Annotated in this window: 49 protein-coding genes, 2 tRNA genes, 2 rRNA genes and 5 pseudogenes (2 of these 58 only partly in view); 17 read left to right on the top strand and 41 right to left on the bottom strand. The window is 42.1% G+C overall.

All coding sequences use genetic code 11. The features are described 5' to 3' along the window. The 7 genes from ACFVP7_RS03550 to mneS all read right to left on the bottom strand — a co-directional run. On the bottom strand, positions 1-1,202 hold the 5' portion of the coding sequence (locus ACFVP7_RS03550) for a DUF4179 domain-containing protein (RefSeq protein ID WP_338732582.1). Its footprint begins 265 nt before the window's first position; the window shows 1,202 of its 1,467 coding nt (coding positions 1-1,202); the start codon lies at positions 1,200-1,202; the stop codon falls past the left edge of the window. Beyond that, entirely contained in the window at positions 1,184-1,717 is a 534-nt protein-coding gene (locus tag ACFVP7_RS03545; RefSeq protein ID WP_338732580.1) for a sigma-70 family RNA polymerase sigma factor, read from the bottom strand. The genes ACFVP7_RS03550 and ACFVP7_RS03545 overlap by 19 nt, the downstream gene beginning before the upstream one ends. A gap of 109 nt (positions 1,718-1,826) precedes the next feature. After that, positions 1,827-3,368, bottom strand: coding sequence for a glutamine-hydrolyzing GMP synthase (gene guaA / locus ACFVP7_RS03540; protein WP_003244399.1), 1,542 nt, complete (start codon positions 3,366-3,368; stop codon positions 1,827-1,829). 162 nt (positions 3,369-3,530) lie between these two features. Next, positions 3,531-5,744 carry a DUF4129 domain-containing transglutaminase family protein gene (locus ACFVP7_RS03535; RefSeq protein ID WP_338732578.1) on the bottom strand — a complete coding sequence of 738 codons (2,214 nt, stop codon included), beginning with the start codon at positions 5,742-5,744 and terminating at the stop codon, positions 3,531-3,533. A gap of 21 nt (positions 5,745-5,765) precedes the next feature. Continuing rightward, entirely contained in the window at positions 5,766-6,962 is a 1,197-nt protein-coding gene (locus ACFVP7_RS03530; protein ID WP_338732577.1) for a DUF58 domain-containing protein, read from the bottom strand. Further along, a complete protein-coding gene (locus ACFVP7_RS03525) occupies positions 6,962-7,924 on the bottom strand; it encodes a MoxR family ATPase (protein WP_338732575.1) in 963 nt (320 codons plus the stop codon). Before ACFVP7_RS03525 ends, ACFVP7_RS03530 begins: the two co-directional genes overlap by 1 nt. Before the next feature lie 150 nt (positions 7,925-8,074). Beyond that, positions 8,075-8,947, bottom strand: a complete 873-nt coding sequence (gene mneS, locus ACFVP7_RS03520) for a manganese transporter MneS (RefSeq protein WP_120027855.1) — start codon at positions 8,945-8,947, stop codon at positions 8,075-8,077. Positions 8,948-9,019: 72 nt separating this feature from the next. Here mneS and ACFVP7_RS03515 point away from each other — a divergent pair, with 72 nt between their 5' ends. The 7 genes and pseudogenes from ACFVP7_RS03515 to ACFVP7_RS03485 all read left to right on the top strand — a co-directional run bounded on the left by ACFVP7_RS03515 (position 9,020) and on the right by ACFVP7_RS03485 (position 15,002). Then, positions 9,020-9,307: a hypothetical protein gene (locus ACFVP7_RS03515; RefSeq protein WP_338732573.1), complete on the top strand. Its 288-nt coding sequence runs from the start codon at positions 9,020-9,022 to the stop codon at positions 9,305-9,307. 37 nt (positions 9,308-9,344) lie between these two features. Further along, positions 9,345-10,753, top strand: a pseudogene (gabP, locus tag ACFVP7_RS03510) (GABA permease). A 151-nt stretch (positions 10,754-10,904) separates the two neighbouring features. Beyond that, entirely contained in the window at positions 10,905-12,446 is a 1,542-nt protein-coding gene (cotA, locus tag ACFVP7_RS03505; protein ID WP_014479048.1) for an outer spore coat copper-dependent laccase CotA, read from the top strand. A gap of 98 nt (positions 12,447-12,544) precedes the next feature. Continuing rightward, entirely contained in the window at positions 12,545-13,534 is a 990-nt protein-coding gene (locus ACFVP7_RS03500; RefSeq protein ID WP_338732568.1) for a DUF4003 domain-containing protein, read from the top strand. A 12-nt stretch (positions 13,535-13,546) separates the two neighbouring features. Next, positions 13,547-14,362, top strand: coding sequence for an alpha/beta fold hydrolase (locus tag ACFVP7_RS03495; RefSeq protein WP_305091045.1), 816 nt, complete (start codon positions 13,547-13,549; stop codon positions 14,360-14,362). An 82-nt stretch (positions 14,363-14,444) separates the two neighbouring features. Then, positions 14,445-14,654 carry a cold-shock protein gene (locus ACFVP7_RS03490; protein ID WP_003234008.1) on the top strand — a complete coding sequence of 70 codons (210 nt, stop codon included), beginning with the start codon at positions 14,445-14,447 and terminating at the stop codon, positions 14,652-14,654. A 189-nt stretch (positions 14,655-14,843) separates the two neighbouring features. Then, positions 14,844-15,002 (top strand): hypothetical protein, encoded by a 159-nt coding sequence (locus tag ACFVP7_RS03485; RefSeq protein ID WP_003243985.1) that lies wholly within the window; start codon positions 14,844-14,846, stop codon positions 15,000-15,002. A 33-nt stretch (positions 15,003-15,035) separates the two neighbouring features. Here the strand turns inward: ACFVP7_RS03485 and ACFVP7_RS03480 are convergent, their stop codons facing one another. Further along, the gene (locus tag ACFVP7_RS03480; protein WP_338732561.1) at positions 15,036-16,082 is read right to left on the bottom strand and encodes a hypothetical protein; all 1,047 of its coding nucleotides are present in this window, start codon (positions 16,080-16,082) and stop codon (positions 15,036-15,038) included. A 65-nt stretch (positions 16,083-16,147) separates the two neighbouring features. Then, the gene (gene walM / locus ACFVP7_RS03475) at positions 16,148-16,519 is read right to left on the bottom strand and encodes a cell wall metabolism protein WalM (protein WP_003234013.1); all 372 of its coding nucleotides are present in this window, start codon (positions 16,517-16,519) and stop codon (positions 16,148-16,150) included. A gap of 437 nt (positions 16,520-16,956) precedes the next feature. Here walM and bdhA point away from each other — a divergent pair, with 437 nt between their 5' ends. Beyond that, a complete protein-coding gene (bdhA, locus tag ACFVP7_RS03470) occupies positions 16,957-17,997 on the top strand; it encodes a (R,R)-butanediol dehydrogenase (protein ID WP_029946299.1) in 1,041 nt (346 codons plus the stop codon). A 47-nt stretch (positions 17,998-18,044) separates the two neighbouring features. On the opposite strand, the gene iolT is transcribed toward bdhA, so the two are convergent. Further along, positions 18,045-19,466, bottom strand: coding sequence for a myo-inositol transporter IolT (iolT, locus tag ACFVP7_RS03465; protein WP_338732558.1), 1,422 nt, complete (start codon positions 19,464-19,466; stop codon positions 18,045-18,047). Positions 19,467-20,049: 583 nt separating this feature from the next. On the opposite strand from iolT, the gene ACFVP7_RS03460 reads away from it, so the two are divergent. Next, on the top strand, positions 20,050-21,075 hold the full coding sequence (locus ACFVP7_RS03460) for a potassium channel family protein (RefSeq protein WP_338732556.1): 1,026 nt from the start codon (positions 20,050-20,052) through the stop codon (positions 21,073-21,075). A gap of 46 nt (positions 21,076-21,121) precedes the next feature. Here ACFVP7_RS03460 and ACFVP7_RS03455 read toward each other — a convergent pair whose 3' ends face one another. The 7 genes from ACFVP7_RS03455 to gutB form a co-directional block, all read right to left on the bottom strand. Further along, positions 21,122-22,093, bottom strand: a complete 972-nt coding sequence (locus tag ACFVP7_RS03455; RefSeq protein WP_003234032.1) for an SPFH domain-containing protein — start codon at positions 22,091-22,093, stop codon at positions 21,122-21,124. A 30-nt stretch (positions 22,094-22,123) separates the two neighbouring features. After that, entirely contained in the window at positions 22,124-22,888 is a 765-nt protein-coding gene (locus ACFVP7_RS03450) for a YgcG family protein (RefSeq protein ID WP_086343525.1), read from the bottom strand. Next, positions 22,888-23,913 (bottom strand): TFIIB-type zinc ribbon-containing protein, encoded by a 1,026-nt coding sequence (locus tag ACFVP7_RS03445; protein ID WP_041336778.1) that lies wholly within the window; start codon positions 23,911-23,913, stop codon positions 22,888-22,890. Before ACFVP7_RS03445 ends, ACFVP7_RS03450 begins: the two co-directional genes overlap by 1 nt. A gap of 65 nt (positions 23,914-23,978) precedes the next feature. Further along, complete coding sequence (locus ACFVP7_RS03440) at positions 23,979-24,662, bottom strand: PspA/IM30 family protein (RefSeq protein WP_072173431.1); 684 nt, start codon at positions 24,660-24,662, stop codon at positions 23,979-23,981. 195 nt (positions 24,663-24,857) lie between these two features. Further along, entirely contained in the window at positions 24,858-25,820 is a 963-nt protein-coding gene (locus ACFVP7_RS03435) for a carbohydrate kinase (protein ID WP_396582979.1), read from the bottom strand. 94 nt (positions 25,821-25,914) lie between these two features. Beyond that, complete coding sequence (locus ACFVP7_RS03430) at positions 25,915-27,306, bottom strand: MFS transporter (protein WP_396583251.1); 1,392 nt, start codon at positions 27,304-27,306, stop codon at positions 25,915-25,917. A gap of 73 nt (positions 27,307-27,379) precedes the next feature. Further along, complete coding sequence (gene gutB, locus ACFVP7_RS03425; RefSeq protein WP_396582978.1) at positions 27,380-28,441, bottom strand: sorbitol dehydrogenase; 1,062 nt, start codon at positions 28,439-28,441, stop codon at positions 27,380-27,382. 201 nt (positions 28,442-28,642) lie between these two features. On the opposite strand from gutB, the gene gutR reads away from it, so the two are divergent. Next, the gene (gene gutR, locus ACFVP7_RS03420; protein WP_396582977.1) at positions 28,643-31,132 is read left to right on the top strand and encodes a glucitol operon transcriptional regulator GutR; all 2,490 of its coding nucleotides are present in this window, start codon (positions 28,643-28,645) and stop codon (positions 31,130-31,132) included. Between the two features lie 99 nt (positions 31,133-31,231). Here the strand turns inward: gutR and ACFVP7_RS03415 are convergent, their stop codons facing one another. From ACFVP7_RS03415 to ACFVP7_RS03385, 7 genes and pseudogenes are all read right to left on the bottom strand, one after another. Then, a complete protein-coding gene (locus ACFVP7_RS03415; protein WP_375060363.1) occupies positions 31,232-31,843 on the bottom strand; it encodes an alpha/beta hydrolase family protein in 612 nt (203 codons plus the stop codon). 210 nt (positions 31,844-32,053) lie between these two features. Then, a pseudogene (locus ACFVP7_RS03410) lies at positions 32,054-32,358 on the bottom strand (abhydrolase domain-containing 18); the annotation flags it as partial. A gap of 540 nt (positions 32,359-32,898) precedes the next feature. Beyond that, positions 32,899-33,051, bottom strand: a pseudogene (locus tag ACFVP7_RS03405) (aspartate kinase); the annotation flags it as partial. A 116-nt stretch (positions 33,052-33,167) separates the two neighbouring features. Beyond that, on the bottom strand, positions 33,168-34,133 hold the full coding sequence (locus ACFVP7_RS03400; protein ID WP_396582976.1) for a fatty acid desaturase: 966 nt from the start codon (positions 34,131-34,133) through the stop codon (positions 33,168-33,170). Positions 34,134-34,191: 58 nt separating this feature from the next. Further along, entirely contained in the window at positions 34,192-35,388 is a 1,197-nt protein-coding gene (locus ACFVP7_RS03395; protein WP_396582975.1) for a trans-sulfuration enzyme family protein, read from the bottom strand. A gap of 31 nt (positions 35,389-35,419) precedes the next feature. Continuing rightward, positions 35,420-36,130, bottom strand: coding sequence for a B3/4 domain-containing protein (locus ACFVP7_RS03390; protein WP_396582974.1), 711 nt, complete (start codon positions 36,128-36,130; stop codon positions 35,420-35,422). A gap of 532 nt (positions 36,131-36,662) precedes the next feature. After that, positions 36,663-38,138, bottom strand: coding sequence for a PLP-dependent aminotransferase family protein (locus tag ACFVP7_RS03385; RefSeq protein WP_396582973.1), 1,476 nt, complete (start codon positions 38,136-38,138; stop codon positions 36,663-36,665). A gap of 130 nt (positions 38,139-38,268) precedes the next feature. On the opposite strand from ACFVP7_RS03385, the gene ACFVP7_RS03380 reads away from it, so the two are divergent. Both ACFVP7_RS03380 and ACFVP7_RS03375 read left to right on the top strand, forming a co-directional pair. Further along, on the top strand, positions 38,269-38,997 hold the full coding sequence (locus tag ACFVP7_RS03380) for an AzlC family ABC transporter permease (RefSeq protein ID WP_396582972.1): 729 nt from the start codon (positions 38,269-38,271) through the stop codon (positions 38,995-38,997). After that, positions 38,988-39,314 carry an AzlD domain-containing protein gene (locus ACFVP7_RS03375; protein WP_396582971.1) on the top strand — a complete coding sequence of 109 codons (327 nt, stop codon included), beginning with the start codon at positions 38,988-38,990 and terminating at the stop codon, positions 39,312-39,314. The genes ACFVP7_RS03380 and ACFVP7_RS03375 overlap by 10 nt, the downstream gene beginning before the upstream one ends. A 378-nt stretch (positions 39,315-39,692) precedes the next feature. Here the strand turns inward: ACFVP7_RS03375 and ACFVP7_RS03370 are convergent. Continuing rightward, positions 39,693-41,322 (bottom strand): annotated as a pseudogene (locus ACFVP7_RS03370) (CD3337/EF1877 family mobilome membrane protein); the annotation flags it as partial. A 14-nt stretch (positions 41,323-41,336) separates the two neighbouring features. Further along, positions 41,337-41,639: pseudogene (locus ACFVP7_RS03365) on the bottom strand (STIV orfB116 family protein). A 95-nt stretch (positions 41,640-41,734) separates the two neighbouring features. Between ACFVP7_RS03365 and ACFVP7_RS03360 the strand changes: the two are divergent. Together ACFVP7_RS03360 and ACFVP7_RS03355 are read left to right on the top strand one after the other, a co-directional pair. Further along, complete coding sequence (locus tag ACFVP7_RS03360; RefSeq protein ID WP_396582970.1) at positions 41,735-42,148, top strand: phage integrase SAM-like domain-containing protein; 414 nt, start codon at positions 41,735-41,737, stop codon at positions 42,146-42,148. A gap of 1 nt (position 42,149) precedes the next feature. Beyond that, positions 42,150-42,713, top strand: a complete 564-nt coding sequence (locus tag ACFVP7_RS03355) for a site-specific integrase (protein WP_396582969.1) — start codon at positions 42,150-42,152, stop codon at positions 42,711-42,713. A 94-nt stretch (positions 42,714-42,807) separates the two neighbouring features. Here ACFVP7_RS03355 and groL read toward each other — a convergent pair whose 3' ends face one another. Continuing rightward, positions 42,808-44,439 carry a chaperonin GroEL gene (groL, locus tag ACFVP7_RS03350; protein ID WP_003234067.1) on the bottom strand — a complete coding sequence of 544 codons (1,632 nt, stop codon included), beginning with the start codon at positions 44,437-44,439 and terminating at the stop codon, positions 42,808-42,810. Between the two features lie 46 nt (positions 44,440-44,485). Next, positions 44,486-44,770 carry a co-chaperone GroES gene (groES, locus tag ACFVP7_RS03345; protein WP_003155970.1) on the bottom strand — a complete coding sequence of 95 codons (285 nt, stop codon included), beginning with the start codon at positions 44,768-44,770 and terminating at the stop codon, positions 44,486-44,488. 239 nt (positions 44,771-45,009) lie between these two features. Between groES and ACFVP7_RS03340 the strand changes: the two genes are divergently transcribed. Beyond that, a complete protein-coding gene (locus ACFVP7_RS03340) occupies positions 45,010-45,744 on the top strand; it encodes a CPBP family intramembrane glutamic endopeptidase (protein WP_003234069.1) in 735 nt (244 codons plus the stop codon). Further along, entirely contained in the window at positions 45,741-45,932 is a 192-nt protein-coding gene (locus ACFVP7_RS03335; RefSeq protein ID WP_003225680.1) for a YdiK family protein, read from the top strand. The genes ACFVP7_RS03340 and ACFVP7_RS03335 overlap by 4 nt, the downstream gene beginning before the upstream one ends. 230 nt (positions 45,933-46,162) lie before the next feature. On the opposite strand, the gene tatC is transcribed toward ACFVP7_RS03335, so the two are convergent. From tatC to moaC, 4 genes are read right to left on the bottom strand one after another with little or no spacing between them, the layout of a single operon-like run. Beyond that, entirely contained in the window at positions 46,163-46,927 is a 765-nt protein-coding gene (tatC, locus tag ACFVP7_RS03330; protein WP_215798151.1) for a twin-arginine translocase subunit TatC, read from the bottom strand. Between the two features lie 6 nt (positions 46,928-46,933). Next, complete coding sequence (gene tatAY, locus ACFVP7_RS03325; protein WP_003234072.1) at positions 46,934-47,107, bottom strand: sec-independent protein translocase protein TatAY; 174 nt, start codon at positions 47,105-47,107, stop codon at positions 46,934-46,936. A 20-nt stretch (positions 47,108-47,127) separates the two neighbouring features. Then, positions 47,128-47,775 (bottom strand): redox-sensing transcriptional repressor Rex, encoded by a 648-nt coding sequence (locus ACFVP7_RS03320; RefSeq protein WP_003234073.1) that lies wholly within the window; start codon positions 47,773-47,775, stop codon positions 47,128-47,130. Continuing rightward, positions 47,772-48,284 (bottom strand): cyclic pyranopterin monophosphate synthase MoaC, encoded by a 513-nt coding sequence (moaC, locus tag ACFVP7_RS03315; protein ID WP_003243499.1) that lies wholly within the window; start codon positions 48,282-48,284, stop codon positions 47,772-47,774. The genes ACFVP7_RS03320 and moaC overlap by 4 nt, the downstream gene beginning before the upstream one ends. A gap of 125 nt (positions 48,285-48,409) precedes the next feature. On the opposite strand from moaC, the gene ACFVP7_RS03310 reads away from it, so the two are divergent. Then, positions 48,410-50,338, top strand: a complete 1,929-nt coding sequence (locus ACFVP7_RS03310; protein WP_396582968.1) for an ABC-F family ATP-binding cassette domain-containing protein — start codon at positions 48,410-48,412, stop codon at positions 50,336-50,338. A gap of 229 nt (positions 50,339-50,567) precedes the next feature. Here the strand turns inward: ACFVP7_RS03310 and tsaD are convergent, their stop codons facing one another. The 9 genes from tsaD to ACFVP7_RS03265 all read right to left on the bottom strand — a co-directional run. After that, a complete protein-coding gene (gene tsaD / locus ACFVP7_RS03305; protein WP_029317384.1) occupies positions 50,568-51,608 on the bottom strand; it encodes a tRNA (adenosine(37)-N6)-threonylcarbamoyltransferase complex transferase subunit TsaD in 1,041 nt (346 codons plus the stop codon). Next, positions 51,601-52,056 (bottom strand): ribosomal protein S18-alanine N-acetyltransferase, encoded by a 456-nt coding sequence (gene rimI / locus ACFVP7_RS03300; protein WP_003243019.1) that lies wholly within the window; start codon positions 52,054-52,056, stop codon positions 51,601-51,603. The genes tsaD and rimI overlap by 8 nt, the downstream gene beginning before the upstream one ends. Positions 52,057-52,065: 9 nt before the next feature. Further along, positions 52,066-52,755, bottom strand: coding sequence for a tRNA (adenosine(37)-N6)-threonylcarbamoyltransferase complex dimerization subunit type 1 TsaB (gene tsaB / locus ACFVP7_RS03295; RefSeq protein ID WP_375060357.1), 690 nt, complete (start codon positions 52,753-52,755; stop codon positions 52,066-52,068). Beyond that, positions 52,736-53,212: a tRNA (adenosine(37)-N6)-threonylcarbamoyltransferase complex ATPase subunit type 1 TsaE gene (tsaE, locus tag ACFVP7_RS03290; protein ID WP_080528991.1), complete on the bottom strand. Its 477-nt coding sequence runs from the start codon at positions 53,210-53,212 to the stop codon at positions 52,736-52,738. The genes tsaB and tsaE overlap by 20 nt, the downstream gene beginning before the upstream one ends. 14 nt (positions 53,213-53,226) lie before the next feature. Further along, positions 53,227-54,204 (bottom strand): thiamine-phosphate kinase, encoded by a 978-nt coding sequence (gene thiL, locus ACFVP7_RS03285; RefSeq protein WP_375060356.1) that lies wholly within the window; start codon positions 54,202-54,204, stop codon positions 53,227-53,229. Positions 54,205-54,384: 180 nt separating this feature from the next. Continuing rightward, a tRNA-Asp gene (locus tag ACFVP7_RS03280) sits at positions 54,385-54,461 on the bottom strand. Between the two features lie 60 nt (positions 54,462-54,521). After that, positions 54,522-54,598, bottom strand: a tRNA-Met gene (locus ACFVP7_RS03275). Positions 54,599-54,612: 14 nt separating this feature from the next. Beyond that, a 5S ribosomal RNA gene (rrf, locus tag ACFVP7_RS03270) occupies positions 54,613-54,728 on the bottom strand. 55 nt (positions 54,729-54,783) lie between these two features. Beyond that, a 23S ribosomal RNA gene (locus ACFVP7_RS03265) occupies positions 54,784-57,671 on the bottom strand (it continues 40 nt past the right edge of the window).

Genomic DNA, 57,671 nt, shown 5'->3' with positions numbered 1-57,671 from the left:
GATTGCATTTTTTTCGTATCACCAAGGCCAATCGTTTCACCGATATTCACTAAGTCATTTTCATTCATGCTTGAGGTATCAATTCCAGTGAAGCGATAATGAACCAATACTTTCCTCCCTTTTTGGTTAATGTTGTTGATTTCAATCCCTATGTTTTGATGGTTTGTTTCTGAAACATGAAACGGCATCTCTGCATTTAGCGGGACAATTTCACTGCCCTCTGCCTCAGATTTAATATTTGCTATTAATGTTAGCTTTTTTGCCTTTGGATTAATTGGTGATTCTAACTGTGTTTGTCCTTTTGCTCTTACCGTTCTCTCGTTTACTTTTTTACGGTCTCCAAGTTGGATGTTTGACGCTGTCATCTCATATGTGTTTCCTAAATCATCTTTGACTTCGTTAATTTCAACCGTATCATGCTTTGCTACGCCTTGATAATCGATTGTAAATTGAAGGACAGATCCGAGCTTTCCGTTCTCCACTTGAATATTGGAAAATTGATAACGATTGTTAAGCACTGATACCACTTTTGAGCTTTCTAAATAACTCGCATTCTTTTTGGTAATAGGCAGTTTGAATCTCCAATTTCCCTGTATTTCATTGATATGAGTCATCACAAAGGGCACGGTATCCCCATTTTTTATTTCTGTCCCTTTTGTATAAAGCCTTAATTGACCAGCATATTGTTTGTTATTTAATTTTTTGAGCATTAAGGAATCGTAGTTGATTGAAAAATTATTGTTAAAACTCGCTTTACTCACATTATAACTGAGCTCTTTTTCATCAGACTGGAGGTTATCAACAGTAAAGTTATACACAAGCTGCCCGGCATCGTAATACGAGCTGTTTACCGAAACAGTGATTCCCCTTGACTCAGCTTTTTCATTCAAAGCTGTGACCAGATTGCTTTTAAACAATGATAGACCAACTTTATCTTGAAACTCCTTATAAATTTGGCCGACAATGGGTATGCTCCCCATCGCTTTGTTTACAGAAGGCAGAAAAAGACCGGACGTTAAATACAGTATACCTACCACAGCAGCAATAGCCATTCCATTTGTAATAGTTCGTGCCCATTTAAAACGGCGCCTTGTGTTACTTTCATTTTCAGCACGAACGACAGCTTGATGTATTGCTTTTTTTAGCGCTGTCTTAGGCACTTCTATGTCATCATACAACTGCTTTACTTGGTGTTTTTCCATATTTTTTTATCCTCCTTTTCCAGCTCCTGTTTTAGTGATTTTCTTGCTCTATGTAAATGTGTTTTAATTGTGCCTTCTGCCATTCCTGTTTGTTCAGCTATCATTGAAATCGAATAATCTTGAAAATAATAGAGCTGAATTGTTAACTGAACATGTTCATCAAGTGTATCCAGCGCATTGCGCAAGTCTATATATTCTTCAATATTCCTTTGGTCCGTGCCAGTGTCATGATGGCTTTCAAACGGAACTAATTCCCCCTGCTTTTTCTTCATTGCAAAAATTGAATTAATAAGAATTCGGGTGAGCCACGTTAAAAAATACTTTGGCTCTTTTAGTTTTTCTATACTGATAAAAGCTTTATAAGCTGTTTCCTGTACAGCATCAAGTGCATCTTCTTTATTTCTTAAATAGAGATAGGCTGTTTTATATAGAGTCTCCTGATGTGCCAGCATAAGCTTTTCAAAGGCTCGAGTATTTCCTTTTCTCGCCTTTGTAATCAATCTTTCTTCCTTCACCTTATCCACCTCCTATGTTGTTAGATACGAAAACTGCCGAAACGGTTTCAAAAAGTTAACAAAAAAACGCCCCTTTTGAAAAAGGGGCGTTTTTCTCATTGTTATTTACTTATTCCCACTCAATCGTCGCAGGCGGCTTACTTGTAATATCGTACACCACGCGGTTAATGTGCTTCACTTCGTTTACGATACGTGTCGAAATGACTTCAAGCACATCCCACGGGATACGCGCCCAGTCAGATGTCATGCCGTCGATTGATGTAACGGCACGAATTCCGATTGTGTAATCATATGTTCTTGCGTCACCCATAACACCAACGCTGCGGATGTCAGGAAGAACAGTGAAGTATTGCCAGATATCACGCTCTAACCCGTGATTTGCAATTTCTTCACGCAAGATTGCATCTGATTCACGAACGATTTCAAGTTTTTCTTCTGTTACTTCGCCAAGAACACGGATTCCGAGGCCCGGTCCCGGGAACGGCTGACGCCATACGATTTCATCCGGAATGCCGAGCTCTGTGCCAAGCGCGCGCACTTCGTCTTTGAAGAGCGTGTTTAACGGCTCGATCAGCTCAAACTGCATGTCTTCAGGAAGTCCGCCGACATTGTGGTGAGATTTGATCGTTTGCGCCGTTGCTGTACCGCTCTCGATGATATCTGTGTAAAGCGTACCTTGTGCAAGGTAGTCGATGCCTTTGAGCTTGTCCGCTTCATCATCAAACACGTAAATGAATTCATTACCGATGATTTTGCGTTTTTGTTCAGGATCAGAAACGCCTTTTAGTTTGTTTAAGAATCGATCCTTTGCGTCTACTTTAATCACATTCATGTTAAAGCCTTCGCTGAATGTTTTCATAACACCCTCAGCTTCGCCTTTACGGAGAAGACCATGGTCTACAAAGATACAAGTCAGCTGGTCGCCGATCGCTTTATGAATCAAAACAGCAACAACAGAGGAATCAACGCCGCCGCTTAGCGCGCAAAGAACCTGTTTGTCTCCGACCGTTTCACGGATTTTTTGCATTTCGATTTCGATAAAGTTCTCCATTGACCATTCGCCTTCGCATTCGCAAACACCGAATACAAAGTTTTTCAGAAGATCATTGCCGTATTCAGAGTGGCGCACTTCCGGGTGGAACTGAACGCCATACCATTTTTTGTCCGCTTTGCTCATTGCTGAGTTCGGGCAGTGATGGCTTGTCGCGTCAACAGTGAAGCCTTCAGGAACTTCTACAACCAAATCGCCGTGGCTCATCCAAACCACTTGTTCATTCGGAAGATCTCTGAACAAATCAGGTGTGCCTTCGATGCGGATGTTTGCTTTTCCGTATTCACGCTGGCTTGCCGCTTCAACTTTACCGCCAAGGTAATGAGTCATCAGCTGCATGCCGTAGCAAATTCCCAAAACAGGAATATCAAGCTCGAAGATTTTCTCGTCACAGCGGAAAGAGTTTTCATCATACACACTGTTTGGACCGCCGGATAAAATAATTCCTTTTGGATTCATTTTTTTAATTTCTTCAGCCGTCAATGTATGTGGATGCAGCTCGCTGTAAACACCGAATTCACGGATACGGCGTGTAATCAGCTGGTTATACTGACTGCCGAAATCAAGGACAAGAATCATTTCATTCACTAACTTTGTCATGGTTGTCACCTAATCTCCTCTAAGTTTTTTGACACAGAAAAAAACGAGGACAGATATGAAGCTCGCTCCGCCCTCTTTGGCAAGGCCGTTTGCCGGAGTCAGGCCAACTCGCTCCCAGACTCCGATAATATTCACTAATTCTAACAACACGTTGATAAGCGGTCAAGACCATCTTCTTTTAATTAAATTTTCCCATAACTCTCTGGAATCATTCCAAAGCGCTGAAGAATCTTCATTTCTGTAAAGCGCCCTTTCATAGCTTAATGTCAGCTTTGACATGTCTTCCATGTCGTATTTTTCATCGATTCGTTTTGCATAATCACGCAGCGTTTCACTGCCTCGTTTCGGCAGCCCTTTTCTCTTCAGTTGTTTCAGCAGCGCGTCATATGCCTCAAAAAACGCGTGCTGATCGCTGCGCCGCTTCAATTTCCTCACGGCGAAAACAGGAAGCCATAACGAGCGGAAAACATACAGCAATACAGCAGCCACCAAGAGGACTGCAAGAACCGCAAGCACTGCATACAAGCCCGCACCGGCATTGGTATGCGAAGCGGACGGCTTTTTAGAAACAGCTGGCTCCCGCTTTTCCTTTTGTTTTTCCTCTTTTTGCGGCTGTTTTTTCTCTTCTTTCTGTTTCTCTTTTGCTTTCTTCGGCGAGCTGCTGTTATCGCTGCCGGAGTCCTTTGTTTCAGAAGAAGTAAATTGAGCCGGATTTGTAAACCCTTTAGTCGGCTCAAATGTAACCCAGCCCTGTTCCGGGAAATACACCTCTACCCAGGAATGGGCGTTGTTATTTGTCACTTCGTAGATGCTGCCGTTTTTGTTTCCTGCTTCTTTGTATTCGCCAGACGTATAACCCTTTACCCAGCGGGCCGGAATGCCGGCCGAGCGCAAGAGCACCACCGTGGCGGAAGAAAAGTTATCACAATAACCCATTTTCGTTTCAAAGAGAAATTGATCGACATAATCCTCATCATTCTTAGGAATGGTCACGTTTTCTGTTTCATAGGTGAATGCATTTGACCCTAAATAGTCCTCAACCGCTTTCACCTTATCAAACATATTGTCGTGATCCTGAGTCAGTTTGATCGCAAGGGTTCTCACCCGATCTGGCAGTGAATCTGGAAGCTGCATGTAGCGATCGCTGAATGTGTACTCCTCACTGTTTTTTCTCACTTTTACCTTTCTCAGTTCATCCAGCTTATAAACCGGGGAATTGTACGTTACAGTATAATTCCCCATATTTCTGATTTCACCGGCTTGTTCACTGATCGGAGAAATTTGCTCCGTGTTGCCGTTCATTTCAAGTGAGACAGCCTGCTTTGGCTGAATGGTTTCCGCACCAATCGGATACATCAGATGGTTATACCCGTAGTGCTTATCGACTTTTACACGGACGGTGCGGCGCTCTGTCGCAACCTTATGGTCAAACCACAGATTTTCAACTTTTCCATTGCTAAGCTGATACGACATGCCTGTGTCTGTTTCAATCCAGCCTTTTCCGGTATACGTGTCCTTCGTTTCCACACGGAAATACGTACGCTCTTTTCCCTGCCATGTAAAAACAGGTGTAGCATCCTGCTGGAACGGGCCGCCGAGTGATTCATCATGATTCCCGTATCCGATTTTGCTTTCCCCTGCAGACACGCGGTCTTGATGAGTGATTTTTTTAAGAAAAGGCACCGGATCAGGCCAGGCCGGCTCTGATTTTGGAGCGGCGAGTCCGAATCCCGTTGCAGCCAAAACCAATACAGATAAAGGAAGAAACCATTTCAGGACAGATGTTTTTGGCAGTGTGATTCTTTCCATCAGCTTAATGCGTTCCAAGTATAAAAGGCCCAGCATAAAGAAGCCAATCAGCACGATACGGATGACGGCAAAAGTGGCATCATATGGCGTAAAGGTATCAAGAATCGTAATATACGCTACTGTCATCAAAAAGAAAAACAAAATTCTTCTCTGGTAAATCACCCAATAATGCAGGAGATAGACCAGCAGCCACAACAGCACAAAAAACAGCAGGGTCCGAAATGAAGGAATCATGTCATTCCATTGCCCTGATTGAATCAGCGTGATATTCAGATAGACATCCTGCAAAAAAGAGCTGACCCAGCTCAAGTCGAATATAGATCCTTGATAAAACAGGATGTGTATCGAGATCAATGTAAATATGACACAAAAAGGAACGGTGACAAACCACCTCATCCTGAAAAAAGTCAGCAGAAACGTCAAACCGATAAAGACACTAAAAAAGCCTGTATGTTTCGTTTCAGTAAAACTGTCAAGCGGCCTGAGCCACTCCCACAGCAATAAAAAAGCCAGAAAATAAAATAACAGCAAGCTCAAACGGCTTCCCTTGTGATCATCGTGCGGCATGTGAACCAGTCACCTCTCTTTCTAAACAACACGCGAAACTCGCCCGCCCCTCATGACCCGAACTCTGATTTGGCGTTTCATCATGCGTTCAATCATGGCATTTTCAGCTTGAGAGAGCTCAGCATCTTTCTCTTTTGCCAGTATCACCGTAACCCGGCCGCCTCCTATTTCTGCGAGGTGCAGCATATCTTCCGTTAACTGTCCCGTGACAACAACTTGATCAGCTTGGCGAACAGATGGCTTTCCCAGCTCTTCCCGTGCATATCGGCTTATCGGGTCTGCCGCATCACAATGAGCGATGGCTAAATGCCGAAGCATGTGCTTAAAATGCTGATCCCCTTCCTGAATAGGGAAAATGTTTTTTTCCTTCCCGATGGAAGCCAGGCCAGCGCCCGCGCTGTTTTTTAAAACAGAATGAAGAATCGAAGCTGTCACTGAAACGACCTCTTCGAATGCGTCTGAGGAAAAACGGTCCATCAGCAGAAACAGATTTTTGCTGCGTGAAGGCTCAAATTCCTTCGTCATCAGCTGGCTTCGCCGTGCAGATGTCTTCCAATCTAACGCAGCAAACCGGTCTCCCGGCTGATAATTCCGCACACTTGCTGCGACTGAGGAATGGTGCTGATGAATAGGAGAAGAACCGCTTACACCGTCTTCCTGATGCCTCTCATTCACCTGATAGGAAAAACGCTGAAAGAATGGATAAACAAACAGGGTATCATCCAGCTCAAAAAATGCAGTTTTTTCAATCAAGCCAAGAACATCCCCGGTTCGCACCCTGACAGAATGAAAGTGATGCTCTCCGCGCGGTACCCGAGCTAATTCATACGACATCGTCATGCTCCGTTTAAACCAAGGAAAAACGAGCCGTTTGGCCGCGGTTTCGTCTCGGTTGAAGGACTCAATTCCTTCTGGCAGGCAATCTTCAATCACCATATACATCAGCGGAAACGGCAGCTTTCTTCTCAGCGTAACCGTTACGCCCAGCCTGTCCCCCGCATGCAATTGTGTTTTATCCATTTGCCTCGAAGCCTGAAAAGAGCGGAGCGGATACAAGGCCAGCAGCCCGGCATACAAGACAAAAGGGAGAAACGCGTAAAACAAAAACCAGCTGACAAAGCCGCCCTGAAACATCGCATAAGAAAAAACAGCAGCCGTCAATAAAGTTAATATAATCAGCTTCCAACCATATACGAGCCATTGCCATTTCTTATTCATCAGCGGACCGACGACCTTTGAACCGGCACCTTCACAGCTGACATGATCTCCCTTACGATCGCTTCTGCCTGAATCCCTTCAAATTTTGCCTCAGGATGAAGCATCATCCGGTGCGGCAGCGTGAAAGGAGCTAAATATTGAATATCATCCGGTATGACATAGTCGCGATGATGCAGCAGCGCGTATGCCTGTGCCGCTTTCATGAGGGCGATTGAGCCGCGCGGACTGACGCCTAATTGAACAGAAGGATGCTGTCTCGTTTTCTGCACAATTTCAACGATATATTCCTTAATGCTGTCATCAGCACGGACATTTTGCACTTCCCGCTGTAAACGGATGAAGTCTTCTTTTGCAATAACCGGCTCAAGCGTCTCAATCGGATGGCTTTTTTCCTGAAGAGATAAGACGTCAAGCTCTTCATTAAAGGACGGATAACCCATCCGAAGTTTGAATAAAAAACGGTCAAGCTGAGCTTCCGGCAAAGGATAGGTTCCTTCATATTCGACCGGGTTTTGCGTTGCCATCACAAAAAACGGATCGGCAAGCTGCATCGTATGGCCATCTACCGTGACGCTCCCCTCTTCCATCGCTTCGAGCAAAGCCGACTGTGTCTTCGGAGAGGTACGGTTGATTTCATCGGCCAGCACGATATTTCCCATAATTGGGCCGGGACGATATTCAAATTCCATCGTTTTCGCATTATAGATAGATACCCCTGTTACATCAGATGGCAGCAAATCCGGAGTGAATTGGATTCTTTTGAAATCGGCGCCGATTGACTTTGCCAGCGCGCGGACCATCATCGTTTTTCCGACTCCGGGTACATCCTCAAGCAGCACATGCCCTTTGGAAAGAAGGGCTGTTAAGCTGAGTATGGCGATGTCTCGTTTTCCAACCATTACTCTATTAATATGTTCAACTGCTTTCCCCAGCAAAGGATGCAGGTCTTCTTGATATGCCATTCTTTTCCTCCTAGTCATCTACAAAATTCATCATAATGTAACCTAACTTTACCACAAAAAGCAATCTGTATAAAAAAACGATTCTAGCAAATTGTTTCCAATAAAGCTGGCCAAAACACACAAAAAAGCTTCCTGTGGCAGGAAGCTCAATTATTTGTGTTCTAAAGGCTCCATATGAACATGCGAATAATCAATCGCATGCTCCTCCTTCATTCTCCGCTCAATTTCATTGGCTATATCGTGGCTTTCCGTAATATTTAAATCTGCCGATACCTCAACCACCACATCAACATGAACCGTACTGCCCAAGTATCTTGCTTTTATGTCTTTTAAACGGCTCACACCGGAGATTTTTTCGATTGTCTGTTTATAAGCGGAAATGTCCTTTATGTCGAATCCATCTGTCAAAGAGTGAGATGACTCTTTAAAAATATCCCATGCGGTCTTGCAAATAAGCAGGCCGATCACAAACGCAGTGACCGTATCAATCCAAGCAAGATGGAATTGAGCAGCCACAATGCCGATAAACGTGCCGATACTGACCAATGCGTCTGATTTATTATCAGCAGCCGCAGCAAGGAGCGCCTGGCTCTTCACCTTTTTGGCCAGCCTTTTATTGTACCGATAAACGATCAGCATCAGGACTGCCCCGCCCGCTGCCGTCCAAGCCGCAATCATATCCGGCGTCTCTTGTTTAGCAGAAAAAATAGATTCTCCGGCGCTGAACAGCACTTGCAGTCCGACAACCATCATAATAAACGATGCGATAAGCGATGCAATCGTTTCCGCTCGAAAGTGGCCGTATGGATGATCTTCGTCAGGAGGCTTTTGAGAGATGCGCAGGCCAATCAGCACAGCAACAGAAGCAATAATGTCAGTTGTGTTATTTAACCCGTCTGCCGTAAGTGCTTCCGAGTGAAAAAGATAACCGATGATCAGTTTAATTGCGGAAAGAACAAGATACGCGGCAATGCTGACCAGCGCCCCGGATTCACCCTTTTTCAATTCATCATATCTCTCCATACAAAACCTCCTCCCGCTCACGTTTTCCTATTATTATCTTACAAAGCTGAACCGCAGTGGGTCTACAGAAACATGATTCACCCGCCACAGAAAAATAGTGACGATGGAACACTTTTTCTCTCATCCAATTTATTTGCTCCGCCAAAAAGCCCATCAAACCCAATGACACCAGCGCTTCTCGCATTCTATCGAATTGTAAATATTACACAAAATCATATAGCGAATAAAAAACGAAACATTTTTTCCACACATTCGCTGAAAACGCAAACAAAATACTGCAAATTTGAAATAAAACGTTATATTTTCTCACACGAATTTTCGACAAACTGTATATTTATGATAAAGTTTCAATTATCATAATATTCAGTAATGATTGCATTTTAAAAGGAGGTAACTTATGAACCAGTCTCAATCAGGATTAAAAAAGGAATTAAAGACCCGCCATATGACAATGATTTCGATTGCCGGTGTAATCGGAGCCGGCCTATTTGTAGCAGCGGTTCAGTGATTCACTCGACCGGTCCGGGTGCCATTGTTTCTTACGCGTTAGCCGGTTTATTGGTGATTTTTATTATGAGAATGCTCGGTGAGATGTCTGCCGTAAACCCGACGAGCGGATCGTTTTCTCAATACGCTCACGACGCCATTGGACCGTGGGCAGGATTTACAATCGGCTGGCTGTACTGGTTTTTCTGGGTGATCGTCATCGCGATCGAAGCCATTGCCGGTGCTGGCATTATTCAATACTGGTTCCATGATATTCCGCTGTGGCTGACAAGTTTGATCTTGACCATTGTGCTCACCCTGACAAACGTCTACTCCGTTAAGTCTTTCGGTGAGTTTGAATATTGGTTCTCCCTCATTAAAGTTGTGACTATCATTGCTTTTCTAATCGTTGGTTTTGCCTTTATTTTTGGCTTTGCACCGGGCAGTGAGCCAGTCGGTTTATCGAATCTTACAGGAAAAGGCGGATTTTTCCCGGAAGGCATCAGCTCCGTATTACTCGGCATTGTCGTTGTCATCTTCTCTTTTATGGGAACTGAAATCGTTGCCATTGCAGCAGGGGAAACATCCAACCCGATCGAATCTGTGACAAAAGCCACCAGATCCGTTGTATGGCGCATCATCGTCTTTTACGTGGGCTCAATCGCCATTGTCGTGGCGCTGTTGCCATGGAATTCAGCAAATATTTTAGAAAGCCCTTTCGTCGCTGTACTTGAGCATATAGGAGTGCCGGCAGCCGCACAGATCATGAACTTTATCGTCCTCACAGCCGTACTCTCTTGCCTGAATTCAGGTTTATACACCACATCCAGAATGCTGTATTCACTTGCAGAAAGAAACGAAGCGCCGCGCCGTTTTATGAAATTGAGCAAAAAAGGCGTTCCCGTACAAGCCATTGTGGCCGGGACATTTTTCTCTTATATCGCGGTCGTAATGAACTATTTTTCACCGGATACCGTCTTTTTATTCTTAGTCAACTCATCAGGCGCAATCGCTTTACTCGTCTATCTTGTCATCGCTGTTTCCCAGCTGAAAATGCGGAAAAAACTCGAAAAAACAAACCCAGAAGCATTGAAGATCAAAATGTGGCTCTTCCCTTTCCTAACCTACTTGACCATCATCGCCATTTGCGGAATTTTAGTGTCCATGGCGTTTATTGATTCCATGAGAGACGAGCTGCTTCTGACAGGCGTCATCACGGGAATCGTTCTGATTTCTTACCTTGTGTTCAGAAAACGCAAGGTGAGCGAGAAAGCGGCTGCCAATCCAGTCACACAGCAGCAGCCCGATATCCTGCCTTAATGCTGATCAAATCCTAAACGGCCTGCCGTTTAGGATTTTGTTATTTTCTTCTTCGGGCGGTTTGTAGCACGAAGATTTTTTGTAACCATCACGTCCTTATTGTCATTAACTATAGTACCAATTTGGAAAATTTAGATAAGGACAGATGAAAATGACACTTGAAAAATTTGTGGATGCTCTCCCAATCCCAGATACACTAAAGCCAGTACAGCAATCAAAAGAAAAAACATACTACGAAGTCACCATGGAGGAATGCACTCATCAGCTCCATCGCGATCTCCCCCCGACCCGCCTGTGGGGCTACAACGGCTTATTTCCGGGGCCGACCATTGAGGTTAAAAGAAATGAAAACGTATATGTAAAATGGATGAATAACCTTCCTTCCACGCATTTCCTTCCGATTGATCACACCATTCATCACAGTGACAGCCAGCATGAAGAGCCCGAGGTAAAGACTGTTGTTCATTTACACGGCGGCGTCACGCCAGATGATAGTGACGGGTATCCGGAGGCTTGGTTTTCCAAAGACTTTGAACAAACAGGACCTTATTTCAAAAGAGAGGTTTATCATTATCCAAACCAGCAGCGCGGGGCTATATTGTGGTATCACGATCACGCCATGGCGCTCACCAGGCTAAATGTCTATGCCGGACTTGTCGGTGCTTATATCATTCATGACCCAAAGGAAAAACGCTTAAAACTGCCTTCAGACGAATACGATGTGCCGCTTCTTATCACAGACCGCACGATCAATGAGGATGGTTCTTTGTTTTATCCGAGCGCACCGGAAAACCCTTCTCCGTCACTGCCTAATCCTTCAATCGTTCCGGCTTTTTGCGGAGAAACCATACTCGTCAACGGGAAGGTATGGCCATACTTGGAGGTCGAGCCAAGGAAATACCGATTCCGTGTCATCAACGCCTCCAATACAAGAACCTATAACCTGTCACTCGATAATGGCGGAGAGTTTATTCAGATTGGTTCAGATGGAGGTCTCCTGCCGCGATCTGTTAAACTGAATTCTTTCAGCCTTGCGCCTGCTGAACGTTACGATATCATCATTGACTTCACAGCATATGAAGGAGAATCGATCATTTTGGCAAACAGCGCGGGCTGCGGCGGTGACGTCAATCCTGAAACAGATGCGAATATCATGCAATTCAGAGTCACAAAACCATTGGCACAAAAAGACGAAAGCAGAAAGCCGAAGTACCTCGCCTCATACCCTTCAGTACAGCATGAAAGAATACAAAACATCAGAACGCTAAAACTGGCAGGCACCCAGGACGAATACGGCAGACCCGTCCTTCTGCTTAATAACAAACGCTGGCACGATCCCGTCACAGAAGCACCAAAAGTCGGCACAACTGAAATATGGTCCATTATCAACCCGACACGCGGAACACATCCGATCCACCTGCATCTAGTCTCCTTCCGTGTATTAGACCGGCGGCCGTTTGATATCGCCCGTTATCAAGAGAGCGGGGAATTGTCCTATACCGGTCCGGCTGTCCCGCCGCCGCCAAGTGAAAAGGGCTGGAAAGACACCATTCAAGCGCATGCAGGTGAAGTCCTGAGAATCGCGGCGACATTCGGTCCGTACAGCGGACGATACGTATGGCATTGCCATATTCTAGAGCATGAAGACTATGACATGATGAGACCGATGGATATAACTGATCCCCATAAATAACCCGACAAACTTGCCTCTAGCAGGCAAGTTTTTTCTTTATGAAACCTTTGGCCCTATTTATCGTATTACGTAAAAACAACAAAAAGGAGCTGCTTTTTATGCTCACACACGATCTACATGAAAAAACAAAGCAATACATTTCCATTTATGCTGAATTAAAATCAAAATTAAAATGGAAAGTTTCACACGATCAGATATTAATGCTCATTTCTTCTGCATATATTGTGAATAAAAGAGAGTTTGATTTTCAGCGCTTTTATGATTTGAGCAGCTATATCAAATCAAACATCGGTAGCTTCTCAACACTCAATTCACACCACCGCTTTACTGTTGCATCTATTCTGGACATTCATTTTCAGCATGAGGCAAAACAAACATTTCATACTTTCATCGATGTATACAATGAAATGGTGAAGCTAGGGTATAAGCGGGATATGTTCACATACCTTTCCGCTCTGATCTTGCTCACCGGCAAATCTGAAACGACAAACCAAAAAGAACAGATGAACATGGGGCTAGCTGTTTATCAGCAGATGAAGAAAAATCATTATTTCCTCACTTCAACTCAGAATGTTCCGCTTGCCATACTGCTTGGAGAAAACGAAAAAGGTTTGCAGGCGCTACAGAAGGCGGAAACATGCTATCAGCTGCTGGCAGCCAACGGCTTTAAAAAAGGACAGTACTTACATCAGGTCAGCCATATTCTGGCCTTGCAAAGTGAAAAAGAGCCCGAAATGCTTGTTTCCGCTTGCAAACAGATATATCAATCGATCACTGAATCTGTCAAAAAACCAAAGGATTATCATTATCCAGACCTTGCTCTCCTCACATTTCTGGAAGAGCCAGATATCAAAACGGTTTTGTGCATCACTGACGAATTAAACCAGGAAAAAGCTTTTAAATGGCAAAAGGAAATGAATTTTAAAATTGCTGTCAGCCTCTATCTCAGTGAGCATATGGAGAAAAATCTGCTGATGGAATCAGGACTATACACCGCTATCGAAACAGTCATTCAAGCGCAGCAGGCAGCCGCGACAGCTGCCATCATCAGCTCAACAGCAGCCAGCCATACTCATGATGGAAACTAAAGGAGGAGAAACATGCCATACATCACATTAGAAGATCAGACACGCCTTTACTATGAAACACACGGGAGCGGGACGCCGATCCTGTTTATACATGGGGTGCTGATGAGCGGACAATTTTTCCACAAACAATTTTCGGCGCTTTCTGCCAATTATCAATGTATTCGTCTTGATCTTAGAGGACACGGCGAATCTGACAAAGTGCTTCACGGCCACACCATTTCCCAATATGCCCGTGACATAAGGGAATTTCTAAATGCAATAGAGCTTGACCATGTCGTTCTTGCCGGCTGGTCAATGGGCGCTTTTGTCGTATGGGATTATCTCAATCAGTTTGGGAATGATAACATTCAAGCCGCTGTGATCATCGATCAATCCGCTTCGGACTATCAATGGGAGGGCTGGGAACATGGTCCATTTGATTTTGACGGCTTAAAAACAGCGATGCACGCCATTCAAACTGACCCGCTGCCTTTCTACGAAAGCTTCATCCAGAATATGTTCGCAGAACCGCCTGCCGAGACCGAAACAGAATGGATGCTGGCAGAAATCCTCAAACAGCCGGCTGCCATTTCTAGCACGATTTTATTTAACCAAACGGCCGCTGATTACCGGGGCACCCTCCAAAACATCAATGTGCCGACATTGCTGTGCTTCGGGGAAGACAAGAAATTTTTCTCTACAGCAGCTGGGGAACACTTGCGCAGCAATATTCCAAACGCGACACTCGTTACCTTTCCTAAAAGCAGCCATTGCCCGTTTTTAGAAGAGCCAGATGCTTTTAACAGCACACTCCTCTCCTTTTTAGATGGGGTTATTGGAAAGTCATAAAGAAAAAGGAATTAGGAGATTAGGGAAAAGTATGAGACAATAAGAAGTGTGCAGTAAAATACATGAGGGAAGAAGTGACTTTATGTCTTACTATAACAAACGAAATCAAGAACCGCTGCCAAAAGAAGATGTGAGTACTTGGGAATGCACAAAAGAAGACTGTAATGGCTGGACCCGAAAAAACTTCGCCAGCAGTGATACGCCATTGTGCCCTTTATGCGGAAGTAAAATGGTCGACGGCATCCGTTCATTAGTGAATCTCCAAAACAACAGCCAAACGAAAACAAGCTAGTTCTTCCCTATAACAAATGCAGTCTCCTGCAAGCAAACAAACCCCGAACGGAGACAAAATTCTATATTTCAGAATAAAAGCCTCTCATTGCAAGAGGCCAAATACGAAGAAAGAAGCCCAAAACTGTAAACGTTTAGGGCTTTTTTGTCTGTTTTAATGGTATAATATGGATATGAGAGGAGTGATAACGTGATCTCAAACCAGCAGCAAAAAGACTTGAAAAAAAGAGCTGCGTTCAAAAAGCTGAATGTTGCAATGAACTCATATGTTGAACTTCTGTTTTTGTCGGTACCTCTGATTCATATCTTTAAATGGCTCGGATCATTAGCTCTGCACCTCATCCATTAAAAAAGCCACTCAGCTCATGCCGAGTGGTTTTTATTAGTTAATCACAGAAAAGCTGTTGATGATGCCGTTCGGATTTTCCCATACTTTTTTGAAGGTCTTATTTTCAAGGCTATAGGAATAAATCGTCCGCACCTTAGCTTCACGCCCTGTTTCATCCTTCAGTTTTTTAGCCCCCTTGGCTTCGGCAAGAAAATAAATGTTCTTCCCATCCTTAGAGAACTGCGGCTGTGCGTCAATTAACAGCTTAAATGATTTTTGATTTGAGATGATGTTTTCATACTTTTTCGTATCCGCATTGAGCATCTGAATAGAAGCGGTTTGCTCCGTTCCTTTTTGCGTATATGATGTGAATAAAATACGTTTATCATCATCAGAAACAGCAATATCGCTGATAAATTGGTTTAGGCTTTTCAGCTCATTAAATTTATTTTGACGGCCTTCCGCAAAATGAATCGTTGTCGGTTCAGGGTCGATGCCCTTTTCGTTTGCTTCATCTGTTTTCTTGTAGTCTTCTTCTACAGAATAATGAAGCAATGCAAATGAATCGTTTTTTTGGTTATAAAAGAAGCTGCTGACGGTGTCATCCTGATCATTAGCGGCAGGATAAAGATTTTTATACTTTTTCGTCTTCAGATCAAAAGCGGCGATCCGAAAATTGCTTTCGTCCGCTTTTCCTAAGCGGAAATAGATGGTTGAACGGTCCTTTGATAAAAATAAACTGTCCGCACTCTCCGCGCCTTTATAAAGCATCGTTTTTTTATGAGACTTCAGATCCAATTTAAAAAGCCTCATTTCATTCTGTTCATTATTGCCCGTATAATAGAGCACCTGCTGTTTTTGATCCAAGGCAAATGCCGGATAGCTGGTCAGCTTCTCCTCATGCATCACCTTGTCATTTTCATAATACTTTGTCAGCAGATCCGTATCTGTAATTGAAACCAGCAGCTCATCACCGCTTTCGGTATTGACTGAAACATCAGCAGCCTTCTCATGGCCTTTATCCTTTGTAACATAAAACGCAACCCCCGCGGCAGCTGCCGCTATTATCACTGCTAACAATAATATGATTCTTTTTTTCATCTTTTATCTCCACCAATAGAAAAAGCAAGAATGTGACTTCTTGCTTTCCAGATTATATATGTACACTAATAGCTGTAATGCCCCGCTACTTTACCTTTGCTTAATGGATATCCAAGCGCTTTAAACGCTTTAGGGCTAACATCCAGCACTGCATTAGGCATTCTGCCAACATCATTTTTATAAACCGTAATCACCTTTTTAGGCTTCGCTTTTGCATAAGCTCTGATTTTTGTCCCGTTTCTAGGAACATCAAATCCGATTTTGGTCGCACAATCCCAATGTCCAAGTTTCTTACCTGAAGAGCCTTTTTTCCCGACTCCATTATACCAAGTAATATTTCCGTTCACATGTTTCGCACTGGCATCTGATGAAAAACTAAAAGCTCCCAAAGTACTTCCTACTAAGATAAAAGCGGCTAAAATGACTTTCTTCAACATTTCGTCCCCCTGTTTGTTAACATCTAGGAAGATTATACACGATCAACCAGCTATTTTTTATTTCAATATCCTTACAGTAATGTTACAAAGTCAAAAAAGTTACCTCTGCTAAAATAAACCATGGAAGATTATCCTATTATAATAGCAGTATTAGCGTTATAATTATTGATAGAGTAGTTGTCGCATTCAATATGAACGAACCATTACCGTATTGTTCAAACCAAATTCATAGCTATGTAAACGATTGATACTCTCATATAAAGAAAAAAGAGTGTGCGAGACCCTTTTTTCTTCAAAGTTTCTTTTTTCAAAAAAACGTAGATTATATTATATAAAAATTTCATTTCTTTTTTGGTTTTAAAAATGGCGATTTTGTGAACAGTTCATATTGACCGGTGCGGAATTACTCACATCAAAAGTTATAGGAGTGGTAATCCATGAAGGCAGCAAGATGGCATAACCAAAAGGATATCCGTATTGAACATATCGAAGAGCCAAAAACGGAGCCGGGAAAAGTAAAGATCAAAGTCAAATGGTGCGGCATCTGCGGAAGTGATTTACACGAATATCTAGGCGGCCCGATCTTTATTCCGGTTGACAAACCGCACCCATTAACAAATGAAACGGCACCTGTCACAATGGGACATGAATTCTCCGGTGAAGTTGTCGAAGTCGGAGAAGGCGTTGAAAATTATAAAGTTGGAGACCGCGTCGTAGTCGAGCCGATTTTTGCTACACACGGCCACCAAGGCGCCTACAACCTTGATGAACAAATGGGATTCCTCGGCTTAGCCGGCGGAGGCGGCGGTTTCTCTGAATACGTCTCTGTAGATGAAGAGCTTTTGTTCAAACTTCCTGATGAATTATCATATGAACAAGGCGCGCTCGTTGAACCTTCTGCAGTTGCTCTATACGCTGTCCGCTCAAGCAAACTCAAAGCAGGCGACAAAGCGGCTGTATTCGGCTGCGGCCCGATCGGACTTCTTGTCATTGAAGCGTTGAAGGCTGCCGGTGCAACTGATATTTACGCTGTTGAGCTTTCTCCTGAACGCCAGCAAAAAGCCGAGGAGCTTGGCGCGATCATCGTTGATCCGTCTAAAACAGACGATGTAGTCGCTGAGATTGCAGAACGTACAGGAGGCGGTGTTGACGTAGCATTTGAAGTCACTGGTGTCCCAGTGGTGTTACGACAAGCCATCCAGTCCACTACAATTGCCGGTGAAACCGTCATCGTCAGTATTTGGGAAAAAGGTGCTGAAATCCATCCGAACGATATCGTGATCAAAGAACGTTCAGTAAAAGGAATTATCGGATACCGCGACATCTTCCCGGCTGTACTGTCATTAATGAAAGAAGGCTATTTCTCAGCTGACAAACTCGTAACGAAAAAAATCGTACTAGATGATTTGATCGAGGAAGGCTTCGGGGCTCTTATAAAAGAGAAAAACCAAGTTAAAATCCTTGTCAGACCTAACTAATTTGGAACCAAAAAGAATCCGCACTCGGGTGCGGATTCTTTTTTTAATTATCCAATCACTTCAGCCCCAGAATCCTTCTTCGCCCCGCCGTGATCATAAGCGCGGAAGTTTTCCTCCAGCTGCTCAAGCGAAAGTCCTTTCGTTTCCGGTAAAAACTTCTTCACAAATAGAACAGAGCAAATTCCTAATCCAACAAAGATAAAGAACGTTGTGGACAGCCCGATGGCTGCCAGCAATATCGGAAACGTGAAACTGACTGCAAAATTCACCATCCACAGACAGAATACCGTAACACCCATTCCCAGTCCGCGAAGGCGAAGCGGGAAAATTTCAGATAACATCAGCCAAGTCACTGGTGAAATGGCCCCCTGCTGAAAAGCAAGGAATGTGACCATTAATGACAGGACTACATATGGAAGTGCCGGTGATCCTTCAAGTACAAGTGAGAATATCCCGATTAGCAATAACGCTGTTGTCGTACCGATCAAGCCTGTCATCAGCATCGGCCGGCGCCCCACTCTTCCCAGCAGCCAGATTCCGACGAATGTTGCCAATACCGAAATCACGCCATTCGCAATATTTCCGATTAAAGCGGCTTCCGTTTGGAAACCGGAATTTCTTAGAATTTCAGTCCCATAATACATAATCGAATTCACACCTGTAATTTGCTGTACAATCGCAATCCCTAATCCAATAAACACAATACGGCGCACCCATGGGACCGAAAGATCTTTAAACGTCGCTTTTTCAAGCTGATCTTCTTTTTTGAAAGCGAATTCGATTTCTTGCAGCTCAGCTGCTGCCCGCTTTTCGTCTCTGATTTTTTTCAATACACGCAAAGCATCTTCTTTTCTTCCTTTAGAAACAAGCCAGCGGGGACTCTCGGGCATTCTGATCATGCCGAAAAACAGGAACACGGCTGGAAGTGACGCAATGACCAGCATAAACCTCCACACATGAGAGTTGTCTCCCATTGTTGTGCCAAGGATCGCATTAAAAACAAAGGCCAAAAGCTGTCCTGATACAATCATCAATTCGTTCTGCGTCACCATCCGTCCCCTGCTTTCCACAGGAGACATCTCTGCTAAATAGGCAGGCACCGTTACGGATGCACCCCCGACCGCAATACCGAGCACAAAACGGGAAATAATCATGACCGTAACATTTGGTGCAAACGTACACCCGATCGTTGAAATAAAAAATATAACAGCGAGGAACAAAATATTTTTGCGGCGGCCGTTAAAATCAGACATCCTGCCGCCAAACACAGCACCCAGTGCCGCTCCAAAAAGAAGTGAACTGGTGACAAGACCCTCTGTGAAGGCATTGAGATTAAGCTGATCCGGCTCTCCCATATACGGCAAAGCTCCATTGAGCACACCGGTATCATAGCCAAAAAGAAGCCCGCCGAAAGTGGAGACTAAAATAATTGTACGTAAAAATGACATTTGATTGCCTTGTTTATTCATACTGTTTCCCCCAGTCTTTTTCAAAATGCGTATGTCAAAAACTTATTCCAGGGCTGCTGCCTTCCTCACATTTCGTAAGCAGGCTTCAGAAAATAGTTGTTCATGTTTTTATCCAATAACCTCATAACCTTCCCTTCTTCTTAGCATGTCAGTCCCAATGGAAGCGATTTCATTTCTCACTAAAAGAACAATGGTCATTTCTTTGTGCATAACCTCGTTCATTGGTATTTATTAGTCACTTAATAGTTCAATTATAGTGATGTTATAGTGACATTTTTGTTATATCTGATATTATCATAATTATAAAAACGCTTTCAGTCAATATAAATTTCTGAAAATTTTTTACTCTATAAAAGGAAAATCACCAATTCAAGGGGAAAATGAACGTTTTTCTTCATGAAAATGTGTGAATCAAGTCAAAAATCCTGTGATTTTCTGTTCATATCGAAAAATGAGTAAGTGTTGGGTAACTCCCACCTATTTTTCTCTGTAAAATCAAACATTCGTTCAATTGTTTCAGACTCAGGATAAAAGGAAATAGAGAAGAAAATAAAAGAAGGCTGACTTAAGGGAGGCAACCAAAATGAATGAGGGTTATATCATTGCAGGCCTTTTATTATTGACAGCGGGGATGATTGATTTTTTATGGACCACGTTATGGTTAGAGAGCGGTGCCGGCCCGATCACAAGATGTCTGTCTGCCTGGCTGTGGAAAGGCTGTCGCAAAATCAGCGGTGACCACGCAAAGATTCTAAGTATGGCAGGTCCACTGCTGTTATGCCTGACGTTAGTGATATGGATCAGTCTATTTTGGAGCGGGTGGGTTTTGATTTACTCGAGTGACCCTCACTCACTTATGGAAACTCAATCAAAAGAACCGGCTTCCTGGTCAGACCGAATTTATTTTTCCGGCTATGTCATGTTTACATTAGGAAATGGCGACCTCGCTCCGAACGGAGGCCTATGGAAGCTTGTCACGATTATTGAAACAGCTCAAGGACTGCTTACCATCACGTTTTCTGTCACGTATTTGATTTCCGTCTTGAGTGCGGTTAATCAAAAACGCTCCTTTGCCCAAAGTGTATTAAGTCTAGGGCATGACGGAACAGAAATCGTCCATAATGCATGGAATGGCAAAGATTTTCACGACATTGATTTTCTTCTTGTCGCTGCTTCATCAGAACTGGGAAAGCTGACCGCTCAGCATAACGCCTTCCCCATCCTTCATTTTTACCACAGCACGCAGCATCAGGAATCATCCATTATAGCTGTTGCTGTATTGGATGAGGCTCTAACCATTTTCAAATACGGAATTCCTGAACAATATCAGCCGAATCAGCTTCATATCAAAGAAGCGCGCTCAAGTATCAAAAACTATCTAGATACCGTTCATACTGCCTATATCCATCCTGCAGAACAAGCGCCGCCGGAACCAGACATCTCAAAGCTTCAACAATCAGGCATACCGGCTTTATCAAAGCAAACATTTCAAATTGCCGTCAATTCAATAAAGGAACGTCGTCAATTGCTGCTGGGAATTATCCAAGCGGGGGCTCGAAAATGGCCTGTTCAGGAGCAAGCAATAGGTAACGCTTATTCTCCTAAATAAAAAAGTCCCGAGTGCTGATCACTCCGGACTTTTCACTGTATGAGTCTTACACAAGCTTCTGTCCGCAATTCGGACAAAAATTGGCTTCGCCCGTTTTTGTTCCGCAGTTTGGACAGAAATTCGGTTTGCTTCCGCTGCCAGTTGACTGTGGGCCTGATGACTGTGCCTGCTGATTCTGATTCATTTGGTTCATCATCTGATTGGCCATATTCATTCCCATCATCATTCCAGCCATATCCGAAGCCGCTCCGCCTCCGCTCATCTTTCCGGATGCCATTCCATCCGTCATTGATATTTGCTGGTATCTGTTCACATCCCCAACCATACCGTAGGAAGCGTTCTTTGTAATCATATCTTGAACCTCTTGAGGGTAATTAAAGCTCATGATTTGAAAACCAGTGACCGTCATCCCGTCGCTTATTAATTGCATATCTAAGTCCTCTTGAATTCCCTTGGCAATATCAAAAGCGTTTGCTTGAAGATTAAACATATCTTTCCCTTCTCTTGTGATCCACTTCATGAGAAGCTGATCCAGAATAGAAATGATACGGGTTTTAATATCCTCTACAAAATATTGATCTTTCACGCCAGCGATTTTATCAATCAGGCTGATATAGTCCTGCACCTTGAAATTAAATGTGCCGTTTGCGCGAATGGGCATCCCGCCTGGCATTCCCGCTGCCGGAATATTTATCGCCTGTTTTGTTCCCCATCTTACGGTAAATTCCTTCGTATTGACAAACAGCACCTCAGCTCGCATGCCGCTGTTAAACCCAAACTTAAAGCCCTTTAACGTTGAAAGGAATGGAATAATTTCTGATTCAATATCATAATCGCCATCATCTTGAAAGACTCCTTCAACCCGCCCATTGTTCAAAAAGACAGCATCCTGTCCGGGACGAATGATTAAACGGCTCCCTTTTTTGATTTCACGATTGTTCCATTTATAAAAAATCATATCATCTCTAAATTCTTCCCACTCTACTACATTCGCTAATTGATTTCTGAAAAACGACATTACGCCTCTCCCTTTCTCTATTTCTTACATTTAAAAACTGCCCCGGCTCCCACTGTATGACGTACCGCCTTTCGTAACACCGCCATCGCTGCCGCTGTCTTTATCTGATGGTTTTCTTTCTCTTGTTACAGTCGTTCTAATATAAGTGTCGTATTGATCAATCACATCAGACGTACGCTGATCCATATATGTATTTCCATTAACCGTTACTTTGCCGCCTGCATGATAAAGCATGATTGAAACCGCAATTCCCCCGACTGCGATGGCAGCAATCAGCTGAAACCACCATGTAAAGAATATGTTGTCGGGGTTTACTCCCGGTTTTATGCCCATATCTTTATAGGAAAGCTGAATATATGTCTCAAAAGCTTTAAAATAATTTTCATTGGATAAATCAGATGAAATCGTATTTCTGATGCTATTGAGCCTGCTGTTGTCCAAATACTGTTCGGCTTTTTTGAAGCCTGCGATAAACACTTCTCTGTTTGTCATATCAATGGTCAGAATGGCTGTACTGCCTTTTCCGTAACGATCATAAAAATCGCCGGTATAGTCAGCAATATCTTCACCGTTTGTGCTTTTGGTCGTAATAATGATGAAATCAGTGTCTCTCTTTGCACCCAGCTCTGCCGAGAGAGATTCAAGTTTTCCGATCTCCGCTTTTGACAATAGATGAGCGCGATCGTACACATGCTGCTGCGATTCAGAGGCTCTTGCCGCTTCGATACCCAGTAAAGGCATCATGATGAAGACAGCCAGCACACCAAAGATCGCTTTCCCTAAAAATCCCCGCATCAAAATCCGCCTCCCATCATCAATGAGACGAGCTTCAACGCAAGAAATGTCCCGCCTGCTATTCCGCTAAACCATGCTGCCACTTTTCCTCGACTGATCGGCGGCTTTCCCACAACCTTTCCTGTTTGCCCGTTCATCGCAAAGATATGCTCCGCTCTTTCATAATCGTAACTGACCATCCAAACGGGAAGCAAAACGTAAAAGCTGTTCACGTTTTTCGTGTGAATATGTTTGTCCCTCACATTGACTGACGTATATCCGGAAAAAGTAGAATGGATGTATGAATCTATATAACTGCTGATTTTCTCTTTTGCCCTCGGAAAAAGCTCCTCATCGGTATAATTGTACTTTTCCGCAATATAACCGGCCAAATATGCCGTTTGAAAGTCCTTCAGCTCTTCGTATGAATAAGGCTCCAATTTGTCCATTAATTCGTCTTTCATTTTTTCAGAGGCATCGACAGGGATTTTCAAATAATCGAGATTGATATCACGAAACGCTTCAAAGTGCTCTGTTTCCGTGCAAATATAATCTCCTTCTTCATATTGATGGACTCTGGTACAGTTTGCTCTCACCTGTACTTCACTATTTAAATCAAACATCCAAAACGGAATATACATGCCGGTGATGCTTTTAATGCGATCGGCAGACATGAAACCTCTTGGTGTCAGAAGGCCTTTTTTGCACCACTTTCGAAATGCCTGCTCCGCTTCTTGTTTACTGATTGTAAATGGAATGACCTTCGCCGGCGCCAAATGTCCTGATAAACGATCGGCAAGTATTGCAGCACCTCCGCAGAAGCTGCACGTCGTTGCTGTCGTTTCAGCTTCCGTGATCAAAACGGCACCGCAGTTTTCACATTGATATTCTTTTGCTTCATCATCAGAAAACCGTGCCGCAATGTTTTCTTTCGGAAGGCTTTCAATATTGTCCTGTCTTCCGCAGCTGCCGCAGGATAACGAGCCGGTTTCACTGTCAAATGCCATATCACTGCCGCAGTTCGGACACTTATAAGATATTATCATTACCGTTCCCTCTCACATCTTATGATAAAATGACGCCGCAGCCGAAAGCTGCGGCCTCCTATGTATTACTTATCGAGCATCATTTTCGCTTTTAACGCCGCAAGTTCATCATCAACCTGGCTTGAACCGCCAGTGTCATACTTTGCAGTCAGATCAGCCATATCATCCTGCGGAGCGCTGTTCAGTTCAGCCATTGCATTGGCCTGATCAAGTGCCTTATTTACTTTGTCCTCCATTCGGCCGAATGCAGACATTGATTGGCTTGTACTTGAAACAGAAGCGCCCAGTTTGTTCATTCTTTCTTGCGTTTTCGCTACTGCCCACTTCGCCTTGATCATATTTTTGCGTGCTTCCAGCTCTCCAATGTCAGATACCAATTTGTCATGCATCTTTCTCATCTGTGCGGCATTGGTTGCAGCAATTTGATTCGCCGCCTGCAGCTCAGAAAGCTTTGACTCCAAAGATGTTTTTCTTTCAAGAAATTTTCTCGCATCGCTCTCATTCCCGGCTTGCAGCGCCTTCATTGCATAGCTTTCCATCTTTTCCATATCCGCCTGGCATTCGTGATATTCTCTTTTTGCTCTCTGCTCCTCAGCCATAACAGCTGCTGTTTCTGCCTTAACCTTAGCCAAATCGCTATTCATATTTCTTAAATATTGATCTACCATTTTCTCCGGATTTTCAGCCTTGTCCAATAAAGCATTGATATTCGCAGACATAATATCTTTAAATCTTCCAATTATACTCATTATATCGTTCCTCCTAAAGCTAATTCGGTAACCCTTGTTACATATACTATTTATTATCGTTAAAAGTTTCACTTTTTTAATAAAAAATGACATTTCAAACAAAAAATATACAACTTTTTACCTGAACAAAAATGTAAGCAATAAAAAAAGATGCCCCCAAAAGTCCAAAGACTTTCAAGAAACATCTTCAATGATTTACAAAGAAACTTCGATCTCATCCAAGCTCGGCAGTGCATCAATCGCTCCAATTTTAGTGCACACAAGAGCTCCGACCTTATTGGCAAACGCCACAATCTCACGCAGTTTCACAAAATCAGCATCTACAGATTGAATCTGATCCGTGTTTGCCAATTGATATAAAGCCGCACCGACAAAAGCATCTCCCGCCCCTGTTGAGTCAATTGATGTCACCGGAATGCTTGGAATGATTTCACGGTCTTTTCCATTGGAAAGAAGCGTTCCGCTTTTCCCAAGTGTCACAGCGACAATGTTGGCTCCGATCTCATGAAGGATCGCAACTCCCTTTTCATGATCCTTCACACCGCTGATAATCTCAAGTTCCTCGTCACTGACTTTCACAAAATCACTTACAGCGATCGCTTTTTTCGCAACACTTACAAACTCTGAGACTCTTCCCCTCCATAAATCTTCACGGTAGTTAGGGTCAAACGAAATAAACTGTCCATTGTCTTTCGCAATCGACATCAGCCGTAAATAGGCTGAGCAAAACGGATCCGATAACAGTGCCGTCGCAGAGCCGAAATGAAGGATTTTCGCTTCGTCTAGTTTTTCCTGGTCAATATCCTCCAGCGTAAACAAAGCGTCCGCGCCTCTATTAAAAACAAAGTCGCGCTCTCCATTTTGTTTTAATGAAACAAAAGCAAGCGTTGTAGGCGCTTTCTCATCCATCACCAGCATAGAGGTATCGACATGTACAGCGTCCAATGTTTGCTTCAGAAAATACCCAAACGGATCCTTTCCTACTTTTCCGCTGAAAGCGGCGTCTCCGCCCAGCTTGGCAATTGCTGCCGACACATTCGCCGGTGCCCCGCCGGCACTTTTCAGGAATTGGCGCCCTTCCATTAAATCAACGTCAACATCGGTACAAAAGAAATCAATCAACAATTCCCCAATACAAACTACAGAATGACTACGCATATTATCACACTCATTTATAAAGTCTAGATTACAGTCTCAGTATATTACTTTTTGCCATAAATACAACATTGAATATTAAAAATTTTACATATATTTATCTCGCAGACCTTTGCTCCAGCTCAGAGATGATGTGTTTATATCTTTTTTCCGTTAAAGGATAGAAGGCGATAAGAATAATAGAAAGCAAAATGAAAAATCCCGGAATCAAAGCATTCATATTTTTAATCGCATTCAATGACGCAACTGTCTGGTCTGTATTCGCCACATACCCGGCGATTCCTAAATAAATGGCCGAAAATGATCCGGCTAACGCCACACCCAGCTTATTAATAAAGCTCATGCTCGAAATCACCACACCATCCGCGCGAATTCCGGTTTTCCATTCCGCATAATCGACACAATCCGCAACCATTCCCCAAGCAAGCGTATTTAAAGGCGTTGTGAAAAATCCCGATGCAAAAAGCCAAATGAAAATGAGTGTAATGGAAGAATACGGCGTAAAATGCAGGCCGGCATAAGAAATAAGCGATAGAGCCGCCGTGATAATCATGACTTGTTTTCTTCCCCACTTCTCAGAAAAGAAAGGAATAAACAAATTGCTGATCAGCGCTGCTCCGAAAAATAAAACGGTTCCCATAAACACAAATTCTTTATGGTTTACGTTATACGTAAAATAATACACCATCGTGCTGAGCTTAATATTAAACCCGATCGCAAAAGCTAAAAATGATGAAATTAGCATAATCAAAGGTTTGTTTCGAAATAAAACGGATAATGTCTTTTTGATCCCTTGTTTTTTTCTCTTTTTAGGCTGAATCCGCTCCCGTACAGTAAAGAAACTGAATAGATTCAAAACAATGCTGACCGCCGCGTAGATGAGCGCAGTCATTTGAAATCCAAACGCCTGATCCTCTCCTCCGATAGCAGTTGCAAGCGGTGTCGCACAGGAAATGGATAAAAGAATTCCGATATACACCAAAATCATCCGGGTTGTGGTTAGAACCGTCCGTTCCTCCACAGAATTCGTCATCCGCCCCGTTAGGCTGTTCACCGGGATTGTTTGCATACTAAAGGACATCCCAAGCAGAATATAGGTGACGTACGCATATACCATATTCCCGGTCTCACCGAAATGAGGCGTCGTGAAACATAAGAATGTGAATAGCGCAAAAGGAAATGCCACCCATAGCAAATATGGCCTTGCTTTTCCCCACCTTGTATTCGTTTTATCTAAAATCAATCCCATGATCGGGTCAAAAATAGCATCCAGCACACGCACAACAAGAAACAAAGTTGCGATCACCGCAGGCTGAATGCCGCCGACGTCTGTATAATAAAATAATAAGTATGCGTTTACAAACTGAAAGATAATATTATACGACATATCTCCGAATCCATAGCCGATTCGTTCAAACCAGGACAGTCCGGTGCTGGATTTTGACTGGTGCTTCACTTTCATTGCCGTTACTTTTTCTGTTTCAATCATCATTTCCCACCCCGAGAATCCGTTTTCATTTCCAGTACACAAGAGGGAGAATACAAAGATCCTCCCTGTTCACTCAGCGATTTGGATACACCATCACTTTTAAACATTCATTCTTAAATTGAAGCGCCCGTTCCATCGCCTCTTGTGTCTGCTCCAGTGAATATTGGTCCGTTATAAGATGCTTCGTGTCCACAATGCCGGAAGCGAGAAATTCGATTCCCTTCGGATACGTATTGGCATAACGGAAGATCCCGTAAATATCAATCTCGTTATCCGCAATAAACGGCACGTTGAGCGGAATCTCGTTCTGTGAAGGCAAACCGACAATCGCCAATTTTCCGCCCCGGCGCACAGAAGCCAGTGCGGATTGCAATGCCGCTGGATTCCCTGCTGTTTCCCAAGCAACATCAACGCCTTTTTCATTCGTGATCGTCTTAATCTCTTCAAGCGCATCCTGTTCACGGATATTAATGGCATGAGTCGCTCCCATTTTTTTCGCGGCCTCTAACCGCAGTGGCTCTAAGTCCGTGACGATAATTCTGCCTGCCCCAAATGCTTTAGCTGCGGCAACGGCCATTAACCCAACAGGGCCCATCCCCATAATCGCAATTGTTGATCCGGGCTGCAGCTTCGTTCTTGCCGCCGCATGGATGCCGACAGAAAACGGCTCGATCAAAGCAGCATCTTCATAAGAAAGTGAGTCTGGGATAGAGAAAACAAAGTCCTGACGCATTTTGATATATTGAACAAACGCGCCGTCTACCGGCGGTGTAGCCAAAAACTGTACATCCGGGCAAAGATTATAGCGCCCTTCTTTGCACGCCTCACAGCGTCCGCACGTAACACCCGGCTCTACAGCGACGCGGTCTCCCACCTTGAATTGATCGACAGATGATCCGACAGCGGCAATTTCACCCGCGCATTCATGGCCAAGGATAAATGGTTTTTCCACTACATAGTTGCCGATTCGGCCATTTGTATAGTAATGCAGATCTGATCCGCAAATTCCGACAGCCATCACCTTAATCAACACTTCATCATGATTGATGTCAGGCACAGGCACTGTTTCGATTTTGATTTCTCTTGTATTGTGCATAACAGCCGCTTTCATGTTCTGAGGTACTGTGTGAGTCATTTGGCAAATTCCTTTCTTTAGAAAATAAAATGTAAGTGCATACATTTTTATTTTCTCTGTTACTGCCCCCATTTTATCTGCTTTTCAAGACGTTCAACAGCCTTTTCTGCTGTATAAAAGGACAGCGGCACTGTACTTTTATTTTTTCATATACAAAAAACGCTGGATTGATAAAATAGTACTAATAGGAGGTGCAGGCTTATGGCTGAACTTGAAAACCGAAAACAATTTGCACAACTGCTGGCACCTGGCGTCAAAACGCTAAAACTTCATCCTGATTATAAAGTCAGAAGGAAAAAGAACGAAAAAACAGGACAGTCTTACATAGATAAAATCGCACTCCAGCTGGGAGTCTCCCCAAACACGATCAAAAGCTGGATAGGACAGATGGGGGTAAGCTACATTCCCGGAAGAATAGACGACGGAAAACTGTTCGGGATGATCTGGATCATTCTCGAAAAGACCGACTTGGATATCGAGTGGTTGACCGACCTGCTGGAAGCCACCACTATCCCAGTCATCAAACCCGCATTGCCTGTATGGGCAGCGTCTTGTTTAAAAAAAGCGAAAACACTGCGAAAAGACGGGTCATTCGGGGCTCCGAGTAAAGATGAAATTGAAAATGTAGTAAAACGGCTGTTTCATGACAGACCCGGCCATGAAACGAATGCGCTTACAAAACAGCCTATCACGCATAACCTACCCTCACGCTGGTCCGGACGCTTTATCGGACGCAGCTTTGATATGGAAGCGATACGGCAATGGATGCTTTCTCCGTCACCAGTCTGTTTAATCACCGGCTGGGCTGGTATGGGTAAAACCACAATCGCTCTTGAAGCCGCCTATTCCTGTGTCGACGATACTTCAGATTGGCCGGCGTTCAACAGTATCATTTGGGTTAGCGGTGATTGGAAAGGATTGAGCTTTAGCGATTTTTTAAATACGATCGCCTATCAGCTCGGACGCACAGAACAAATCGATAAATCAATCAATGAAAAACGATTCGTCGTCCGCAATGCGTTAGCCAATTACACAAGAGAAAAACCGATCCTGCTGATCGTTGACAGCATTGATACTGCAGAACGTGACATTCACGAATTTATCACAAGCCTTCCACAAGGCGTAAAAGTTCTCCTCACTGCACGGGAAAACGTAAAACAAACCTATCGGGAAAGCTTCGGAGAAATGACAGCCATTCAGCTGAGCGGCCTTGACCAAACAGATGCCTTGGATTTTTTTCAGCAAGAAGTGCACCGATGCTTACAAACATGCAACATTCAAAATAAACGGGAAAAGCTGGAGCAGCTGTTACATCTATCATCTAACCTGAAAAACGAATTCATTTCAGCAACTGCTGGAAACCCGAAAGCCATGGCACTCAGCATTGCCTATATGTCTGACGATGATATACCCGCTCAGCAGCTGATTCATGAGCTTGGAAAAGCAGGCTACTCACTGCTGGAATTGTTTGAATTCCTCTTTGGCCGCACCTGGGACAGATGCAATGAAGATACGCGAAAGCTCTGGCAGACGCTTTGCTTTTTCAGCAAGCCGCCTGATGAAAAAAGCCTGGCGGTAGCAGCCGGATTAGACGCCCGTCGTTTTCATTACGCTATGGAACAAATGCGGTCATATGCGCTGATTCAGCCGGAACGAAGCCAAGGCAGGACACAATACTTAGCGCACCAAACCGTTGTCGCTTACGGAGAACAGCACTTGTCCGAACAGCACGAATATGAAAAAGAAGCCCGCAATCGCTGGGCGCACTATTATGTTGATTATGCCGAAACCCATTTAAAGCGGGAACAGCCCAACTCTATCTATTGGAGCTACCTGCTGGGACGGAACTTAGATCAAATGAAACAAGAATGGCCAAACATCTTAAAGGTCATCCAATGGGCAAGCGACACCGATCAAAAAGAAATCCTAATCGAATTCATCACCCGCATTAGCCATTTTCTAAGCAGAATCAACCTTCCCCTGCGAATCGAATACGGACGTAAAGCGGCCGACGCCGCCCATCAATTAGGCCAACACACACGAGAAGCGTTCTTCCGAATCGACACCTCAGGCTGGGCATTGATGGAAGTCAATGATTTAGACGGAGCGCTTCAGCAAATAGAAGCCGGCCTGAAGATTCTGGAACAATCTGACGCTCACGATGTCCATGATCTAAAGGTTTGGGGACACGCACTCAAAGCAAGGCTGTTTTTAAAAGACGGGCAACAGGAAAAAGCAGAGACCATTTTAAGCGAAATCGAAGATCAACCGATTTCCCCTACCATTCAACACAGAGTTCTATTGGTTCGCGGTGACTTAAGTTTTGCGAGAGGTCATGAGGAAGAAGCCATTCAATTATACGAAGTGGCAAATGAAATCAGCTCCACGTACGGCGGCGAAAAAACGATAGAAGCCTATTTTAATTTAGGTGTGGCTTACGTGAAGTGTGGTCGGTTTGAGAAAGCGGAAGAAGCCTTTGAGCAGATGCTCTATGACAAACACAACGCCAATCAAGTTGAACTGATCTACTATCACTACGGAATGGCACAGTTGTTGTACCGTAAAGGAGAGAAAACGAAAGCGATGGAATCTAATCAAAAGGTGATTCGTTTGATTGATTCGTGGGAGCCTGCGATTGGGATTCGGGGAGAGGTGGAAGAACTGGCAATGGTGATTAAAGAAAACGACTAGTACGCATAATAGTTCTGTCAGCAATCTCACTCAATAAATAGGAAAGGCCAACTGAAGTTGCAGTTGGCCTTTCGTTTCTTATTAAAGCCTACAAATGTATTAAACCAAATTTTCCCGCATGTATCTTTCTCGTATAAAGGAAAGTGTATCATTTGCCAGTTTTTTGCGAAAAAAAACAATACCTGAATGACCACAATTGTAGACATATCTTGTGGGTTTCCCCCAACTCTCCCATAAATAATCTGCATCTTTTAAGTCAATATACTGATCATGTTTAGCAGAAATCAGCAGAATGTTATCTTTATTAACTTTCGGCAAGGCTTGACTAGGATCTGTGATATTCCAATATTTTGTTAAATCTTCATAGGTCACACCATTTTGTTCTAATTCTTCTCTTATGAATTTACCTGGGATCGTGTTCCATATTGAATAAGAAAGGCGATTGGCATAAAAGATTGATACCACTACATCAATTTGAGATTCTAGGGTAGCAATTAGATTAGTGACCCATCCCCCTAAGCTTACCCCCACTATGATAACAGGGCCTTTTTTATTTGCTTTTATCCAGTGAATTAATGCCCGTAAATCTACAACGGCCTGTCTTGTCGACTCAATTGTACGATCAATATTTGCACTAATCATCAACTCGCCACTATACAGTGAATTTTCCGGTTCTCTTTCAAAATGGTATGGAAGAGAATAATAATACATGTTCCATCCTAAATCGTTCATTATATGATTATGAAATATTTTTTTGATCCTATTGTACGAATCCATGCGCCAGCCGTGCACAAAGATGACATTGGGCGGATCTATGTCATTTTCATTTAAAAGAACGTCCCCTTTTAAAGTATCATTAACAAGATTCCCAGATTGAATTAAGGATTCATAACGAAACGTTCCAACTCTATAATTTTTTTTAGATTCATTCAAATCAATTGAAACATCAGCTATATTTGCACTGTAAAATTCCTCTCTATCATCGATATCGGCTGCAATAGCAGCAGAAAAATGTTTATCTTTGCTTCTTTTTCTGTGTAAATCATATAAAGCCAAGCGATCTATCATTTTTGAGAAATGCACTATTAAGTCCTCCTTGGTAATCATAAAAAACTAATATTAGAGTTAATAATTGGATTGTCGGTCTCCATAGAGTCGGGATGAATATTATCAAGATGTTGGTGGAAGAACCTAACTACATCGACAGTGAATTTTTGAGAATCAGATTATTCTGCCGTTCGATATATTTAACATACATCGTCTTAGTAGCTAAAAAACAGCACAAATAGACATTTTAATAGGATTTCTCTTTGACAATGTTTTCCTTGGGGAAACGTCTAAGAGTGTTGGTGACACTATTTATTTAGATAACTGGGGCATTTTTGTCTTATGAGAGGATACCATCTCCTGTCTGCAATAGGGAGAGAAGTAACAGAGGTTTGGGCGAATAATTTTTAAACCCTTTTTATAATCATAACAGAAATGAAGTTTACTGAAGTTACAGTAAGCCGTTTGTTAAAGGTAAACAGGAATCTGAGCCGGTGGAATTTTGTATTTTGGTCAATTGAATAGTTCATATGGGATTATCAAAACTATTGAAAATCGATATAGAACAGTGCTGAAAAAATCAAACTACGAAAGACAAAAAAAAAAGAAGCTTCTCACAAGTTCAATGAACTCATGAGAAGCCTCGAAAATTTATAAATGGCATCAAATCTTGTCTGAGGATTACATTCATATCATTTATTCCTTAAGGAATGTGTTCATAAATCCGTTACCTTTATATCGTGAACTCCCCTTTTTCCAGGCGCTGATACTACTACTATTTTTCGGTTTGGATCTGACACAACTATATTAAACACTTTTTTGATTTGATTACCTGTTGCTAACGAGGAACCACCAAATTTGACTACCTTCATATCTACATCTCCTAATATTTTATTATAGCTCTTTTGCTAATAACAATTTACATAAAATGAATGCCACAAGTATTCTGTAATTAACTTGTGGCATTTATTATTTCAATAAAGTAGTATTATTTATCTCGCAAAAATATAAATTTACCGCATATGTCCTCTATAACCGATGAAAATCCAGGTAAGAAGGACTTAAAGAAGCCCGTACAATGATGCGCCTCTCTATATTCTTGATTTTCCATTAATATAATATGTGCCTTTTTTAAATTGTAGTGCGGTATACCAGGAAATAAATGATGAACAAGATGGTAATTATCATGATGTGGATGCAAGATAAATCTTTCGATAGGATTACCAAGTGTGTTTCTACTTGAATAGAGGGGATGGTCTGTTTTTAAACCTGAGTGCTCTGCCATTTCTGCCCAATATCTAATAATTTGAAATGTTGTTAATAATGGTACAAACCAAAATAACAATAACTCTAACCATAGATTAAATACAGCAATAACTACTAAAATAGTTGCCCAAAAACCGAGGCGTGCGATACGTTCGCTCAACGGCTCTTCTTTTGAGAAAAGATTAACTTTTAATGTTCCAAATATATACTTAGGTACATGTAATAATGTTAATGGTTTAATAATATGATTAATTAAGAATGTGCTCATTTTTTTCTGTGGTTTATCTAACCCCATTAACTTATATCGTTTGGTATCTGGGTCTTTCTGAGGATCCCATAAGAAACGGTGATGTAGTACATGTGACTTACAGTACGTTGTAAAAGAAGTGAATATAGGAAAGGCTATAAAAAAGCAAGTAACCCATTTATTTAAGTGCTTATTCTTAAATAACATTTTATGACTTGCTTCATGCATGAGATTGTCAAAACCTCTCATTCTACTTCCAATCAAGGTAATACTTAATAGGTATATCCAAATATTATGGGTTTTCATAGATAAATAAATCGAACTACTTATCACCCCCCAATTAAAGAAGATACATAAGAAGTTATACCAGTTATTTTTCTTGTAAAGTTTGGTTAATTTTTTTCTAGTTTCTTGTGAAAAGATAGAGTTCACTGAAGACATGACATTTCCTCCGTTATTAATTAGGAATAAGGAGCCGAATGGCACCCTATTATTTATATTAATTTGTTACTAAATTTGCTTGATTTAATGCATTTTCTAAATCAGCTTGGATATCTTCAACTTCCTCAATTCCAACTGAAAGTCTAAGCATTCCATCTGTAATTCCACCTTTTTCTCTTTCCTCACGAGGTAATAAATTGTGAGTCATAGAAGCAGGGTGTGTAATGGTGCTTGAATAACCACCAAGACTAACAGCCATCTTATTAAGTTTCACGTTAGATATAAGTGAAAGACCCGCGTTCATTCCACCTTTTACTTCGAAGCAAACCATTCCCCCCCCACCAGTCATTTGACGAGCGGCTATATCATGTTGTTTGTGACTTTTAAGGAATGGATAATATACCTTATTTACCATAGGGTGATTTTCGAGGAATGTAGCTATTTTCAAAGCATTTTCGTTATGTTTTTGAACTCGCAATCCTAAAGTTCTCACACCGCGGCATAAAAGCCATGCTGCAAAAGGATCTAATTTCGGACCATGGAACGAAAATACTTTTCTAACTTTGCTCATTAAGTCTATGTTTCCTGCACAAACTCCAGCTACAACATCAGAGTGACCACCAATATACTTCGTTGCCGAGTGTAGTACAATATCAGCTCCAAGCTTTAAAGGTTGTTGATTGTATGGTGTTGCAAAAGTGGAATCCACTACAAAGATTGCGTCACTCTGTTCTTTTGTAATCCTAGACACTTCTTGAATGTCTACAAGAGTGATAGTTGGATTTGCTGGTGTTTCTGCATATACAAGTTTTGTATTTGGGTTAATGGCATTCCTATAGTTTTCAATATCCTCTGAACTAATCATTGTAAGTTCAACAGAATGTTGTTTGCATAATTCCTCGATTAATATTTTCGACTCGGAATAACAATTATGTACAGCAACACAATGGTCTCCTGGTTGCAGTAAAGCATGGAATACCATCGATATTGCTGCTAATCCTGAAGAAGTAGATACGGCATCTTCTGCTCCTTCTAATGCAGCTATAATCGCTTCAAACTCCCTTTCATTTCTACTACCCCATCTTCCGTAAAACTCATCCGCATGTATATCTGCTGCTCTACGTGCACCTTCCTCAGTGTTGGGAAATTCAAATGCTGTAGATTGACATATTGGGGGACTCAAATGACCACTCTTATTCCATTCTTCTCCAGAGTGAATACAACTAGTTTGAAAACCTCTATTTTTATTTTCCATTAATAACTCTCCCTTACGAATAATAATTTATTTAAACTTCGAAATAATTAGTGGGATACTCGTTACTTAGTTCAAATTGATATATAATTTGAGCATCACATGTATCTTTTAGTAGATTTGCTAAGTCCTTGATCGCATTTTTCCCTTTTGTAGGTGTTGCGTCAATTTCATCTATAAAGAATATAGCGTCTTTTGTATTTTCAGTAATTTTTGTATACTCAGAATCTCTATAGTTCCAATAGGAACACAACACTTTTTCTTCATCCGCATATACAACAGAGTTCTTAGAAAGAGAAATTGGTTCGCTTGCTCCAATTGGTAAGCAAGTTTCACCTTCCTTCGCAAAACGGAGAGTGATTTTATTTTGAATCTTGTCTAGATCATAACCACCAATACATTTTTGATGTAATAGACTCACAGAGTTATAGGAATCTACAACATTATTAATGCCCAGAAAATTAAAGCCTTTTAAATATCTTCGAAGAATACTTTCAAAAGAACAATGGTATTTACTCGGCTTTAATCCCATTTCTTTGTATATATTTCTCCATTTTTTCACCTCTTCATTTTCAGTTACATCCTGTTGTTTATAGAGTTCATTTAAATCGGAAATATAAGGTTCAAAAAAATTAGGATTTATACTTTTCACCTTCAAGTTTTTAACGATAATTCCTGTTAAATGAATGTCATTGAATTTTTCTAACATTTCTTTCTCGATAGATAATGTGTAAAGTTTACCCATATAAAAATTAGTTCTCCTTCTTGATTTTGTTTGTAAATGCTCCATGGAACATGCAATAAAACTTCAATCCTCCCATTCTGAAATTTTTTCGTTATTGCCTGTTTTTCTGTGGTGTTTCATGTGTCAGTTTATCGAGATATGCCTAAATTTGTAAATAACAATCGAATACAAGTGTTATTCTAAATTCCCTAGTGTTATAAGTAGTGTTATTGCTCTTCCTTGACTGTTTTTAAATCTTTTTATACGATTGAAGTTTTTAGTAGAGTTATGCTCTTTAACCCTAGTTTCGCTAATTAGCGGAACACAAAGTAAGAATTGGACACCAGTATCCTTTATGATAATTTCCCATTTATAGGATTTTGCTTCTCCCCCTAACTTATCTTGAATTGCAGACTCAGCAAATGTCACCTAACCTTTTATAAACTTGTGTTCTTCAGGGTAGAAGTTTGCCGCCGCCATACAAAAAGAGTGAACATTTTTAATGTTCACTCTTTTTTTGATAATAGGTTGCTAAAATATCTATTTTATAATATTAGTCGACTATTCTCTGGGGAGGAGTAACTGATAAAAATTCTTTTAAGATTCTACATAATTCTATAATTCCTGTCTCTAAAACATTATCGTTTAGATATGAAAAGCTTAATCTTAAATGATTTGTTTCTGGTTCACCAGAAAAACATACAAAACCTGGTAGGAAAGATAAGTTTTTCTTTTGACATTCTAATAATAACTGTTTAGTATCCCACTTTTCAGGAATAGATATCCAAATATTTAATCCTCCTTCTGGTTCTATCCACTCAACACCTTCAGGCATATGTTTCTTTAACAACTTAATTACTAAATCTCTTCTTATTTTTAATGCAGTTCTTAATTTTTTCATATGATCTTCCATTCTTTTAGATTGAAAGAGTGGATATAAAGCTTTTTGTGTTAATAAAGGACTTCCAAGGTCAGCATTCATTTTTGATGATACCAAACGATTAAAAATAGTCCCATCTGCAGTTAGTAATCCTATTCTACAACCAGGAATTAGTGTTTTACTTAATCCTTTTAAATATATAACATTCCCCTTAGTATCCAAACTTTTAATTGGATTTGGTGGTTTTTCATTGTAATAAATTTCACTCCAAGGATCATCTTCAATAATTATTATTTGAAATTCTTGAGCAATTGTTAACAGTTGTTCTCTTCTATCGTCACTAAGAACTATTCCTGTGGGATTGTGGAAATTAGGGATTGTATATATTAATTTAGGATTTTTTGTTTCACATAGTTTAATTAATATGTCTGTTCTTATTCCATTTTTATCTATTGGAACGGGTAAAATTGAGGCTCCTCGCGAACGGAATATGTCTAATGCTGCTGGATAAGTAGGCGCTTCTGCTATAACTACATCTCCTGGACCAATAAATGTCCTTGCTACTAAGTCTATTCCCTGTTGTGTACCGTTTGTAACTAAAATATCCTTTTCGCTAACATTAATTTTTTGTTTCTTTAAAGTTCGTTTCATAGCTATTCTTAAATCTAAGTCTCCCTGAATCGGTCCATATTCTGATAAGATAAGAGGATTTTTTTCTAACATTGTATGAATCTCGTTTTCTAGATATCTATTTGGCAAGAGAGAGGGAGCAATAGCTGCTAATGAAAATTGTAAACTATGATCTGACGAATTGTAATGTGTATCAAAATGTGTTCTTGGAAGATAATCTTGTATTGAAAGTTGCCACTTGTATGGACTCCCCATGTTTTTTAATTTTTCACACTTTATGGAATTCCATTTAACAAAAGTTCCTTTTCCTTGTACTCTTTTGACAAGGTTATTTTGTTCAAGTAGATCATAAGCTTTCACAACTGTAAGAAAACTCACCTCTAAATTTTTGGACATTTCCCTAATTGAAGGTAGACACTCCTCCTCATTTAATATCCCTGACCGTATTCTGTCGGATAGATTTTCGTATATTTGTTGGACAAGGGATATTCTACTATTTCTGTTCAATTCAATTTTCAAATTTAATTCCTCCATAAAACCATCAAGGTGTTATAGTGTTATGTTGACTGTTATTCTAATTATTGGTTTATATTAGGGTCATACCATACAATATAACTTATTTTGAAAATTATAAAAAGGAGGAATTCGTATGTCAGACAGTGCTCTTCAACTTAAACGTTCAGCACAAAGCCAAGATACTTTTATGGATGGTGTGAAAGCTTGCTTGCCGACTGTGTTTGGTTATCTCAGTATTGGTTTTGCAGCAGGGGTAGTTGCAAAGACAGCTGGTCTAAGTATTCTAGAAATTGCATTGTTATCCCTATTCCTTTATGCAGGTTCAGGACAATTTGTAACAGCTGGAATGATTTTGGCTGGAAGTGCAATTACTTCCATTATCTTTTCAATCTTTTTAGTAAATCTACGACATTTGCTATTTAGTGCTTCTTTAGCTCCTTATTGTCGTAAATTTTCCGCTTGGAAAAACATTGTTATTGGTTCGCAAATTACGGACGAAACATTTGGTGTTGCATCCAATCATCTAGAAAATAGGAAGGAAGCGAGTTTTTCTTGGCTACTCGGATTAAATATAACAGCATATATTAATTGGTTACTTGCTAATGTCCTAGGGGGTATCTTTGGAGGTTTAGTAACAGATACAGAGTCTATAGGGATGGACTTTGCTTTACCTGCGATGTTCGCTGGCCTATTGGTTCTACAGATTTTGAGTAAGACCAATAAAGCTCTCGAAATATCAATAGCTATCTTTACAATTTTTTGTTTGATCGCTGTTAACTATTTAATGCCAGGTATGTGGGCCGTCATGGTGACAACTATTATTGCTTCAACAGTCGGGATGGTGATTAAGAAATGGAATTGAGATTAGATATTTTACTCATTGTTTTAGGTACAGGTATTGTTACATTATTACCTAGAGTAATCCCACTCCTTTTTTTAAGTAAAATAGAGTTGCCTAAATGGTTTTTGAGTTGGCTAAGTTTTATACCGGTTACTGTTATGACTGCTTTGTTGGGTCAAGAACTTCTTTTTGAAGAGAATAATTTTTCACCTCTCTCAAATAGTCATGAGTTATTAGGAATCATACCAACTTTTTTAGTTGTTTTATTAACTAAGAGTTTACTAGGTGCTGTAGTGGTAGGAATGATAACTATTAGTTTACTAAGATATTTTCTATAATTTTGAATATAAAGGAAAGAACAAAAGCGCAAGCGCCCTGATCAGCTTCGGGCAAATAAGACGCTCATGAATAGAAGGTGCTCTTTACCTTCAATTCATGAGTCGCTTATGACCTCGAGGGGCTAGTAGGCGCTGGAGCTGGATGCCAAGCGCTTATCCACAGTACAAGAATTTTATAATTTCCTGGTAAACGATAAAAAGTAGAAATGATAGTAATAAATAGAAAGAATATAAAACTTTTTTTCAACTAATTAATCCCTTTCATTTTATATTTCATTAGAAGATAAAATAAAGAAGGTAGTAATAACTCCAATAGTTTCCATGTATTGTACGTATTCTCTACGCAACCCTTGAAGCTTTTCGCTCCCATGGTCTAAGCTCTTTCTTCCTATCAGGATGATAAACATCACCTTGCGGCAAAGATTGTTGTTGATCTTTCTTTAACAAATGTTGCGGTTTTTGATCAACTTTCTTATTTCCATTTAGAGTTGGGTTATTGATGTTTCTCCTTTTTGAGGTGTCCTAGAAAAAGTAACAGTATTGCCACCTATCCCGAATTCGGCCGGCAAAGGCATCCTTTGAAATACCATCACCATCGCCCGATAAACTTTTCGCAAAATGACTAAACATATTCGACACACCCGAACCTAACGTATTCGCATCTTTTTTAGCCGTTTCCCACGAAGGTTGAACCATTTCTTTACGTGCATTTTCCATCATATTGTTATCAATAGATACAACTTTTCCTGCCGTTACAAACTTGATAATGGAATCTCGCTTTTTAAATCCACCCCACAATATGGCGGACAACACAACGACATATAACAGATACATTCCGAATCCATTCGGCGGAATCAATTGATCTACGACAAAGCACATCACATATACAAACAAAATTATGATGCCCAACATTGCTTTAAGAAGAAAAACACTTCCAAGCCGTCCTTAAGTAACAAAACCAAAATTGGCAATTTGAGGAATATATGAAATCATAAAAGCAAAAGGAATAAAAAATACAATCGCTAGTGCTATGATTTGAAGCAAGAAATTTAGAAACGCTAACCCTAGAAAAGGAATGCCCAATACAATAGCTACCAACTGGTTATAAACATTCCCTAAAGACACAGCATCATTACCGTATTTTTTATCTCGTAATCTTTTAAATACTTCAATTTCTCCTTTTCGCCATCTTTCGATAATTTATAAGATAGAAATTTATCGATTCGATTTAAACTCCCTTTTTCATCGCTGCCTTCATATATTTTCTTTTCACTCGTTTCATCAAAATTCACAATTAAGTACGGTTTTTTTAATGCCAGGTTAAAGTAAACATTACGTATAATGGCCACCGTACCTTCCATTTCTTTTCCTTTTTCAATTTTGAGTTATCAACGTAATTTCCCTCATCCTTCACGATGCCAACAAATCCATTACCGGCAACTAATAACTTTCCTTGTGCTTCAACTGACAATGCATTTAGAGCCTTCATATAATAACCAGTGTTTGACATCCATAGGCCACCGATAACCATTACAGTAATAATGAGAACACTTCTTCTAATCGCTTCTTTTACGCTTCCCCTTACCACAAAGAGATACACCACATATCCAGAAAGAAATATAAACAGTGTTTCTCCGAAATTATTCTTTAACGTTGTATATACAGTTTTTGACACAGTAGTCATCGAATCCGCAAATTCATCAATCGGTTGGAGATTATACAAGATATCCATTCCTGTATTAACGACACGTACAATATTTCCCGCAAAAGAAAAAGTGACGTTTGTTAAACCAACAAACGCCCCTTTTATACGACTATCAGACTCCTCGTTATTTGCTTGGTAACGAGATAACGGAAATCGCTTGATTTCTAACTCAACACCACCAACCTTCACACTTTTAGGTTGAGTGGTTGTATCACCATCAGCAGCCATAACTGAAATTACCATGATCAATGAAACCAATAACAGAACAACAACTGAAAGTAAAAGAATCCTTTTTCTTTTCATCACAACTTCCCCCTTTAAGCTAACCTAGTCAGTAAATAGAATCGATAGTTAGCATTCTCTAACTCTTCATTTGTCAGCACTTTATTTTCTTGAAAACGCTCATATAACTTAAAGCAGATCGCCTATTGATACTTTCTTTGTTTAAAACGTGTTCGATTGAACTCAATCTTAATTCCTAATAATTCTTGTAGAAATAAAGCTGTTGACTCATGTCCTATAAAGCTCTTATATACCCCACCATAGGAAGCTAAATATTTATAAACTTCATCTAAAGAAATGACCTCTGCTTTATAAAAGCCCGGATTGGTTAAAAGGATTTATTAAACAAAAAGACGCCAAGGATGCTCTTAAAGAATTCGAGCGTAAAACAAGTGGTAAAAAATTTGAAGATACAAATGTAACTTTTGAAGAAATGGCAGGAGAATGGCTTGATTTCTATAGTGATACAGATGTAAAGATTAGTACTATCCGTGTTAGAAACCATGAAATAGGGCATTTAAATCATTATTTTACTAAGTACAAGATCAAAGATATTACAAAAAGAATGTATCAAAATGCATTAAATGATATGAAGAAGAAAGAACAGCTTGCTCATAATACCAGTTCTGGTATACATGGAACAGCAAGGATGATATTTAAAAGAGCAATGGAACAAGACCTATTATTAGCTGATCCAACAGAGTATGCTTTCATTCCAAAAGATAAAAAGACAGTTGAGGATATTGAAAATCAGAAAGTGGAAGATAAGTATTTAGAAAAGCATGAGTTAAAGGCATTCTTAGACACAGCCAAAACACAAGGTGAAATAACTATGTTATCTTTTTAATTTGGCTTGGACAGGTCTTAGAGCTGGTGAGTTGTTAGCCTTAAAGTGGAAGGATATTGACTTTGAAGAGAATACAATAAATATAACTAAGACTTACTATAATCCTAAAAACAATACAAAGGACTATAAATTACTTCCTCCTAAAACCAAAGGGTCCATTCGTAAGATCGATGTTGAAGATGAAGTTATCAGTGCATTACAAAAACATAGATTAAAACAAAAAGAAATTAAATTACAAATCGGCAGTGAATATTATGATAAAGATTTTGTTTTTGGAAGGCTTAATGCTCCATATTACGGTTATCCACATTTTATTAAGACAATAGAAAATCGGATGGAAAGCTTGTTAAAGAAAACAACTTCTATTAACAAACGGTTAACACCTCATTCATTAAGACATACGCATACTTCTTTGTTAGCTGAAGCTGGTGTTGAATTACTTCAAATTATGGATCGACTTAGTCATACAGAAGATGAAACTACAACACAAGTTTATTTACACATTACAAAAGACAGAAAAAAAGAAGCTTCTCAAAAGTTTGCTCAACTAATGAGAAGCCTCTAATTTTTATTCTCGGATTGGTTCGGGCACCTTTTCGGCACCTATAATGATGTTTTCACCTTTAAATCCTTGATATATAAGGGTTTTTAAGGCTAAATTACATCATACCACCCATACCGCCCATGCCGCCCATGTCAGGCATTCCGCCGCCAGCGTTTTCTTCTGGCTTGTCAGCGACAACGGCTTCAGTTGTTAAGAACATTGCAGCTACAGACGCAGCGTTTTGAAGAGCTGAGCGTGTAACTTTTGTTGGGTCAACGATACCTTTTTCGATCATGTTTACCCATTCGCCAGTTGCAGCGTTGAAGCCTACGCCGATTTCTTCGTTTTTGAGGCGCTCAACGATGACAGATCCTTCAAGACCAGCGTTGTGTGCGATTTGACGGATTGGCTCTTCAAGCGCGCGAAGCACGATGTTGATACCTGTTTGAGCATCGCCTTCAGCTTCAACTGCAGCGACTTTGTTATATACGTTTACAAGCGCTGTACCACCACCGGATACGATGCCTTCTTCAACAGCTGCCCGAGTTGAGTTCAAGGCGTCTTCGATGCGAAGTTTACGCTCTTTCAGCTCAGTTTCAGTCGCAGCTCCCACTTTGATGACAGCTACGCCGCCAGCAAGTTTAGCAAGACGCTCTTGTAATTTTTCTCTGTCGAATTCAGAAGTTGTTTCTTCCACTTGAGCGCGGATTTGAGTCACGCGGGCAGAAATTTTGTCTGTTTCGCCAGCGCCTTCAACGATTGTTGTGTTTTCTTTAGTAACGACAACTTTAGAAGCGCGTCCCAATTGAGCGATTTGAGTAGATTTCAGGTCAAGGCCAAGATCTTCTGTGATGACTTCTCCGCCAGTAAGGACAGCGATGTCTTCAAGCATTGCTTTACGGCGGTCACCGAAGCCAGGAGCTTTAACAGCAACTGCGTTGAATGTGCCGCGAAGTTTGTTCACAACAAGCGTTGCAAGCGCTTCGCCTTCAACATCCTCAGCGATCAGAAGCAATGGTTTGCCTTGCTGAACAACCTGCTCAAGCACAGGAAGGATTTCTTGGATGTTTGTGATTTTTTTGTCTGTGATTAAGATGTAAGGATTGTCAAGAACCGCTTCCATCTTATCAGAGTCAGTTACCATGTAAGGAGACGCATATCCGCGGTCGAATTGCATACCTTCAACAACTTCAAGCTCAGTTGTGAAGCCTTTAGACTCTTCGATTGTGATAACGCCGTCGTTTCCTACGCGCTCCATTGCTTCAGCGATAAGGCTTCCGACTTCCTCATCAGCAGCAGAGATCGCAGCAACCTGAGCGATAGACTCTTTGCCTTCGATTGGCTTAGAAATTTCTTTTAAGTTTTCGATTGCAACAGCTACAGCTTGTTCCATACCTTTACGCACGCCTACAGGGTTAGCGCCTGCTGTTACGTTTTTAAGGCCTTCACGGATCATTGCTTGTGCAAGAACTGTCGCAGTTGTTGTACCGTCACCGGCAACGTCGTTTGTTTTGCTGGCTACTTCAGCTACAAGCTTCGCACCCATGTTTTCAAACGCATCTTCAAGCTCGATTTCTTTAGCGATTGTTACACCGTCATTTGTGATTAACGGAGAACCGAATTTTTTCTCTAGAACCACGTTGCGTCCTTTTGGTCCTAAAGTTACTTTAACAGCATCAGCAAGTGCATCGACACCGCGAAGCATTGCGCGGCGAGCTTCTTCACTAAACTTAATTTCTTTTGCCATGTTTACAAGACCTCCTCAAATGTTTTAAATATTGTTTATTTAAGAATTAGCCGATAACAGCTAAAATGTCGCTTTCACGTAAGATTAAGTATTCAGTACCTTCGTATTTCACTTCAGTACCTGCGTATTTTGAGAAGATAATGCGGTCGCCCTCTTTTACTTCTAAAGCAACGCGCTCTCCGCTTTCTAACACGCGACCTGAACCAGCTGCCACGATTTTGCCTTCTTGCGGTTTTTCTTTTGCAGAATCCGGCAACACAATTCCGCTGGCAGTTTTTTCTTCAGATTCTACGAGTTCAATGACAACGCGATCACCTAATGGCTTTAACAATGTAATAACCTCCTCAATAGTATGAATATGTAATTTTAGCACTCAGCACTAAAGAGTGCTAACACAATTCTTATAATAAAGAATCTCCCTTCCAATTTCAAGTGATAAGATAAAAAATTTTTCACGCTTACATCATTCTTTTCCGCTCCCTTTTCCGTTAGCTTTTTTCACCCCCGTACCGATTATGTTACAATAGCTGTAGATGAACGAAACCCACTTAACAAAGGAGTACATACCATTTGAGAAAACAGTATTGGTTTATTATTTTGACATATATCATCATGCAGTTTTCCGCATTAATCGCGATTCCCTTGTTATTTAAATTCGGTTATGCCGGAGGACAGCCTACAGATGAAAATATGCTGCATGCACAAGGATTATGGTCCGTTATCAGCTTTATCGCCTGTCTCGTTGTTGTTCTGCTCATTCTGAGAACCGTTCCGAAAGAAACGCTGCGAAACGGACAGAAGGACTCAATCGGACTTTCTATCCTTTGGGCGATAGCCGGTTTTTTCATTGCCCTTTTCTCTCAAGGAATAGCAGGCTCTATTGAATATTATGTTTTTGGCATCGGAAGAGAATCAGAAAATACACAAGCGATTCTGGATGTCATTCAGGCAGTCCCGCTCATGATTATCGTTTCTTCCATCGTCGGACCTATATTAGAAGAAATCATCTTCAGAAAAATCATTTTCGGCGCGCTGTACGAAAAAACGAATTTCTTTTTCGCAGGACTGATCAGCTCGGTTATTTTCGGTATTGTTCACGCTGATTTGAAGCATCTTCTTCTATATACAGCAATGGGCTTTACCTTTGCCTTTTTATATGCCAGAACAAAACGGATATGGGTGCCGATTTTCGCCCATTTAATGATGAATACATTCGTCGTCATCATGCAGCTTGAGCCTGTTCGGAATTACCTTGAACAACAGAGCACACAAATGCAATTGATTATTGGAGGATTATTTTTATGAGAAACCCGGTAGTTTGGGGAATGATCTACTTTGCCGTAGGGTGCATCTTTACTTATCTTGCCGCAAGCTCGCCAGGCAGCATGTGGTCATTTTACTCCATCCTGCTGATGGTGTTCGCCGCTTACAACATCAGCATTTCTTTTAAGATGTTCGCCTTTTCATTTAAAATCAAAAAGAACCAGAAATAAAGAAAATCCATTTCTGAATGAGAAATGGATTCAAATTAAATCCTAAAACGGCTTTCGTTTTAGGATTTTGTCATTTTCAGCGTGATTGAAAACCCTTGAAGTCTAGGAAAGGCGAGCATTGGAGCGGAGCGAATGTTTCATTCGTGAGCACCAACGCACAGACTTGACAACGAATGCGGGGGTTTGTCAACACGCTGAATCCATTTCTCGCATGAGAAATGGATTTTTTATTATTGCCCCGAAGACACGTCCTGATCGGCTACACTGCTTTTCTGTGCTTTCCGATAAGCAGCCTTCGATATAAGGATACTGATTTCATATAAAATCAAAAGCGGGACTGTGACCATCATATGGGACAAAAGCTCAGGCGGTGTAATCAGGGCTGCGATCACCAGCAGTGTAAAATACGCATACTTTCTGATTTTCGCCAAGAACATCGGTGTCACAATTCCGAGCCTGGTCAAAAACATGAGGATGACCGGCATTTGGAACAGCAGTCCAAACGGAATCGTCAGCTGCAGAAGAAAATGAAAATATTCATTAATTCCGATTACCTGATTGACATTCAAGTCCTGAGAAATCCGCTTCATAAAATCAACAACAAAAGGAAATAAAATATAATATGAAAAAGATAAGCCCGCTAAAAACAGCAAAATAGAGATCGGAATGTAGCTGAGCGTTACTTTGCGCTCTTTCTCATAGAGACCCGGGCTCACAAAAGCCCAAAGCTGATAAAGAATAACCGGCGAGGTCAGGACTATGCCGATGATAAACGCAAACTGCATAAACACATAAAGCGGGTCTGTCAGGTTAAACGCGTTAAGCGTAAGCTGCTTCGCTTCATCTGTTTCTTGCAGATACACAATAATCGGCTTCGCTAAAAAAAATCCAGCAATAAAGAAAACGACAAACGCCAGCGCTACAATCAGCAACCGTTTTCGAAGCTCAGCAATATGCTCCAGCAGCGACATTTGATTCACTTTCATTCGTGTCATCCTAACTTACTGATCTTCTTTCTTTTTTTCCTCTTCATCACTCGTTAATCCTTTTGTAGCGTTTTTGAATTCACGAAGTGTGTCTCCCGCTGCTTTCCCCAATTCAGGCAGCTTTTTGGGACCGAAGATAATCAGAGCAACGATTGCGATAACAGCAAGGCTTCCAGGACCGATCGGCATATTTGGGCTCCTCCTTTCCCTTATTCGATTTCCTCTAAAACTGAATAATGCTTCAAAAAATAAACCAGTGACTGAAGCTCAACTGCTAAATCTATATGATGAATTCGAATGTGTTCCGGCACATTCAAACGGGCCGGCGTAAAATTAAGGATTCCCTTGATTCCTAATGCGACCAATCTGTCTGTAATGGATTGAGCGGCAACTGCTGGCACTGTAAGAATGGCAACTGATTCATCTTTTACGTGTTGTTCAAGGTCATCAAGGTTATAGACGGGCACACCGCCTACCTCAGTTCCTATTTTACTCTCATTTATATCAAAAGCCATAGAAATTTTTGTGTTATTATTTTTTGTGAAATTATAGTGAAGAAATGCCGTTCCCAAGTTCCCGACACCAATCAAGATGACGTCTGTCATCTCATCCTGATCAAGCGTTTTTCGGAAAAAAGACAGCAAATAATCCACATTATATCCGTATCCTTTTTTGCCAAGAGCTCCAAAATAGGAAAAATCCCTCCGAATCGTGGCAGAATCAACCTTTACGGCATCACTGAGTTCAGCGGATGATACACGCTGTTTTCCTGACGCATGCAGATTCTTTAAAAAGCGATAGTAAAGCGGCAGCCGTTTCGCCGTCGCCTGCGGAATTTTTGATTGATCCTTATTCATTTTTGGTCCTCCAAATTATACTCGGATAGTTCTCTTTTAAAGTCACCGTTTTTCCCGCCTGTCTTCTCCAGCAAGAAAGTAGGGCCGATGACCATCCCCTTATCAAGAGCCTTGCACATATCGTAAACGGTAAGAGCGCACACCGATGCAGAAGTGAGCGCTTCCATTTCCACACCTGTACTCCCTTTCGTTTTGACCTGTGCTTTTATATGAAGTATAACTTCTGCTTCTTTTATTTTCCAGTCAAACGATATATCTACCCCGCTCAATGAAAGCGGATGGCACATCGGAATGATATTCGACGTTTGCTTTGCGGCCATAATGCCTGCCACCTGTGCGACAGCCAGTACATCTCCTTTGCCGATATCGTGACTCTGTATTTTCTCGTACACTTCATTCTTCATGTGTACGCTTGAAACAGCCGCCGCAGTACGGACAGTCGAAGATTTTTCGCTGATATCCACCATCTGGGCTCTGCCCTGTTCATTAAAATGAGAAAATCCATTCATATTAAAACGCTCCTTAAACAGATCATACACTATTTTCTTCTCTATGTCTTATATGGCCAATGTATTGTTTGCTGACTTCTGGTTCATAAGCTACACTTAACTTATTATAGCAGAGGTGAAATAATATGATGATCTTACAAGTTAATCAGCTGTCCAAATCGTTTGGTGCTGATACTATTTTAAACAATATAAAGCTGGAAGTCAGAAATCGTGATCGCATCGCCATTGTAGGAAGAAATGGCGCCGGAAAATCCACGCTCCTTAAAATTATCGCAGGCCAGCTTTCGTATGAAAAGGGCGAAATTATTAAACCGAAAGATATTACAATGGGATATCTCGCCCAGCATACTGGCTTGGATTCTAAGCTTACCATAAAAGAAGAGCTGCTGACTGTTTTTGACCACTTAAAAGCAATGGAAAAGGAAATGCGGGCTATGGAAGAAAAAATGGCGGCAGCTGACCCGGGTGAATTAGAAAGCATCATGAAAACCTACGACCGCCTTCAGCAGGAATTCAAAGATAAAGGCGGCTATCAATATGAAGCGGATGTCAGATCTGTGCTGCATGGTCTCGGCTTCAGCCATTTTGACGATTCTACACAGGTTCAAAGCCTCAGCGGAGGCCAGAAAACAAGACTGGCTTTAGGTAAGCTTCTGTTAACACAGCCTGATTTGCTCATTCTCGATGAGCCGACAAACCATCTGGATATTGATACGCTTACCTGGCTTGAGCATTATTTACAAGGCTATTCAGGCGCCATTCTCATCGTTTCGCATGACCGCTACTTTTTGGACAAAGTAGTAAACAAGGTATACGAGGTATCAAGAGCAGAAAGCAAAAAGTATCACGGCAACTACAGCGCTTATCTCGACCAAAAAGCCGCGCAGTATGAAAAAGATCTTAAAATGTATGAAAAGCAGCAAGACGAGATTGCAAAGCTGCAGGACTTCGTAGATCGAAATCTGGCGAGAGCCTCTACCACCAAAAGAGCGCAAAGCCGCAGAAAGCAGCTTGAGCGAATGGAAGTCATGTCAAAACCGCTTGGCGATGAAAAATCCGCAAGCTTTCATTTTGATATTACAAAACAGAGCGGAAATGAAGTCCTTCGTGTTCAGGATCTCACAATCAGCTATGAAAACCAGCCGCCGCTTTTAACAGAAGTGTCATTCATGCTCACAAGAGGAGAAAGCGCAGCGCTTGTCGGCCCTAACGGAATTGGTAAATCGACATTGCTGAAAACATTAATAGACACCCTAAAACCAGATCAAGGAACGATCTCATACGGCTCAAATGTCAGTGTCGGCTATTATGATCAGGAACAGGCTGAGTTGACTTCCTCTAAACGTGTCCTTGATGAGCTGTGGGACGAGTACCCCGGGCTCCCAGAAAAAGAAATCAGAACGTGTCTCGGAAATTTCTTATTCTCCGGAGATGATGTGCTGAAACCAGTTCATTCACTGAGCGGAGGCGAAAAAGCAAGATTGGCTCTAGCTAAGCTGATGCTTCAAAAAGCCAACTTTCTCATCCTTGATGAACCGACGAACCATCTGGATTTAGACAGCAAAGAAGTTCTCGAAAACGCGCTGATTGATTATCCAGGCACACTGTTATTTGTCTCACATGACAGATATTTTATTAACAGAATCGCCACAAGAGTATTGGAGCTTTCTTCAAGCCATATAGAGGAGTATCTGGGAGATTACGATTATTATACAGAGAAAAAAACAGAGCAGCTTGAATTGGAGAAAATGAATCAGCAAGAGGAAACTGATAAAACGCCAGCTACAGTGAAGTCTGACTCCAAACGTTCCTACGAGGAAGAAAAAGAATGGAAAAAGAAAGAGCGCCAACGACTCCGTCGGATTGAAGAAATTGAAACCACTGTTCAAACCATTGAAGAGAACATTAGCCGCAATGATGAATTGCTATGTGACCCTGAAGTCTATCAGGATCATGAAAAAGTACAAGCTATCCATGCAGACAATGAGAAGCTTAATCAGGAGCTGGAATCTCTTTTGGCCGAATGGGAAGAACTATCCACAGAAGAAGATTAAAAAAGTCAAGCACCTCTTTTTAGAGGTGCTTTTTATCCACAGAACATCCCCTAATAAATAAACAAAGTAAGCGCTTTATACACACTATCCACAAAATATTCTGAATTTATCCACTTTATTAACAGTGACCTCAGCCCTTTATCCATCAATATCTCTATAATTACTCACAGATATGTGGATAAATTGCGAATTGTCTGTTAATAACAAACATATAAAAAGTCTCACGCTATTATCTCGTGAGACTTTGATAAGAAGCCAATTCAAGGCCGGGCTGGCCATTCATATCATATGCACCGCGAATTCCTTTTTCAAAAGCAATTGTACCAGCAGCAGCAATCATCGCAGCATTATCCGTGCATAAAGCTAATGGAGGAATGACAAGCGTAATCCCTTCATGCTGGGCAAATTCCTTTTCTAATGCAGCTCTGAGGCCTCTGTTTGCAGCTACTCCTCCGGCTAAAAGGACCTGTTTGACATCATATTCCTTTGCCGCGCGCGCCGTTTTGGTTACCAAGACATCGATCACACTATTTTGGAAACTGGCAGACAAATCTTCCGGAGCAATCTCTTGCCCTTTTTGGGATGCATTATGAAGCGTATTGATCACCGCAGACTTCAATCCGCTAAAGCTGAAGTTGTAAGAGCCTTCTTCAAGCCATGCGCGAGGAAGCGGAATATTGTCATTCCCTTTTTCAGCTAGCTTGTCAATTTGCGGTCCACCCGGATATGGCAATCCCATCGTCCGCGCCACTTTGTCGTAGGCTTCTCCTGCCGCATCATCAAGGGTTTCCCCAATGACTTCAAATGATCCATGTTCCTTCATATAAACCAGTTCTGTATGGCCTCCTGAAACGACCAATGCCAGTGCCGGGAACACGATGTCTTCTACAAGACGGTTCGCGTATATATGACCGGCTATATGATGAACGCCTACTAACGGAATGTTATGTGCAAAGCTCAATGCTTTAGCGGCATTCACTCCGATAAGAAGCGCTCCCACCAGTCCCGGACCTTCTGTTACTGCAATCGCATCAATATCACTATACGTCATGCCAGCTTTGCGAAACGCCTCTTCTATAACCAAAGTGATTTGTTCAACATGATGTCTTGAAGCAATTTCCGGAACAACGCCTCCGAAGCGCTTATGGCTTTCAATTTGAGAGGCTACTACGTTTGAAATGATCTCTTTCCCGTTTTTCACAATAGCTGCAGCAGTCTCATCACAGCTTGTTTCAATTCCTAATACGTACATGTCTTTTTGCTCACTCATTTATCGTCACCCACATAATTAACGCATCTTCCCCGTTATCAGTATAATAGTTCTTTCTTATTCCGCCGGGCTGCATCCCGAATTTCTTATATAAGCCTTGAGCAGGATGATTCGAAACCCTCACTTCAAGCGAAAGCCGCCTTGCGTCTTTTTCTTTGCACAGTTCAACAGCTGAGCGAAAAAGCGTTTCTCCTAAAGACTGGCCGCGATACTCTGGTTTTATCGCTATATTTGTAATTTGGGCATCGTCCATCACAATCCAAATCCCGCAATACCCAGCAAGATGGCCGTCCTTTTCAATCACGAGATAATGAGCATACGGATTTTCCAGCAGCTCATGATAAAACGAATCCTTCGTCCAAGGAGACGTAAAGGAGGATGCTTCGATTTCGTATACGTGATCTATATCTTCAAGCCGCATATTTCTGACCGCTGCTTTTGTTTTCATCCTATCACCCTACTTTTGACTTTCAATCCATTTCGCTTCAGCTTCTGCCAGCCGCAAGTAATCCGGGACAAGCCCATGAACATCAGCTGCTTCCTTTTCCTTCCCGAGAAAAGCCAATTCTGAAGGACGCGGGTTATGCTGGGCGGCAGTTCCAATGAACCCTTTTGTTCCAAGCATATCCTCGATCATCTGCTTGTGAAGAGAAGTATCATGGCCTAAAAACAAAACAGGGCGGTCCTTTTCTTTTAGCATCTCCAGCCAATCTGCCAGCATCACATTTTGATCTGGAACAACTTGCTCTAAAAGCCCATTTTTATATTGATACAGACCTGTGTACACCTGTCCCCGTCTAGCATCAAAGATTGGGCTGATCAGACCGTCAAAATGCCGACCATTTGCCGCAAGCGTCTCAAGACTTGATACAGCACTTATTGGAATGTCTAAAGACCAGGCAAGTGTTTTGGCCAACGTCACACCTATTCTTACTCCTGTGTATGAACCAGGGCCTTTTGCAACGACAATTTTAGAAAGGTCCTGCGGTGCCATATCACAATCATTCAGCAATGAATGAACAGCAGGCATCGCTCTTACAGAGTGGTTCTTTTTCAAGTATGTAATGTATTCTGCTATAACGGTGTCTTCTCGAAGCAGCGCAATGCCCAATGTATAATTTGATGTATCAATTGCTAATATTGTCATGTCTACTTAACTCCTCACAAAGCATTTCATACCGATTCCCGACAGCAGTAAAGGTAATTTCCCGCTCATCATCACCAGCTCTTTTGATGACAATTTGCAGTCGCTCCTGCGGCAGCTGTTCTTCAATTAAATGAGCCCATTCAACGAGACAGACACCTTGTCCGTGAAAATATTCATCAAGTCCCAAATCTTCACTTTCATCTTCCATTCTATACACATCCATATGATAAAGAGGAAGTAAGCCATCGTTATATTCTTTTATAATTGTAAAAGTCGGACTGTTTACAACACGTGTAATTCCCAGCCCTTCTGCAAAACCTTTCGTAAAAGTCGTTTTTCCTGCACCTAAATCGCCCTCTAATGTCAGGACGTCTCCCGGTTTAGCAAACGATGCCGTCAGCTTGGCAATTGCTTTTGTTTCTTCTGAATTTACAGTTCTCCATTTTAATTGCTTCACACGAGTCACCCGTCTTATTTAAAATGATTATATCCCTTTTTCTCTAAGATCATTGATGTTTGATCTGTTTTTAGGATCACTTTAGATTTTGTTTTTTCCCTGACATGGCCAATCTTTGTAATGGGAAGTTGACGTGCTGCGCACTGTTGCTTCAACACTTCCCACTCCTCTTTTGAAACCGTCCCTGTCAGCTCAAAATCCTCACCGCCAAACAAAGCCCATTCTTTCCAGTTAGGATGAAGCTTAGGCAAATCAGAATGAATTGGAAGCATGCTTTCATCAATTTCAATTGAAACACAGCTGGCTTCTGCAATCTCGTTCAGTTCACTAGCCAATCCGTCACTAACATCATTTAAAGCTGCCCGCTTAAAACTCGAGCATAATCTGCCGACACTTACTCTTGGCTCAGGCCGTTTATGCCTGTGGATAAAGTAATCTATTTCCACAGATGAGTTTTGAGGATTAGTCTCTTCCAGCAATAAAGAAAGCCCTGCTGCAGAAGAACCGATTTCACCGGTTACAAACACAATATCATTCGGTTTTGCCAAGCTCCGCAAACAGGCCTGTCCCTTTTCAATTTCACCGATTACAGTGACTGTAACGACTAATTTGTCAGCGGTAGAAACTGTATCGCCGCCAATCAGATCCATATGATATAGTTTCGCCAGTTCATTCATTCCTTCATACATCGCCTTGATTTCAGATTCAGTCCATTTTGAAGGTACCGCAAGTGATACCAGATAAAACTTAGGAATGCCTCCCATCGCGGCAATATCACTTATATTAACGGCTAACGCCTTGTACCCGATATCTTCAGGTGAGGAATAGTGTAATTTGAAGTGCACGTCTTCTACCATAGTATCAACACAAACAATTTCCTGAACGCCGTGTTTCGCAGTGTAGAGCGCTGCATCATCACCTATTCCTACATCAACGGAAGAATGGTGAATGGTCCGCGGAGTAATGCTATGTATCAAATCAAATTCATCCATGAACCAAAACCTCCTTTCAACCCTGCTTATGCCTATTTGTGCTCTTCCTAGTTTATCGAATTTTGCTGGAATATCCAAGATGTTCCCGATATAAAGAAAGCTTGGCTATGACACCAAGCAGAAGATACAGTAAAAGAAAACACAAAAAAAACGAAAACATGATCGTTTCGTTTACATTAATGGCGGTCCGGACGGGACTCGAACCCGCGACCTCCTGCGTGACAGGCAGGCATTCTAACCAACTGAACTACCGGACCATATTTGTATAGGATTATTTTGGTTGCACCCTTAGGGCACTCCTTATTTAACCATATATTTGGTTGCGGGGGCAGGATTTGAACCTGCGACCTTCGGGTTATGAGCCCGACGAGCTACCGAACTGCTCCACCCCGCGATGATAAAAGTAATGCTTGGCGGCGTCCTACTCTCACAGGGGGAAACCCCCGACTACCATCGGCGCTGAAGAGCTTAACTTCCGTGTTCGGTATGGGAACGGGTGTGACCTCTTCGCTATCGCCACCAAACAAATTGAGAGTGTTCTCTCAAAACTAGATAACAGATGTGACATCATTCAAAAATATGGTTAAGTCCTCGATCGATTAGTATCTGTCAGCTCCATGTGTCGCCACACTTCCACCTCAGACCTATCAACCTGATCATCTTTCAGGGATCTTACTTCCTTGCGGAATGGGAAATCTCATCTTGAGGGGGGCTTCATGCTTAGATGCTTTCAGCACTTATCCCGTCCGCACATAGCTACCCAGCGATGCCCTTGGCAGAACAACTGGTACACCAGCGGTGCGTCCATCCCGGTCCTCTCGTACTAAGGACAGCTCCTCTCAAATTTCCTGCGCCCGCGACGGATAGGGACCGAACTGTCTCACGACGTTCTGAACCCAGCTCGCGTACCGCTTTAATGGGCGAACAGCCCAACCCTTGGGACCGACTACAGCCCCAGGATGCGATGAGCCGACATCGAGGTGCCAAACCTCCCCGTCGATGTGGACTCTTGGGGGAGATAAGCCTGTTATCCCCGGGGTAGCTTTTATCCGTTGAGCGATGGCCCTTCCATGCGGAACCACCGGATCACTAAGCCCGACTTTCGTCCCTGCTCGACTTGTAGGTCTCGCAGTCAAGCTCCCTTGTGCCTTTACACTCTGCGAATGATTTCCAACCATTCTGAGGGAACCTTTGGGCGCCTCCGTTACCTTTTAGGAGGCGACCGCCCCAGTCAAACTGCCCACCTGACACTGTCTCCCCGCCCGATAAGGGCGGCGGGTTAGAAGGTCAATACAGCCAGGGTAGTATCCCACCGATGCCTCCACCGAAGCTGGCGCTCCGGTTTCCAAGGCTCCTACCTATCCTGTACAAGCTGTACCAACATTCAATATCAGGCTGCAGTAAAGCTCCACGGGGTCTTTCCGTCCTGTCGCGGGTAACCTGCATCTTCACAGGTACTATAATTTCACCGAGTCTCTCGTTGAGACAGTGCCCAGATCGTTGCGCCTTTCGTGCGGGTCGGAACTTACCCGACAAGGAATTTCGCTACCTTAGGACCGTTATAGTTACGGCCGCCGTTTACTGGGGCTTCAATTCGCACCTTCGCTTACGCTAAGCGCTCCTCTTAACCTTCCAGCACCGGGCAGGCGTCAGCCCCTATACTTCGCCTTACGGCTTCGCAGAGACCTGTGTTTTTGCTAAACAGTCGCCTGGGCCTATTCACTGCGGCTCTCTCGGGCTTGCACCCTAACAGAGCACCCCTTCTCCCGAAGTTACGGGGTCATTTTGCCGAGTTCCTTAACGAGAGTTCTCTCGATCACCTTAGGATTCTCTCCTCGCCTACCTGTGTCGGTTTGCGGTACGGGCACCTCTCACCTCGCTAGAGGCTTTTCTTGGCAGTGTGGAATCAGGAACTTCGCTACTATATTTCGCTCGCCATCACAGCTCAGCCTTATGGGAAACGGATTTGCCTATTTCCCAGCCTAACTGCTTGGACGCGGATATCCAATACCGCGCTTACCCTATCCTCCTGCGTCCCCCCATTGCTCAAATGGTGAGGAGGTGGTACAGGAATATCAACCTGTTGTCCATCGCCTACGCCTTTCGGCCTCGGCTTAGGTCCCGACTAACCCTGAGCGGACGAGCCTTCCTCAGGAAACCTTAGGCATTCGGTGGAGGGGATTCTCACCCCTCTTTCGCTACTCATACCGGCATTCTCACTTCTAAGCGCTCCACCAGTCCTTCCGGTCTGGCTTCACAGCCCTTAGAACGCTCTCCTACCACTGTTCGAAGAACAGTCCGCAGCTTCGGTGATACGTTTAGCCCCGGTACATTTTCGGCGCAGAGTCACTCGACCAGTGAGCTATTACGCACTCTTTAAATGGTGGCTGCTTCTAAGCCAACATCCTGGTTGTCTAAGCAACTCCACATCCTTTTCCACTTAACGTATACTTTGGGACCTTAGCTGGCGGTCTGGGCTGTTTCCCTTTCGACTACGGATCTTATCACTCGCAGTCTGACTCCCAAGGATAAGTCATTGGCATTCGGAGTTTGACTGAATTCGGTAACCCGGTAGGGGCCCCTAGTCCAATCAGTGCTCTACCTCCAAGACTCTTACCTTGAGGCTAGCCCTAAAGCTATTTCGGAGAGAACCAGCTATCTCCAGGTTCGATTGGCATTTCACCCCTACCCACACCTCATCCCCGCACTTTTCAACGTGCGTGGGTTCGGGCCTCCATTCAGTGTTACCTGAACTTCACCCTGGACATGGGTAGATCACCTGGTTTCGGGTCTACGACCACGTACTCATGCGCCCTATTCAGACTCGCTTTCGCTGCGGCTCCGCATCTTCTGCTTAACCTTGCACGGGATCGTAACTCGCCGGTTCATTCTACAAAAGGCACGCCATCACCCGTTAACGGGCTCTGACTACTTGTAGGCACACGGTTTCAGGATCTCTTTCACTCCCCTTCCGGGGTGCTTTTCACCTTTCCCTCACGGTACTGGTTCACTATCGGTCACTAGGGAGTATTTAGCCTTGGGAGATGGTCCTCCCGGATTCCGACGGAATTTCACGTGTTCCGCCGTACTCAGGATCCACTCAGGAGAGAACGAAGTTTTGACTACAGGGCTGTTACCTCCTATGGCGGGCCTTTCCAGACCTCTTCGTCTACCTCGTTCTTTTGTAACTCCGTACAGAGTGTCCTACAACCCCAAGAGGCAAGCCTCTTGGTTTGGGCTAATCCCGTTTCGCTCGCCGCTACTCAGGGAATCGCATTTGCTTTCTCTTCCTCCGGGTACTTAGATGTTTCAGTTCCCCGGGTCTGCCTTCTCATATCCTATGAATTCAGATATGGATACCACTCCATTACGAGTGGTGGGTTTCCCCATTCGGAAATCTCCGGATCAAAGCTTGCTTACAGCTCCCCGAAGCATATCGGTGTTCGTCCCGTCCTTCATCGGCTCCT

This window comes from Bacillus sp. SG20033 (assembly GCF_044570195.1).
GTDB lineage: Bacteria > Bacillota > Bacilli > Bacillales > Bacillaceae > Bacillus > Bacillus subtilis.
This window is presented reverse-complemented; position numbering and strand designations above follow the sequence as displayed.

Coding starts and splice junctions, on each gene's coding strand:
- cotA (WP_014479048.1), top strand. CDS start 10,905: ATGACACTTGAAAAATTTGTGGATGCTCTCCCAATCCCAGATACACTA.
- ACFVP7_RS03495 (WP_305091045.1), top strand. CDS start 13,547: ATGCCATACATCACATTAGAAGATCAGACACGCCTTTACTATGAAACA.
- ACFVP7_RS03525 (WP_338732575.1), bottom strand. CDS start 7,924: ATGGCATATCAAGAAGACCTGCATCCTTTGCTGGGGAAAGCAGTTGAA.
- ACFVP7_RS03320 (WP_003234073.1), bottom strand. CDS start 47,775: ATGAATAAGGATCAATCAAAAATTCCGCAGGCGACGGCGAAACGGCTG.
- ACFVP7_RS03430 (WP_396583251.1), bottom strand. CDS start 27,306: ATGATTGAAACAGAAAAAGTAACGGCAATGAAAGTGAAGCACCAGTCA.
- ACFVP7_RS03490 (WP_003234008.1), top strand. CDS start 14,445: ATGTCTTACTATAACAAACGAAATCAAGAACCGCTGCCAAAAGAAGAT.
- tatAY (WP_003234072.1), bottom strand. CDS start 47,107: ATGCCGATCGGTCCTGGAAGCCTTGCTGTTATCGCAATCGTTGCTCTG.
- groL (WP_003234067.1), bottom strand. CDS start 44,439: ATGGCAAAAGAAATTAAGTTTAGTGAAGAAGCTCGCCGCGCAATGCTT.
- ACFVP7_RS03445 (WP_041336778.1), bottom strand. CDS start 23,913: ATGATAATATCTTATAAGTGTCCGAACTGCGGCAGTGATATGGCATTT.
- ACFVP7_RS03455 (WP_003234032.1), bottom strand. CDS start 22,093: ATGTCGTTTTTCAGAAATCAATTAGCGAATGTAGTAGAGTGGGAAGAA.
- ACFVP7_RS03400 (WP_396582976.1), bottom strand. CDS start 34,133: ATGTCTTCAGTGAACTCTATCTTTTCACAAGAAACTAGAAAAAAATTA.
- ACFVP7_RS03460 (WP_338732556.1), top strand. CDS start 20,050: ATGAATGAGGGTTATATCATTGCAGGCCTTTTATTATTGACAGCGGGG.
- rimI (WP_003243019.1), bottom strand. CDS start 52,056: ATGAAAACAAAAGCAGCGGTCAGAAATATGCGGCTTGAAGATATAGAT.
- iolT (WP_338732558.1), bottom strand. CDS start 19,466: ATGAATAAACAAGGCAATCAAATGTCATTTTTACGTACAATTATTTTA.
- ACFVP7_RS03390 (WP_396582974.1), bottom strand. CDS start 36,130: ATGGGTAAACTTTACACATTATCTATCGAGAAAGAAATGTTAGAAAAA.
- ACFVP7_RS03440 (WP_072173431.1), bottom strand. CDS start 24,662: ATGAGTATAATTGGAAGATTTAAAGATATTATGTCTGCGAATATCAAT.
- ACFVP7_RS03450 (WP_086343525.1), bottom strand. CDS start 22,888: ATGCGGGGATTTTTAGGGAAAGCGATCTTTGGTGTGCTGGCTGTCTTC.
- ACFVP7_RS03415 (WP_375060363.1), bottom strand. CDS start 31,843: ATGTATTATTATTCTCTTCCATACCATTTTGAAAGAGAACCGGAAAAT.
- ACFVP7_RS03435 (WP_396582979.1), bottom strand. CDS start 25,820: ATGCGTAGTCATTCTGTAGTTTGTATTGGGGAATTGTTGATTGATTTC.
- ACFVP7_RS03480 (WP_338732561.1), bottom strand. CDS start 16,082: ATGAAAAAAAGAATCATATTATTGTTAGCAGTGATAATAGCGGCAGCT.
- gutB (WP_396582978.1), bottom strand. CDS start 28,441: ATGACTCACACAGTACCTCAGAACATGAAAGCGGCTGTTATGCACAAT.
- ACFVP7_RS03530 (WP_338732577.1), bottom strand. CDS start 6,962: ATGAATAAGAAATGGCAATGGCTCGTATATGGTTGGAAGCTGATTATA.
- ACFVP7_RS03380 (WP_396582972.1), top strand. CDS start 38,269: ATGTCAGACAGTGCTCTTCAACTTAAACGTTCAGCACAAAGCCAAGAT.
- ACFVP7_RS03375 (WP_396582971.1), top strand. CDS start 38,988: ATGGAATTGAGATTAGATATTTTACTCATTGTTTTAGGTACAGGTATT.
- ACFVP7_RS03395 (WP_396582975.1), bottom strand. CDS start 35,388: ATGGAAAATAAAAATAGAGGTTTTCAAACTAGTTGTATTCACTCTGGA.
- bdhA (WP_029946299.1), top strand. CDS start 16,957: ATGAAGGCAGCAAGATGGCATAACCAAAAGGATATCCGTATTGAACAT.
- ACFVP7_RS03335 (WP_003225680.1), top strand. CDS start 45,741: ATGAGAAACCCGGTAGTTTGGGGAATGATCTACTTTGCCGTAGGGTGC.
- ACFVP7_RS03515 (WP_338732573.1), top strand. CDS start 9,020: ATGATTCACCCGCCACAGAAAAATAGTGACGATGGAACACTTTTTCTC.
- guaA (WP_003244399.1), bottom strand. CDS start 3,368: ATGACAAAGTTAGTGAATGAAATGATTCTTGTCCTTGATTTCGGCAGT.
- tatC (WP_215798151.1), bottom strand. CDS start 46,927: ATGACACGAATGAAAGTGAATCAAATGTCGCTGCTGGAGCATATTGCT.
- ACFVP7_RS03360 (WP_396582970.1), top strand. CDS start 41,735: ATGGCAGGAGAATGGCTTGATTTCTATAGTGATACAGATGTAAAGATT.
- ACFVP7_RS03500 (WP_338732568.1), top strand. CDS start 12,545: ATGCTCACACACGATCTACATGAAAAAACAAAGCAATACATTTCCATT.
- ACFVP7_RS03310 (WP_396582968.1), top strand. CDS start 48,410: ATGATGATCTTACAAGTTAATCAGCTGTCCAAATCGTTTGGTGCTGAT.
- moaC (WP_003243499.1), bottom strand. CDS start 48,284: ATGAATGGATTTTCTCATTTTAATGAACAGGGCAGAGCCCAGATGGTG.
- thiL (WP_375060356.1), bottom strand. CDS start 54,204: ATGGATGAATTTGATTTGATACATAGCATTACTCCGCGGACCATTCAC.
- tsaB (WP_375060357.1), bottom strand. CDS start 52,755: ATGACAATATTAGCAATTGATACATCAAATTATACATTGGGCATTGCG.
- walM (WP_003234013.1), bottom strand. CDS start 16,519: ATGTTGAAGAAAGTCATTTTAGCCGCTTTTATCTTAGTAGGAAGTACT.
- tsaD (WP_029317384.1), bottom strand. CDS start 51,608: ATGAGTGAGCAAAAAGACATGTACGTATTAGGAATTGAAACAAGCTGT.
- mneS (WP_120027855.1), bottom strand. CDS start 8,947: ATGGAGAGATATGATGAATTGAAAAAGGGTGAATCCGGGGCGCTGGTC.
- ACFVP7_RS03535 (WP_338732578.1), bottom strand. CDS start 5,744: ATGCCGCACGATGATCACAAGGGAAGCCGTTTGAGCTTGCTGTTATTT.
- gutR (WP_396582977.1), top strand. CDS start 28,643: ATGGCTGAACTTGAAAACCGAAAACAATTTGCACAACTGCTGGCACCT.